The 57509-nt window shown below is 60.5% G+C and carries 52 protein-coding genes (2 of these 52 cut by a window edge); 19 read left to right on the top strand and 33 right to left on the bottom strand.

Going from position 1 to position 57509, the window contains the following annotated elements; all coding sequences use genetic code 11:
• From H8L67_RS00830 to H8L67_RS00805, 6 genes are all read right to left on the bottom strand, one after another.
• Positions 1-39, bottom strand: the 5' portion of a protein-coding gene (locus H8L67_RS00830; protein WP_255556087.1) for a C39 family peptidase. The gene continues 591 nt to the left of window position 1, outside the view; only the first 39 of its 630 coding nucleotides appear in the window; its start codon is at positions 37-39; its stop codon lies off the left edge, out of view.
• Between the two features lie 184 nt (positions 40-223).
• Positions 224-1042: a FapB/FapC family functional amyloid domain-containing protein gene (locus tag H8L67_RS00825; RefSeq protein WP_220379917.1), complete on the bottom strand. Its 819-nt coding sequence runs from the start codon at positions 1040-1042 to the stop codon at positions 224-226.
• Between the two features lie 30 nt (positions 1043-1072).
• Positions 1073-1669, bottom strand: coding sequence for a FapB/FapC family functional amyloid domain-containing protein (locus H8L67_RS00820; RefSeq protein ID WP_220379916.1), 597 nt, complete (start codon positions 1667-1669; stop codon positions 1073-1075).
• Positions 1666-2196, bottom strand: coding sequence for a FapA family amyloid fibril periplasmic chaperone (locus H8L67_RS00815; RefSeq protein ID WP_220379915.1), 531 nt, complete (start codon positions 2194-2196; stop codon positions 1666-1668). The genes H8L67_RS00820 and H8L67_RS00815 overlap by 4 nt, the downstream gene beginning before the upstream one ends.
• A 282-nt stretch (positions 2197-2478) precedes the next feature.
• Positions 2479-2916 carry a response regulator gene (locus tag H8L67_RS00810; RefSeq protein ID WP_220379914.1) on the bottom strand — a complete coding sequence of 146 codons (438 nt, stop codon included), beginning with the start codon at positions 2914-2916 and terminating at the stop codon, positions 2479-2481.
• Entirely contained in the window at positions 2913-3644 is a 732-nt protein-coding gene (locus tag H8L67_RS00805) for a sensor histidine kinase (protein WP_220379913.1), read from the bottom strand. The genes H8L67_RS00810 and H8L67_RS00805 overlap by 4 nt, the downstream gene beginning before the upstream one ends.
• An 84-nt stretch (positions 3645-3728) precedes the next feature.
• Here H8L67_RS00805 and H8L67_RS00800 point away from each other — a divergent pair, with 84 nt between their 5' ends.
• Entirely contained in the window at positions 3729-5543 is a 1815-nt protein-coding gene (locus H8L67_RS00800) for an SLC13 family permease (protein WP_255555981.1), read from the top strand.
• A 22-nt stretch (positions 5544-5565) separates the two neighbouring features.
• Here the strand turns inward: H8L67_RS00800 and H8L67_RS00795 are convergent, their stop codons facing one another.
• Positions 5566-6672: a PA0069 family radical SAM protein gene (locus tag H8L67_RS00795; RefSeq protein ID WP_220379912.1), complete on the bottom strand. Its 1107-nt coding sequence runs from the start codon at positions 6670-6672 to the stop codon at positions 5566-5568.
• 58 nt (positions 6673-6730) lie between these two features.
• On the opposite strand from H8L67_RS00795, the gene cls reads away from it, so the two are divergent.
• Genes cls through H8L67_RS00780 form a run of 3 tightly spaced genes read left to right on the top strand, consistent with a single transcriptional unit; the run spans position 6731 to position 9656 of the window.
• Positions 6731-8185, top strand: coding sequence for a cardiolipin synthase (cls, locus tag H8L67_RS00790; protein ID WP_220379911.1), 1455 nt, complete (start codon positions 6731-6733; stop codon positions 8183-8185).
• Positions 8186-8223: 38 nt separating this feature from the next.
• Complete coding sequence (locus H8L67_RS00785) at positions 8224-8892, top strand: hypothetical protein (RefSeq protein WP_220379910.1); 669 nt, start codon at positions 8224-8226, stop codon at positions 8890-8892.
• Positions 8889-9656 (top strand): pyridoxine 5'-phosphate synthase, encoded by a 768-nt coding sequence (locus H8L67_RS00780; RefSeq protein ID WP_220379909.1) that lies wholly within the window; start codon positions 8889-8891, stop codon positions 9654-9656. Before H8L67_RS00785 ends, H8L67_RS00780 begins: the two co-directional genes overlap by 4 nt.
• 27 nt (positions 9657-9683) lie before the next feature.
• On the opposite strand, the gene H8L67_RS00775 is transcribed toward H8L67_RS00780, so the two are convergent.
• The 10 genes from H8L67_RS00775 to dnaA form a co-directional block, all read right to left on the bottom strand.
• On the bottom strand, positions 9684-10097 hold the full coding sequence (locus tag H8L67_RS00775) for an ExbD/TolR family protein (protein ID WP_220379908.1): 414 nt from the start codon (positions 10095-10097) through the stop codon (positions 9684-9686).
• 12 nt (positions 10098-10109) lie between these two features.
• Entirely contained in the window at positions 10110-10553 is a 444-nt protein-coding gene (locus H8L67_RS00770; protein WP_220379907.1) for an ExbD/TolR family protein, read from the bottom strand.
• A gap of 71 nt (positions 10554-10624) precedes the next feature.
• The gene (locus H8L67_RS00765; RefSeq protein WP_220379906.1) at positions 10625-11359 is read right to left on the bottom strand and encodes a MotA/TolQ/ExbB proton channel family protein; all 735 of its coding nucleotides are present in this window, start codon (positions 11357-11359) and stop codon (positions 10625-10627) included.
• Positions 11360-11434: 75 nt separating this feature from the next.
• Positions 11435-12148 (bottom strand): energy transducer TonB family protein, encoded by a 714-nt coding sequence (locus H8L67_RS00760; RefSeq protein WP_220379905.1) that lies wholly within the window; start codon positions 12146-12148, stop codon positions 11435-11437.
• Positions 12149-12275: 127 nt separating this feature from the next.
• Entirely contained in the window at positions 12276-13433 is a 1158-nt protein-coding gene (locus tag H8L67_RS00755) for a tetratricopeptide repeat protein (protein WP_220379904.1), read from the bottom strand.
• Positions 13434-13554: 121 nt separating this feature from the next.
• Positions 13555-14367, bottom strand: coding sequence for a M48 family metallopeptidase (locus H8L67_RS00750; RefSeq protein WP_434063438.1), 813 nt, complete (start codon positions 14365-14367; stop codon positions 13555-13557).
• A 136-nt stretch (positions 14368-14503) separates the two neighbouring features.
• Complete coding sequence (gyrB, locus tag H8L67_RS00745) at positions 14504-16975, bottom strand: DNA topoisomerase (ATP-hydrolyzing) subunit B (protein ID WP_220379902.1); 2472 nt, start codon at positions 16973-16975, stop codon at positions 14504-14506.
• A 185-nt stretch (positions 16976-17160) separates the two neighbouring features.
• Positions 17161-18246 (bottom strand): DNA replication/repair protein RecF, encoded by a 1086-nt coding sequence (recF, locus tag H8L67_RS00740; protein ID WP_220379901.1) that lies wholly within the window; start codon positions 18244-18246, stop codon positions 17161-17163.
• A gap of 66 nt (positions 18247-18312) precedes the next feature.
• Entirely contained in the window at positions 18313-19413 is a 1101-nt protein-coding gene (gene dnaN / locus H8L67_RS00735; RefSeq protein ID WP_220379900.1) for a DNA polymerase III subunit beta, read from the bottom strand.
• A gap of 224 nt (positions 19414-19637) precedes the next feature.
• Positions 19638-20993: a chromosomal replication initiator protein DnaA gene (gene dnaA, locus H8L67_RS00730; RefSeq protein ID WP_220379899.1), complete on the bottom strand. Its 1356-nt coding sequence runs from the start codon at positions 20991-20993 to the stop codon at positions 19638-19640.
• A gap of 178 nt (positions 20994-21171) precedes the next feature.
• Between dnaA and rpmH the strand changes: the two genes are divergently transcribed.
• The 5 genes from rpmH (at position 21172) to H8L67_RS00705 (ending at position 25994) form a co-directional block, all read left to right on the top strand.
• Positions 21172-21312 carry a 50S ribosomal protein L34 gene (gene rpmH / locus H8L67_RS00725; protein ID WP_031374044.1) on the top strand — a complete coding sequence of 47 codons (141 nt, stop codon included), beginning with the start codon at positions 21172-21174 and terminating at the stop codon, positions 21310-21312.
• Between the two features lie 50 nt (positions 21313-21362).
• Positions 21363-21785, top strand: a complete 423-nt coding sequence (gene rnpA, locus H8L67_RS00720; protein ID WP_220379898.1) for a ribonuclease P protein component — start codon at positions 21363-21365, stop codon at positions 21783-21785.
• Positions 21782-23479 carry a membrane protein insertase YidC gene (gene yidC, locus H8L67_RS00715; protein ID WP_220379897.1) on the top strand — a complete coding sequence of 566 codons (1698 nt, stop codon included), beginning with the start codon at positions 21782-21784 and terminating at the stop codon, positions 23477-23479. Before rnpA ends, yidC begins: the two co-directional genes overlap by 4 nt.
• Positions 23480-23483: 4 nt before the next feature.
• A complete protein-coding gene (mnmE, locus tag H8L67_RS00710; protein WP_220380670.1) occupies positions 23484-24815 on the top strand; it encodes a tRNA uridine-5-carboxymethylaminomethyl(34) synthesis GTPase MnmE in 1332 nt (443 codons plus the stop codon).
• A gap of 144 nt (positions 24816-24959) precedes the next feature.
• On the top strand, positions 24960-25994 hold the full coding sequence (locus H8L67_RS00705) for an energy transducer TonB (protein ID WP_220380669.1): 1035 nt from the start codon (positions 24960-24962) through the stop codon (positions 25992-25994).
• A 56-nt stretch (positions 25995-26050) separates the two neighbouring features.
• Here H8L67_RS00705 and H8L67_RS00700 read toward each other — a convergent pair whose 3' ends face one another.
• From H8L67_RS00700 to H8L67_RS00680, 5 genes are read right to left on the bottom strand one after another with little or no spacing between them, the layout of a single operon-like run.
• On the bottom strand, positions 26051-27217 hold the full coding sequence (locus H8L67_RS00700) for an ABC transporter permease (protein WP_220379896.1): 1167 nt from the start codon (positions 27215-27217) through the stop codon (positions 26051-26053).
• Positions 27214-27969 (bottom strand): ABC transporter ATP-binding protein, encoded by a 756-nt coding sequence (locus H8L67_RS00695; protein WP_220379895.1) that lies wholly within the window; start codon positions 27967-27969, stop codon positions 27214-27216. The genes H8L67_RS00700 and H8L67_RS00695 overlap by 4 nt, the downstream gene beginning before the upstream one ends.
• A complete protein-coding gene (locus tag H8L67_RS00690) occupies positions 27966-29516 on the bottom strand; it encodes an alpha/beta fold hydrolase (RefSeq protein WP_220379894.1) in 1551 nt (516 codons plus the stop codon). Before H8L67_RS00690 ends, H8L67_RS00695 begins: the two co-directional genes overlap by 4 nt.
• A gap of 3 nt (positions 29517-29519) precedes the next feature.
• Positions 29520-29732, bottom strand: coding sequence for a helix-turn-helix transcriptional regulator (locus tag H8L67_RS00685; protein WP_220379893.1), 213 nt, complete (start codon positions 29730-29732; stop codon positions 29520-29522).
• A complete protein-coding gene (locus H8L67_RS00680; protein ID WP_220379892.1) occupies positions 29729-30340 on the bottom strand; it encodes a hypothetical protein in 612 nt (203 codons plus the stop codon). The genes H8L67_RS00685 and H8L67_RS00680 overlap by 4 nt, the downstream gene beginning before the upstream one ends.
• A 142-nt stretch (positions 30341-30482) precedes the next feature.
• Between H8L67_RS00680 and acnD the strand changes: the two genes are divergently transcribed.
• The 3 genes from acnD to H8L67_RS00665 all read left to right on the top strand — a co-directional run bounded on the left by acnD (position 30483) and on the right by H8L67_RS00665 (position 35042).
• On the top strand, positions 30483-33086 hold the full coding sequence (acnD, locus tag H8L67_RS00675; protein ID WP_220379891.1) for a Fe/S-dependent 2-methylisocitrate dehydratase AcnD: 2604 nt from the start codon (positions 30483-30485) through the stop codon (positions 33084-33086).
• Positions 33083-34264: a 2-methylaconitate cis-trans isomerase PrpF gene (prpF, locus tag H8L67_RS00670; protein WP_220379890.1), complete on the top strand. Its 1182-nt coding sequence runs from the start codon at positions 33083-33085 to the stop codon at positions 34262-34264. The genes acnD and prpF overlap by 4 nt, the downstream gene beginning before the upstream one ends.
• An 85-nt stretch (positions 34265-34349) precedes the next feature.
• The gene (locus H8L67_RS00665) at positions 34350-35042 is read left to right on the top strand and encodes a hypothetical protein (protein ID WP_220379889.1); all 693 of its coding nucleotides are present in this window, start codon (positions 34350-34352) and stop codon (positions 35040-35042) included.
• A 4-nt stretch (positions 35043-35046) separates the two neighbouring features.
• Here the strand turns inward: H8L67_RS00665 and H8L67_RS00660 are convergent, their stop codons facing one another.
• The gene (locus tag H8L67_RS00660; RefSeq protein WP_434063437.1) at positions 35047-35859 is read right to left on the bottom strand and encodes an FAD-binding oxidoreductase; all 813 of its coding nucleotides are present in this window, start codon (positions 35857-35859) and stop codon (positions 35047-35049) included.
• A 33-nt stretch (positions 35860-35892) separates the two neighbouring features.
• On the opposite strand from H8L67_RS00660, the gene H8L67_RS00655 reads away from it, so the two are divergent.
• The 5 genes from H8L67_RS00655 (at position 35893) to H8L67_RS00635 (ending at position 46032) form a co-directional block, all read left to right on the top strand.
• Positions 35893-36846: an ABC transporter ATP-binding protein gene (locus H8L67_RS00655; RefSeq protein WP_220379887.1), complete on the top strand. Its 954-nt coding sequence runs from the start codon at positions 35893-35895 to the stop codon at positions 36844-36846.
• Positions 36843-37613 carry an ABC transporter permease gene (locus H8L67_RS00650; protein WP_220379886.1) on the top strand — a complete coding sequence of 257 codons (771 nt, stop codon included), beginning with the start codon at positions 36843-36845 and terminating at the stop codon, positions 37611-37613. The genes H8L67_RS00655 and H8L67_RS00650 overlap by 4 nt, the downstream gene beginning before the upstream one ends.
• 55 nt (positions 37614-37668) lie before the next feature.
• Positions 37669-39450 carry an autotransporter assembly complex protein TamA gene (locus H8L67_RS00645; protein WP_220379885.1) on the top strand — a complete coding sequence of 594 codons (1782 nt, stop codon included), beginning with the start codon at positions 37669-37671 and terminating at the stop codon, positions 39448-39450.
• On the top strand, positions 39450-43355 hold the full coding sequence (locus H8L67_RS00640) for a translocation/assembly module TamB domain-containing protein (RefSeq protein ID WP_220379884.1): 3906 nt from the start codon (positions 39450-39452) through the stop codon (positions 43353-43355). The genes H8L67_RS00645 and H8L67_RS00640 overlap by 1 nt, the downstream gene beginning before the upstream one ends.
• A 130-nt stretch (positions 43356-43485) precedes the next feature.
• Positions 43486-46032: a serine/threonine protein kinase gene (locus H8L67_RS00635; RefSeq protein ID WP_220379883.1), complete on the top strand. Its 2547-nt coding sequence runs from the start codon at positions 43486-43488 to the stop codon at positions 46030-46032.
• Positions 46033-46036: 4 nt separating this feature from the next.
• Here the strand turns inward: H8L67_RS00635 and mnmG are convergent, their stop codons facing one another.
• The 7 genes from mnmG to bioB all read right to left on the bottom strand — a co-directional run bounded on the left by mnmG (position 46037) and on the right by bioB (position 53891).
• Positions 46037-47932, bottom strand: a complete 1896-nt coding sequence (mnmG, locus tag H8L67_RS00630; protein WP_220379882.1) for a tRNA uridine-5-carboxymethylaminomethyl(34) synthesis enzyme MnmG — start codon at positions 47930-47932, stop codon at positions 46037-46039.
• Between the two features lie 359 nt (positions 47933-48291).
• Positions 48292-48888: a hypothetical protein gene (locus H8L67_RS00625; protein ID WP_220379881.1), complete on the bottom strand. Its 597-nt coding sequence runs from the start codon at positions 48886-48888 to the stop codon at positions 48292-48294.
• Positions 48889-48998: 110 nt separating this feature from the next.
• Positions 48999-49910 carry a methyltransferase domain-containing protein gene (locus H8L67_RS00620; RefSeq protein WP_220379880.1) on the bottom strand — a complete coding sequence of 304 codons (912 nt, stop codon included), beginning with the start codon at positions 49908-49910 and terminating at the stop codon, positions 48999-49001.
• Positions 49907-50680, bottom strand: coding sequence for a pimeloyl-ACP methyl ester esterase BioH (gene bioH, locus H8L67_RS00615; protein ID WP_220379879.1), 774 nt, complete (start codon positions 50678-50680; stop codon positions 49907-49909). Before bioH ends, H8L67_RS00620 begins: the two co-directional genes overlap by 4 nt.
• Positions 50681-50683: 3 nt before the next feature.
• Positions 50684-51655, bottom strand: coding sequence for a multidrug resistance efflux transporter family protein (locus H8L67_RS00610; RefSeq protein WP_220379878.1), 972 nt, complete (start codon positions 51653-51655; stop codon positions 50684-50686).
• Positions 51652-52848, bottom strand: coding sequence for an 8-amino-7-oxononanoate synthase (bioF, locus tag H8L67_RS00605; RefSeq protein ID WP_220379877.1), 1197 nt, complete (start codon positions 52846-52848; stop codon positions 51652-51654). The genes H8L67_RS00610 and bioF overlap by 4 nt, the downstream gene beginning before the upstream one ends.
• Positions 52845-53891, bottom strand: coding sequence for a biotin synthase BioB (bioB, locus tag H8L67_RS00600; protein WP_220379876.1), 1047 nt, complete (start codon positions 53889-53891; stop codon positions 52845-52847). Before bioB ends, bioF begins: the two co-directional genes overlap by 4 nt.
• Positions 53892-53940: 49 nt before the next feature.
• Here bioB and H8L67_RS00595 point away from each other — a divergent pair, with 49 nt between their 5' ends.
• The gene (locus H8L67_RS00595; protein WP_220379875.1) at positions 53941-54678 is read left to right on the top strand and encodes a ComF family protein; all 738 of its coding nucleotides are present in this window, start codon (positions 53941-53943) and stop codon (positions 54676-54678) included.
• A 4-nt stretch (positions 54679-54682) separates the two neighbouring features.
• Here H8L67_RS00595 and ubiA read toward each other — a convergent pair whose 3' ends face one another.
• Genes ubiA through H8L67_RS00580 form a run of 3 tightly spaced genes read right to left on the bottom strand, consistent with a single transcriptional unit; the run spans position 54683 to position 57191 of the window.
• Positions 54683-55606: a 4-hydroxybenzoate octaprenyltransferase gene (ubiA, locus tag H8L67_RS00590; RefSeq protein ID WP_220379874.1), complete on the bottom strand. Its 924-nt coding sequence runs from the start codon at positions 55604-55606 to the stop codon at positions 54683-54685.
• Between the two features lie 35 nt (positions 55607-55641).
• The gene (locus H8L67_RS00585) at positions 55642-56391 is read right to left on the bottom strand and encodes an N-acetylmuramoyl-L-alanine amidase (RefSeq protein WP_220379873.1); all 750 of its coding nucleotides are present in this window, start codon (positions 56389-56391) and stop codon (positions 55642-55644) included.
• Positions 56392-56447: 56 nt separating this feature from the next.
• The gene (locus tag H8L67_RS00580) at positions 56448-57191 is read right to left on the bottom strand and encodes an SIMPL domain-containing protein (protein WP_220379872.1); all 744 of its coding nucleotides are present in this window, start codon (positions 57189-57191) and stop codon (positions 56448-56450) included.
• 91 nt (positions 57192-57282) lie between these two features.
• Between H8L67_RS00580 and H8L67_RS00575 the strand changes: the two genes are divergently transcribed.
• Positions 57283-57509, top strand: partial view of a patatin-like phospholipase family protein gene (locus H8L67_RS00575; protein ID WP_220379871.1) — the 5' portion only. It continues 790 nt past the right edge of the window; only the first 227 of its 1017 coding nucleotides appear in the window; it begins with the start codon at positions 57283-57285; its stop codon lies off the right edge, out of view.

Genomic DNA, 57509 nt, shown 5'->3' with positions numbered 1-57509 from the left:
GTTCACCATTGCATCGCCCGGCAATGCATTGAGATGCATCGTCACGCGGGGCACCTCTTGGGCGTGCACACAAGGTGCCGCCATCGCGGTAATCCATAGGCAAGGGAGCAAGCGCAGCAACATGTCGACCTTCGTTCGCAAGAGCGCCGCCCGGCCGGTGCGTACACCGGACCGGGCTGCGCCGGGGGGACAAACCTGCCTGCAAAGGCAGTAACCCGTTGGCTTAGTTCGCGACTGCGATCGAGAGGCCGTTGTGTTGCGCGTTGCCGACACCGGCTGCGATGTTCACGCCGATGTTGCCTTGGGCGCCGCGCAAGGCATTGCCCGACATCGAGGCATTGGTGTCGAGATCACCACAGCCCGGGTCGATGACGTTCATCAACGTCAGCTGTTCGCTGTCGGCCGTGGCCTTGGCGATGGCACCTTCCGGCTTGGCGCGGTCGTGATCGTCGTCGTCATGACCACCACCACGGGCAACGCTCGAGGAACTGCCGCCGCCGGTGTTGACCGAAGCAGCGAGGCTGTTGCTTTGGGCGTTACCCACCCCTGCGGCCACGTTCACGCCGATGTTGCCTTTGGCGTCACGCAAGACGTTGCCGTCCACAGCGGCGGTGAGGTTCACATCACGTGCGCCGTCACCGGCAGCGAGGTTGCCGAAGGTGCCTTGGGTATTGAAGGACATCGCGGTTGCGAAGACACGGCTGCCATCCACGGCCGACAAAGCGACATCGTTGGATTGGGCATTGCCGACGCCGGCGGCGATGTTCAAACCGACATTGCCTTGTGCGTCACGACCGGCGTTGTTGTGCGCGCCGGCGGTGGCATCGCCATCGCCATAGGAAGTGTTGGCGGTGGTGGCTTGGTCTTGATCGATGGTGGCGGCAGACTCTGCGTTGACGTCGATCTTGCCGGTGACGGCAACATGACCGCGAACGGAGATGTCATTGGTGATGTCAGTGCGCGTGTTGGTACGTGCATCGTCGGCAGCGAAAGCCGGTGCGGCAACGAGGGCCAGCGCAAGAACGGTAAGTTGCAGTTTCATGATGATGCTCCTGGTAGGTGTTTAGTCGTTTCACATTCCACCGGCGGATGCCGGCAGCTTTACAACAACGGCGTTGGTGGCGGAATTGCCGACCCCCGCGCTCTGATTGACCTGGAGCACACCGGAGGCGCCACGAAAAGCATTCGCATCAATGCGTGCTTCGCGCGCCACCTCCGGTGCACTCCCAGCCCCCTCAGTCGGTGCTGCGACGATGGCGACGGTTTGCGCCAAGGTCGCGTCATCCGTGGTGGCGACGCCGTCGCTCGCCTGGATGACCAAAAGATTGGATTGCAGGTTGTTGACCCCTGCGGTTTGATTCAACGCCAAGGCGCCGTGGAATCCGCCGAAAGCGCCCGCTTGGATGTCGCTGCTGGCGGCGCGTGCGGTGTCCGGATTCTGGGCGGTTTGATTCGACTGCGCGCTGGCGGATGACGCCTTGCCTTGTGCAACGGCCATCAAGTTCACTTGGCCATTGCCGACGCCCGCGGCTTGATTAACGGACAAACGCCCGCTGGCGCCTTGCGCAGCGGATTCACCGATGCGACTTTGGTCGAGACTTTGCGCGGCCACGGGCTGCGCCAGCGTAATGCCGAACAGCAAGCACACCGGGGTCAGGCAACGCTTCATCGCGTGCCTCCGACCGAACCCAATGCGGTATTCAATGCGCCGGTGACTTTGTCGCCAATGCCGGAGGTTGCCGAGCCCACAGCGCCACCCACTGTGGCATTCAAGCCGCGCGGCACCGCGCCGCCACCGGCGCCTTGAGCACCAACTGATTGCGACAACGACGACGTCGGTGACACCAGCGTGGCATTCAACACCGAGCGCACGCCGTCGCCACCGGCTTGGGTCATGCCGAGCGCGTCATCGCCGACCGTGGTGACCTGACCGATCTGTTCTTGGAATTTTTTTTGTGGAAAGGTCGTCGCCTCGGCCGCAATCGGCATGTCCTCTTTGGGAATGCCGCGATAGGCGATGCGCGGATTGACCGTGCGACCGATGGTGATGGACGGATCTTTTGCCGCAGGTGCACTTTGCGCTTGGGCGCCGCTGGCAAGCGCCAAGCCGGCGCACCACACGACCACCACGGCAATCGCCATCGCACAACGTGCGCTGCGGCTGCGGGTGTTGAATGTGGCATGGGCGCTGTACATGGTCTCTGTCCTTCGAACATCGGCGGATCCGACGTGCAAGGGATAAGAGCGAAGACCGTGCCAACTTTATAAGCAGTTGAATTTACAGACTAATTTTGAAATTCAGGGCGCCAACGTGATGATCGCGTCAAGGTTTTTGTTTCTTCCAGGAAACAGATGCGGTTCGGAAAAATCTGACGCATGGGCTTCGGAAAGGCTGAATAGCTCGTATCCATGGGCTAGGAAGGCGAAGGGCGAACGCCTTGGTGCGCGCACAGAGCGCGTTTCAGAAACGAAACGATATTACGTCTGTGCGACCTGATTCACTTCCAGCCAATAGCGGACGATTTGCACCAATCGCGCTTGAAAGCGCTCGAAGTCCATCGGCTTTTGAACGTAGCTGTTGACGTGCAAACGCACGACCGAGTTCAAGTCAGGCGGCTCCGCGCTGGTTGTCATCACCACCACCGGTACCGCTTGCGTGCGTGGATTTTCGCGAATCATTTTCAGCACTTCGCGGCCATCCAACAGCGGCAAGTTCAAATCGAGCATCACCAGTTTCGGCAAGGCCTCGCCGGCACGATCGGCATAGTCGCCTTGCGCAAACAAAAAGTCCAAAGCCTCCAATCCGTTGCGCACGAAATGAATGTTCACCGGCGCGTCGAGACTGTGCAACGCGAGCTTGGCCAGCTCCAAATCGTCGTCGTTGTCTTCAACAAACAACACGGTCGGAATGCTCATGACCGGCCCCCGTCGTTGGGCAATGAGATCACCACCACGCTACCGCCTTCCGGCGCCGGCGACAGTGAAATGCTGCCCGCATGTTTTTCGACAATCAATTTTGCCATCGCCAAGCCGAGCCCTTGGCCGCCATGGTTCTCAGCGGGGTGGATGCGCACAAACGGTTCGAATGCGCGCTCGGCATGTTGTGCGTCAATGCCGATGCCGGCATCGTGCATGCGGATATGCGCGTGTTGTTCGTCCTGCCGGAATTGCACGTGCACGCGGGCAGGTCGAGCAGCATCGGCGGAGAACTTGCGCGCATTGCTGAGCAACACGTCGAACAGGCGCTTCAACAGATGTTCGTCACCCTGGACTTCGGCACTACCTTCAACCGTCAGATCCAATTCGCCGGCCGCCAATTCAGAAGCGGACCAATCCAATAAGAACGCGAGGTCGACGTCCCTGAATTTGGTGTCGTGTTGCGCGGTTCGCAACCACATGACCAATTGATCGAGCATCTCGGTGCCGCGTCGGCTGGCATCGACAACACGCTGAAGTAAAGCGAGATCGTCCGGGACGAGCGTGTCGGCAGCGCGCGTTGCCACGATTTGGGCGAAGCCATGCGTACTTCTGAAAGCGGCACGCACATCATGCGACAGCGCATGGGCCAAGCCATCCAGTGTTGCTGTTTCCTCGACGCGGCGTTTTGCGTCGGTGTGGTCTAATGCCACCTGTCGATCATCCATGCTGCGTGCGTGTCTCCGCATTCTATCGGCGCGATTGACAGGGGATGTTCAAGTCATGTGAATTCAGGGAGCGGAAACCCGATCATGGTTACTCTGACCGCACAACAAATCGTGTTCATGGCCATCCTTGTGGGTGGCCTGTATTTGTTCGTAAGTGAGAAGTTGCGCATCGATGTTTCCGCGATGCTGGTGCTGTTGGCATTGGTTGTGACCGGCACGCTCGACAGCAAGGATGCGTTGGCCGGTTTTTCCAGTGAGCCGGCGATCATCATCGCCGCGGTCTTCGTGATTTCCGGCGCACTCAGCGCCACAGGCATCACCGAACGGATCGGTCAATGGGTCGGCCGGGCGTCGGGCGGGCGCGAGTGGCGAACGATTGCCGTGGTGATGCCGACGGTTGCCGCGTTGTCGGCCTTCACCCACCACGTGATGGTCACCGCGATGATGTTGCCGATTCTCATCCGCCACGCCAAAGAGAAGAATCTGCCGGCATCACGCTTGCTGATGCCGATGTCCTTGGCGGCGTCGCTGGGCACAACATTGACGTTGATTTCAGCGCCCGCGTTCCTGATTGCCGACAACATGCTGGAACGCGCCACCCATGAAGGCCTCGGCATTTTCAGCATCACGCCCATTGGTTTGGCGCTGGTTGCGGTCGGCATGATCTACATGCAATTGACGCGCTGGCTGCTGCCGCGCCGCAGCGGTGAGCAATCCGACGACGACTACATGCGCGTCGAGCGCTACAGAACGGAATTGTTGGTGGTGCAAGGCGGCGCCTGGGCCACGCGCACCTTATTGGAATTGCGCAAGGCGATCGGGCCCAACGTCAAAGTGTTGGGTTGGCTGCGCGACGGCACCGAGCGCAAAGATCTGACCGACAGTAGTCCGTTGTTGGGCGGCGATTTGCTTTTGATCGAAACCGATGCCGATGAGTTGAAGTCCTTGCATGAACATCCGGGTTTGGATTTGAATGCGATCACCCGATTCGGCGCCAAGACCACCGACGAGCACGAAGGCTCGCCGCAGTTGTTGCAAGCGGTGGTCGCGCCCGGTTCCGAATTCATCGGCCGTTCGATTCGCGAGTTGGATTTCGCCCATCAGTTCGGTGTGGTAGTAGCGGGGCTGTGGCGTCGTGAAGGCACGGTCGCGCCGCGCTTGTCTGATACGCGTTTGCGTGAGGGCGATTTGCTTGTGCTTTGGGGTGTTCCGTCGCGTTTTTCGGAGCTCGCCGCCCATCATGGTTTCTTGATGTTGATGCCCTTCCGCGGTGAAGGCATGCGTCGCTTGCGTGCGCCGTTGGCGATGTTGATTTTGATTGCAACGATTGTGCTGGCGGTGACCGAATGGATACCGGCGCCACTGGCGTTTCTCGCCGGCGCGGTGGCCATGGTCGTGCTGAAGTGTGTCGACATCACCCGCGCTTATCGCGAGATCGACGTGCGGATTTTCGTGATGATCGCCGGGGTGATTCCCTTGGGCATCGCGATGGAGCAAACCGGCACGGCAAAACTGTTGGCCACCGGCTTGCACCATTTTGTGGCGGGATTGCCGTCGCTCACCATTCTTTTGGTGATGTTTAGCTTGGCAGCCCTTCTGACGCAGATCATGTCGGATTCGGCGACCACCGCCCTGCTCGGACCGATCGCCATTTCACTGGCGCAAGAACTCGGCATGCCGGCGACACCTTTCGTGGTCTGTACTGCGCTTGGCGCCGTCGTGGCGTTTCTGACGCCGATCGGTCATCACGGCAATTTGCTGATCTTGGGTCCGGGCCAGTACAAATTCGGCGACTTCCTACGCATCGGATTGCCACTCACTGCTTTGGTTGCTGCGGTGTGCGCATGGATGGCGCGCTGGTTGTGGTTGGGCGGGCCTTTGATTCCGCACTTCGCATAGCAAAGCCTGTGCGGCGCATCGATCAGAACAGCCTGCCCTGATCGCCGGCGGCCGCCGGCGGTTGAAACTGCGATAGATCCAGCGCCGCAATGCCCGGAAATCCGAGCTTGCGTTTCGTCTTGCGCACCCGCTGCGCAATCAAATCGGCAAAGGGCCCACTGCCACGCATGCGTTGCGCATAGTCGCTGTCGTAGTCTTTGCCACCGCGTGATTGTTGCAACAGACTCATGGCATGCGCGGCGCGTTCGGGATAGTGCAACTGCAACCACTCGCGCCAGATCTCGGTCAGCTCATGCGGCAAGCGCAACAAGATATGTGATGCGGACTGCGCACCGGCGGCGTGGCAAGCTTCAAGAATCTGTTCGAGTTCGTGATCGTTGATCAGCGGAATGACCGGGGCAACCAGCACACCCACCGGCACACCGGCATCGCGCAGGCTGCGGATGTTTTTCAGCCGCGTATGCGGCGCGGCGGCGCGCGGCTCAAGTTTGGCGGACAGATGGTTGTCGAGCGTGGTGACGGAAATATTGACGCTGACCAAGTTGCGTCGCGCCAATGCCGCGAGCACATCCACATCGCGTGCAATGGTCGAAGACTTGGTGATGATGTGCACTGGGTGCCCGGTCTCCAAACAGACTTCGAGCACGGCGCGTGACAAGCCGAGTTCGCGTTCGACTGGTTGCCAACCGTCGGTGTTGACGCCGAGCGCGAGCGGCGCCACTTGATAGCCGGGCTTTCTCAAAGTTTCGCGCAGCTTCTCGGCGGCATTGAGCTTGGCATAGATCTCGGTTTCAAAATCCAAGCCGGGTGAGTGATCGAGATAGCTGTGGGTGGGTCGCGCAAAGCAATAGACACAGGCGTGTTCGCAGCCCTGATAGGGATTCACCGAGCGGTCGAAACCGACATCCGGCGAGCTGTTGAAGCTCATGATGCTGCGCGCCTGTTTCGGATGGATGCGCGTGGCCGGCCGATGCGCGAGATCTTCGGCGATTTCCTCGGCCAAAGTGCCCCAGCCATCATCGATCGCCACGGCGTCGCGTTTCGCAAACCGCGAGCGGGTTTGCGAGGCGGCGCCGCGCCCTTTGATGGCGGCTTGTGCGTCAAAGTGGACTTTCCGCCGTAGCGTCATGCAGTTAGCCTAAGCCCTAGATGTCGCGCCGGCTGCGACCACTGTTCGGAGATTCAGGATGTTCGATCGTTTTCAAGGCTTCTGGGCCACGTTCTGGGATATCGAACATATCCGTGTCTACCTGACCGTGGCATGGCTGGCCTATTTGATCGGTCTCGGGATCTGGATCGTGCTGCAAAAGCGCGAACCTGTGGCCACCTTGAGTTGGTTGATGGGCTTGGCTGCCCTGCCCTATATCGGACTGTTGGTCTATGTGCTGATCGGTCCGCAACGGATCAAACGTTTCCGGTTGCGGCGTTCGCGCGCGCGGGTCGCGGCCTTGGCCGAGGCGGAAAAGTTGGAGCGCAGCGAACAGGTGGAATTGAGCCGCTTGGCGACCGCCACCACCGAATTCGTGCCCACCAGCGCCACCGATGTGCACTTGCTGATCGACGGCCATGCCAAGTACACGCATTTGTTGAAAGACATCGCCGAAGCGCAGCATCACATCCATTTGGAGTACTACATTTATGCCGCCGATGAGGTCGGAACGGCCATTCGTGATGCTTTGGTGGAGCGCGCACGTGCCGGCGTGACGGTGCGGCTGCTGCTGGATGCACTCGGTTCGTCGCGCGCCACGGAAAAATATTTCAAGCCACTGCTGGATGCCGGCGGTGAGATCGCCTGGTTCCACCCAACCCACTTCAGCCGCATTTGGAAGTTCTGGCGCCGGCCCTGGGTCAACATGCGCTCGCACCGCAAGATCGTCGTGATCGATTCGCTGATCGGCTACACCGGCGGCATCAATGTGACGATTGAGGAAGACGAGTCGCGGCGCGACGATGCCTACCGCGACTTGCATATGCGCATGACCGGCAAGGTGGTGCTGCAGCTTCAACAGATTTTTGTCGAAGATTGGGCGTACTCGACCGGCCATCGGGAATTCATCTCTCAAGTGGCACGCACTCTGCCGGCGTTGGAAGAAGGCCGTTTTTGCGTTCAAGCCATTCCTTCAGGACCGGATTCCGACTGGGAAGCCATTCATCGCGTCCATGTCGGGGCCATTCACGCAGCGCGGAAACGGGTGTGGTTGCTGACGCCCTATTTTGTGCCCGGCGAAGCAGCACTGATGGCGCTGACCTCTGCGGCGTTGGCGGGTTTGGATGTGCGATTGATGGTGCCGCATAGAAGCGACAGCCTGCTGGTGACGTTGGCGGCGCGTTCGTACTTCGACCGCTTGCTGGCGGCCGGCGTCAAGATTTATCAGTACGGGCCGCGGATGTTGCACACCAAGGCCATGTTGGTGGATGACGACATTGCGCTGATTGGTACCGCCAATTTCGACCCGCGCAGCTTCCGGCTCAATTTCGAAGTGACCATGTTGTTCAACGATGAGGAAGTGGCCTCTGCCTTGGAGAAGCAAATTCTTGCCGAATTCCCGAGCGCGCCGCGTGTGCGTGACCCGGGCAAACGTCCCTGGTTGACCGCCCAGCTGCCGGAGGCCGTCGCCCGTCTGATGTCGCCGTTGCTCTAAGCGCCGCGCGATACACTCGGATCAAATCGGAGGTCGGTATGCATTGGATTTTGTTGATCGTCTGTTGCGCGTCGGTTTACGGCGGCATGGTCGCCAAATCGCCTGTCGCGATGGCCGTTTTTTTCCTGGTCGCGGTGGTCAGCTGCGTGGCTTGGTTGCGGGTGCGATACACCTTGCTGTTTCCAGGTGGCACCGCGGCGACGGCCGGTGCGGCCGGACTGAGTGATGTCGATTTGGATTCCTTGCGCGCCCATGTGCGTGCGCATGCGCAAACGAAAACCGCCGCCGCACCGGAAACTTTGGAGCGACCCGCCGATCCCGAAGCCATCCGCTTGGCCGCGCAGCGTGTGGCCGATCGCGACGCCGAGTTGGCGCGTTTACGCGAAGAAAGCGAGCGCGCGGCATTGGCGCTGCGCGCTGCGGAAGAACGTCGTGTGTTGGAGGCAGCGCGGGAGAAGATGGCTTCGGAGGATGCGCAAAACCGCGTCGCGGTCGCTGCGCCTGATCTGTCCGAGGCTTCACCTGTGTCGGAGCCCGTAGCGGACACGTCGACCCAAAAGGAAGCACCGATAGCGACCCCCGCCAAACCCCAAGGCCCGGAACGCGAAGTCGGTGAAGTGTGGAATCCGTATGCGGGCGCCGTTCAAGCGCCGAAGAAGGAAGCGTGGATCCACCCCACATCGGGCGACGCGCATCACGACGCATGACCACACAGCTCAGCGTCAACGTCAATAAAATCGCCGTCCTCCGCAACTCGCGCGGCGGCGCCTTGCCCGATGTGGTGGCGGCCGCGCGTTGCTGTTTGCAGGCCGGCGCGAACGGCATCACCGTGCATCCGCGACCGGACGCACGGCATATTCGGGCCGACGACGTCTACGCCTTGGCGCCGCTCTGCGCCGAGTTCGGCGTGGAATTCAATATCGAAGGCAATCCGTTTGCCCCACCGCGCAGCGGCTATCCGGGATTGCTGGCGTTGTGCGCCGAAGTCCGGCCCGCGCAAGTCACCTTGGTGCCGGACAGCGACGGGCAGCTGACCTCGGATCACGGTTTTTCGTTTGAATCCGATCTAGACGCCTTGGCCGCACACATTGCCGCGTTCAAAGCGCTGGGTGCTCGCGTGAGTGTCTTTGCCAATGTCGGCAATCCTCGAGTGGCACGCGCGAAGGACTTGGGTGCGGACCGTATTGAACTGTATACCGGCCCTTATGCCGAAGCGTTTTCCAAAGGCGGCGCCGAGCGGCAGGTGGCGTTGACTGCGGCGGCTGAAACCGCCATCTTGGCCCAAAGCGCGGGTCTTGGGATCAATGCCGGTCACGATTTGGATCAGGCCAACTTGCCCGCCTTCTTAAAATCGGTGCCCGATGTGCTCGAAGTCTCGATCGGTCACGCCCTGATCTCCGAGGCACTGTACGACGGCCTCGAAACAACGGTGAAAAACTATCTTTCCGCCATAAAAAAAGCCGCCTGTTAAGGCGGCTTTGAAAGGTAAGCGGTTAAATCAGTTGCCGTTTTCCACGAAAGCGATTTTACGCATGTCGGCATTCTTTGCGGCGGCCAAGACCTTGGCAAAGATGTCGTATTGCGCCTGATTCGAGGTTTCGATTTGGATGGACGGTTGGTTTTCCGGATCCTGACGTACCGTGTCTTTCATCGTTGCTTCAAGCGTTTTCACGTCCATCAGCGCGTCGTTCCAGAACACCTGGCCAGCACCGTCGATACGGAGCTTGATCGGTGCCTTGGGGTTCGGCGGCGGCGGGTTCGTGCTTGCTTGCGGCAAGTCGATCTTGATCGGGTAGGTTTGGATCGGCATGGTCACCATGAAGATGATGAGCAAAACCAACATGACGTCGACGAGCGGCGTGACGTTGATGTCCGCCATAGGGCCACTGCTATTGCCTGAGGAAAATGCCATATCAGTCGCTCCTTATTCCTGCTCGCCCGGCTTCGGACGGACGGTCACATAACCGATGTCCAACATGCCTGCGGTTTGCGCCATCTTGGTGATGTCCGCAACGATCTTCATCGGGGTGGTGCGGTCGCCACGGATATTCAGCGGCGGCTGCGGTGTTTTCTGGGCAGCCACAGCGAGGCGGCTTTCCAGGTCACCCTGGGTAATCAGCGAATCGTCCATGAACAACTGGCCATTTGCCTTCACCGAAATCGTGATCGGCGCGGTGGTCACGGCTTCTTTCGGCTTCGAAAGATCGGTCACCAGAAATGCGCGCGGCAGTTCCACCTTGGTTTTGTGGTTCATCAGCGGCGTGGTGATCATGAAGATGATCAGGAGCACCAACATGACGTCGACGAGCGGCGTCACGTTGATGTCTGCCATTGGGCCACTGCTGCTGTTACCCGTTGAAAATGCCATTGCTAAACGTCCTTAATCGATTGACCTGATGAAAGGTGGCAAGGCCGCCCGGCCCCGCCACCGCTCACGAATCAGCCCACGCGTGCGCCGGTTGCAAAGAAGTCATGCAAGTCGTGCGCAAACGTGTCGAACTTGGCGTTGGTCACGCGGTTCAGACGGTTGAAGAAGTTGTAAGCCAACACGGCCGGGATTGCCACGAACAGACCGGCGGCGGTCATGATCAAGGCTTCACCCACCGGGCCTGCCACTGCGGAGATCGAGGCGTCGCCCGATGCACCGATGCGAATCAAGGCGTTGTAGATACCCCACACCGTACCGAGCAGACCGACGAACGGTGCGGTTGCACCGACGGTGGCCAACACAGTCAGACCGGATTCGAGACGCATCGATTCGCGGGTCACGGCTTGACGCAGCGAGCGGTCGACGAATTCCGAGCGGTTCAGCGACTCAGCCAAACGCGAACCTTCGTTGCGCTGGTGGTGGGCCGCGGCTTGCGAGGCGTCCAAAGCGATCTTCGAGAAGGGTTCGCTGGCTTTTTGTTCTTCCATGTAACGGATGGCGTCTTGTGCGTTCGGGGTTTCCCAGAACGTGGTGACGACGCGGTCGGCGCTACCGCGCAGACGTGCGTTCTTCGCCAGGTTGACCACGATCCAGTAGATCGAGAGCACCGAGAAGACGAGGAGTGTGAGGAACACGATCCAGCCGACTGCATCGAAATTTTGCAGCAGGTGGGAGAAGCTCATTTGCTGGAACGCTTGGGCGTTATTGCCTCCAGCAGCAGCTGCGTTCGGAGTTTGTTGGAGCATCGCGCTTACCTTCTTTCTGATTAAGTGGAATTGTTGTTTCTATAGGGTGTTGCGTTTACAGCTGTATTTCTTGGATCAATTGAAGTTGAACGGCAAGGTACCGCGACCACCGCTCGAACTTTGGCAAAGTCGAACTTTGCGCGACCAGGCAGCGGCGGCGCGGTCGACCGATTGGTCGCCCGAGCTTTGCGCCACGTCCGCACCGGTGACGGTGCCGTCGGCGGTGTAGGTCAGGGTGATCGACATCGACGATCCGACGTTGCCTTTGGTCCGCGCTTTACCCAAGGCGACTTGGATCGGCGTGGTCGGCGGTTGCGAGCAGATGTTGCCACGCAAGTCGGCGTTGTTGTTGGTCGGCGCGGACGGTGACGGCGGGGTCGGCGTCGGACGCGGCACCGGCACCGTTTGCGGCGGACCGGGGGTCGCTTGCACGTCGTTCGAGCTGACGCGGTCGGTAACCACCGGCGGCGTTTGCTGCTGCGGCGGCGGCGGCGTTGCCGGCTTCGGCGGCTGCGGCGGCATCGGCTTCGGCGGCTGCGGCGGCGGTGGTTTGAGAATCGGCGGCGGCGGCGGCGGCGGCGGCGGCGGTTTCACAATCTGCACGACGTCGCGTTCGGCTTCGAGGTTGTCTGCTTGCGGCGGAGATACCGGTGCCATCATCAACAGCAGCACAGCAACGTGAACGCCCAAAGCGGCGGACATACCGGCAATGCGTTGCCAGTTCAGTCCGGCGCCTTCGATGTCTCGATCGTTGCGGCGGTATTCGTAAGGGGCCAGTGTTTCCGTCATGCGTTGGCTCATGTAGGGGTCGGCACAAGTGCCTCGGAGTGGTTCCCATACCCGGTCGGGTGCGGGAACCCCGTAGCTTATACCAATCCGATTGGCTTGCGCCAACGGGAAAGGGGCAAAAACGTGATTACTTGAGCAGTCTTTGCGCGTCTGCCGTGTTCTTCACACCCTTTGCGAGGGCGGCTTGCGCGGCAGCCTTGGATTCGGCCTTCTTGCCTTGGGTGCTGAGGATTTTGGCACGATTGAGGTCGGCTTCGCCATTGCTCGACATCGACGCAGCCTTGGTGTAATTCGCCAAGGCGACGTTCCATTGGTCGTCGGCAAATGCGCCCTGCGCCGCCACCATATAGGCGCGTGCGGTGTCATCGTTTTTCGGAATCAAATTCTTTGCAACACCTTCGTCCAGGACTTCGGTGGCCGACTTCCAATTCTTGTCTTTGACCAGGTAGCCGGAGTACAGCACCTTGTAGTCTTCGGCGGCGGCGATGCCGCGTTTGCGCGCGTCATTCAACAGCTCGTAGGCTTTTTTGGTGTTGCCCGCGGCTTCATACGTGCCGGCCAGATTGCGAACGGCTTGAATGTCGTTCGGGTTCTTGGTGTAGGCGTCGGTGTAGAGCTTGATCGCCTCTTCGCTGCGGCCGCCCGAGGCCATCAACGATGCGCGCATCGGGCCGTATTGCGGATCGGTGCTGCCGCTTTCGGCGAGGAATTTCTCCAAGGTGGCGAGCGCTTCGGCATTGTTGCCGGCGGCTTGGTATTGCGCGGCCAAGTCGCTCATGCTGTCGAAGTGCGGATTGTTGTCGAGTGCGTTGGCATCGACCGCCGCTTTCAAATAGCTGATGGCTTTGGCGCTGTTCTTGGTTTGTGCAGATGCCAGGCCGGCCAAGCGTTGTGCAAAGGCTTTTTCATAGGGCGAGGCGCTACCACCGGCCACCACTGCATCGGCTTGCGTCACCACACCGGCGAAATCCTTCTTGTTGAAGGCATCGACCATGAGTTGCAGTTTGGCGGCGCCGTCACGGGTGGTCGACACCTTGGGCTCTTTGCGCTTGGCATTCGGATAGCGCGGCGCTTCCGCGGGGGTTGCAGCGGTTTCTTTCTTGCCCTTGCCTTTTTGTGCGTCTTCATCCTGGGTGGATTCGCCGCGCAGTTCCTTCATGCGTTTCTCGCGTTGCTCACGCATCGAGCTGCCGCCCGAGCCAAGGCTTTGTGCGGCAACCGGCAGCGCGAAGCTGAGTGCCAATGCGGCGGCAATCGCCGCGGTCAAAGTGGTACGCGTTTGCATAAATGGACCTCGTTGAAAGTGGTGCGTTGCCTCAAGCATGGAGCATTCAGCGGCACATACGCCACATTCTGGAACTGCCATTGCACTTGCGGTTTAACTTTTGCGGGGGGTGAATCGTCGATCAAGGACCGCAATTGGGACGTCGGCCGGCCTTGCGTGCCGCGTCATATTCCGGCATCAAGCCATTGGCGCGCTGGGCCAGTTCGTTCAATCGCGACTGTGGATCCGGGTGAGTGGACAGCCATTGCGGCGGGCGGTTGTTGCCACCTTCGGCGATCATGTTTTGCCACAGATTGACGGCCTTGCGCGGGTCGAAACCGGCCTTGGCCATCAGCTGCTGACCGATCACGTCCGCTTCGGATTCTTGGGTGCGTGAACCCGGCAACAGGAACCCGCCTTGGGCCACCATGCCGCCCAATTGGCCCACGGTATTCGGGTCGACCACGCCGGTGACGGCCGCCAAAACCTGCGCGGCGGCAACGCCCATTTGCGCCCGTTGTGCGCGTGCGAATCGCTCGGCGTGATGCTGTGCATAGACGTGGCCGATTTCGTGTGCGACCACAGCGGCGAGCTCGTCTTGATCGCGAGCCACGCGGAAAATTCCGGTATATAGGCCCATTTTGCCGCCAGGCAACGCAAACGCGTTGGCTTGGTTATCGACAAAAATCCCCGTTTCCCAGTTGTAGCGTGTCGCCCACTCACCGGGCAGCTGACGCGTGATGGCGTTGACGATGCAGGTCGCATAGTTGCGTTCGCGCGCGCTCGTGGTTTGCGGTTTTTCCGCCTTCAATTGATTGAAGGCTTGAATGCCCATCTGATCGAGCTGCTGTTGCGAGACCGCGCCGGTGGCCTGCTGGCGTCCTGTCGGCGAGGTGGTCGTGGCACACGACGCCACCGACAAGGTGATGGCGGCTGCGAGTAAAACTTGCTTCAGATGAGCGTGGCGCATGGGGGAGCCCTGTAGTTCGTGAATGCGATCCAGTTCTAAAGCAATGGATTTGAAAGCCGCGTCAATACGCGGCCCTTCATTCAGAAACCGTCCATGCAGCCCGGGCCGGCGTGTCGCCGGCTCAGACGTCGATGTTGGTGGCTTTCAGCGCGTTGTCTTCGATGAACTCGCGGCGCGGCTCGACCACGTCCCCCATCAAGCAAGTGAAGATCTGATCGGCGGCGACCGCGTCTTCGACTTTCACTTGAAGGAGGCGACGGGTATCCGGGTTCACCGTGGTGTCCCACAACTGTTCCGGATTCATTTCACCCAAGCCTTTAAAGCGTTGGATTTGGCGACCGCGCTTGGCCTCGTCCAGCAACCAGGCGTAGGCCTCGGCGAAACGGGACACCGGTTGCGCACGGTTGCCGCGGATGATTTGACCGCCTTCGCGGATCAAGCCGTGCAGCACCGCAGCCGCTTCACGCAGTGCTTTGAGTTCACCGGTTTCGAAAATCGTCACCGGCAAGACTTGTACTTGCGATTCGCCCATGTGGGTGCGCGTGACCAACAACGACGCCGGCTTGTTCTCGTTACCCGATTGCAGTTCGAGGCTGTAACGCGGATTGCCGAGGCCGGTGTTGTTAAGACGTGCCGCCAGCGCATCGAGCTCATGGGTTTCGTCGGTGGCATCCACCAACGACGCGCTGTCCAACGGGGTGAAATCGATCAGCGATTCCAACACGATCGCATCGAAACGATGCGCGTTGCGGGCGATCGCTTCGCGCGCTTGGGAGAACGCCAAGAGCAGTTTTTCCAGCGCCTCGCCTTGAATCGGCGGCTCGCCGTCGGCCGGAATGAGTTGTGCACCTTCCACGGCGTTGTTGGCGAGATACGCGTTCAACGCGGCATCGTCTTTCAAATACAACTCGTTCTTGCCTTGCTTGATCTTGTAGAGCGGCGGCAAGCCGATGTAGACGTGACCACGCTCGATCAACTCCGGCATTTGCCGGTAGAAGAACGTCAGCAACAGTGTGCGGATGTGTGAGCCGTCGACGTCGGCGTCGGTCATCAGGATGATGCGGTGATAACGCAGCTTGTCCGGGTTGTATTCGTCTTTGCCGATGCCGGTGCCGAGTGCGGTGATCAGCGTCCCGACTTCGGCACTGGCGAGCATGCGATCGAATCGCGCCCGTTCGACGTTCAAAATCTTGCCCTTCAGCGGCAGGATCGCTTGGGTTTTACGGTTGCGGCCTTGCTTGGCCGAACCGCCTGCCGAGTCACCTTCGACGATGAACAGTTCGCTGAGTGCCGGATCTTTTTCCTGACAGTCGGCCAACTTGCCCGGCAGGCCGGCGATATCCAGCGCGCCCTTGCGACGGGTGAGGTCGCGGGCCTTGCGGGCAGCCTCACGGGCGCGCGCGGCGTCCACGATTTTGCCGGCGATGGCCTTAGCTTCGTTGGGGTGTTCTTGCAGGAACTCCTCCAAACGTGCACCGAACGTGCTTTCAACTGCCTGTCTCACAGGACCAGAGACGAGTTTTTCCTTGGTTTGGCTGGAGAAGGCCGGGTCAGGCACTTTGACCGACAGCACGGCAATCATGCCTTCGCGCATGTCGTCGCCCGAGAGCGAAACCTTGGCTTGCTTGGCCACCCCGCTCTGCTCGATGTAGTTCTGCAGCGTGCGGGTCAGCGCGGCGCGGAAACCGATCAAGTGGGTACCGCCATCCTTCTGCGGGATGTTGTTGGTGAAGCAGAACATGGTTTCCTGATAGGAATCCGTCCATTGCAGCGCCACTTCCACACCGATACCGTCTTGCTCGCCGCGCACGGAAATGACGTTGGGGTGCAAGGGGTTCTTCAAATGGGCCAAATGCTCAACGAAGCTGCGAATGCCGCCTTCGTATTCGAACACCTGTTGTTCGCCCTCACCGCGTTCGTCACTCAAGGTTATGCGCACGCCGGAATTGAGGAAGGATAATTCGCGCAGGCGCTGCACCAGGATGTCGTAGTGGAAGGTGGTATCGCCGAAGACGTCGGCGGAGGGCCAGAAACGCAGCTCCGTACCACGCTTGTCGCCTTGGTCCCCTACCCGCTCCAACGGCGCCACGGGCGCGCCGATCGCGTATTCCTGGATGAAATGGCCGCCGTCGCGCCACACCTGCAAGACCAACTTGTCAGACAGCGCATTGACCACCGACACACCGACGCCGTGCAGACCGCCCGACACTTTGTAGGCGTTGCCGTTATCGGCATCGTTGTTGAACTTACCACCGGCGTGCAGGACCGTCATGATGACTTCCGCTGCCGAGACGCCCTCTTCTTTGTGGATGTCCACCGGCATACCGCGGCCGTTGTCCAGCACCGAGACCGATCCATCCTCATGAATGGTGACGAAAATATCGTTGGCATGACCCGCCAGCGCTTCGTCGACAGAGTTATCCACGACCTCGAACACCATATGGTGCAGGCCGGAACCATCTTGAACGTTGCCGATGTACATCCCGGGGCGCTTTCGAACCGCTTCGAGGCCACGCAGGACGGTGATGTTGCTGGAGTCGTAGTTAGTGTTATTCCCGGGCTGGCTGCTGCCGGCCTCTGTCGCTTCCGTCATTCGGGTTTGAGCTCCCTGGCAGTTCCGCGCAAAAGTGCGCAAAACGCATTGATTTGAAGGGGAAATTGTACCACTTTCAGGCACTTTTAGCCTTTAATCGATGCGTTGCGATGCCGGCAATTCAGCGAATTTCGGTTCACCACATGCAGGGTTTCACGTGGAACATCCCCCACCCGCCTTGGTGGTTATATTTCCCGAACGGCGCCATTTTCCACGTGGAACTTTTTTACATCGAGGCCGTCGGGAAAACTCAAATCCTGCGCAACGGTGCCAGAAATGAAGACCTGCGCCTCCGCCGTTGCCAGCGCGCGCAACACCGATTCCCGGTGTTGCGGATCCAACTCCGAGGCCAAATCGTCCAGTAGCACAACCGGCCATTCACCACGTTGGATCGCATAGTGTTCTGCTTGCGCCAGAATCACCGCCAATGCCGCCAATTTGGTTTGACCACGCGACAGACGCTCACCTTGGGCACGATGAGCAAATGCAAGCTCCCAGTCCGCGCGATGCGGTCCAGCCGTGGTAAACCCCGTAGCGAGATCACGTGGGCGATTGACCAGCAAGGCATCGGCCAACGACAGCTCCTGACGCTTCCAACCCGGCAAGAACCGCAGGATGGCCTCACCAAGTTCCGGCAACAAGCGTTGCCCCCAGAGGGCCACCAACGGCGCGAGCGCGTCGATATGGTCGGCACGCAGGCGCGTCACCACCTCGCCACTCTGAGCCAGCTCAGCCTCCCATGCCTCGAGCTGTGCCATGGACAGGCCACGTTGCTTCAAGAGCGCATTTCGCTGCTTGTGCGCGCGGGCAAGCCGCCGCCAGGGCGAAATAAACGCAGGTTCCACGTGGAACAAACCCCAGTCCATCATTCGGCGGCGCTGGTCACTTCTGCCATCAATCAATGCGTGACTGCCCGGCTCATAAGTCACAGAGGCGAGGGCGGTGCACAAATCACTCAATAACTGGCAGTTCTGGCCATCCAATCGACCTTCCCAGTCACTCCCTGAATGGCGCAGTCCCAACTGTCGCTGGGCGCCGCTGGCAGTGTCCCATCGCGCAAAGATCTCCAAGGCCGGCGCATTGACGCGTACCAGGCCATCGCCGACGCGACCGCGAAAACTTTTCCCGTTCGATAACAGGTATAGGGACTCCAAGATGGAGGTCTTGCCCGCACCGTTATCGCCACTGATGACGTTGAAGCGTGGACCGGGCGTCAGCGTGGCTTGAACGACCGATCGAACATTGGACAGGGTGAGGTGGGTTAGGCGCATGGCTTCAGACAATCAAACGCCCGGATGGACCGGGCGTGCGATGTGTTTCACGTGAAACATGATGTGTTAGAGGCGAAGCGGCATCACCACATGGCGGCTGCGTTCATTGCTGGCTTCGCGCAACAGCGCCGATGAATTGGCGTCCCGGAGCGCCAACACGACCTTTTCATCCCGCAACGCGGAGAGGGCGTCCAACAGGTAGGTGACATTGAAACCAATGGTGATGTCTTCGATCTTGGTTTCAACTTCCACATCTTCTTGGGCTTCTTCCTGCTCCGGGTTGTGCGAGCTGATTTGCAGCAAGTTCGGCGTGGTTTCGAGGCGCACACCGCGGTATTTCTCGTTGGAAAGAATCGCCACACGCTGCAACGCGGCGCGCAAGGCTTCGCGATCCATGGTCACCAACTTGTCGGCGCCGATCGGAATCACGGCTTCGTAGTCGGGGAATTTGCCGTCGATCAATTTGCTGGTGAAAGTGGCATCGTCGCGCACCACGCGGATGTGCGAGCGGCCGATTTCCAACTCAATGGCGCGATCGCCGCCTTCCAACATGCGTTGCAGCTCGTTCACGCCCTTGCGCGGCACGATGATTTGACGCTTGTTCTGACCACCTTCCAGCGCGGCTTCACACAGCGCCAGACGATGGCCGTCGGTCGCCACGCAGCGCAAGGTGTCGCCGCGCAGGTCAAACAGCAGGCCGTTGAGGTAGTAGCGGACGTCTTGCTGGGCCATCGCGAAAGAGGTGCGGTCGATCAGTTCCTTCAACGCCGATTCCGGCACAACCGCACGCTCGGTGGTGTCTTCGTTTTCGGCAGACGGGAAATCATTGGCGGGCAGGGTGGCCAAGGTGAAGCGGCTGCGACCGCCCTGGATGGTGGCCTTGTCACCGGCAAGCGTCAGCGTGATCTTGGCGCCGTCGGGCAGGGCACGCACGATGTCAAACAGTTTGCGCGCAGGAATGGTGGTTTCACCGTCTTCGCTGCCGGCATCCAGCGCAGTCCGCGCCATCATCTCAACTTCGAGATCGGTACCGGTCAACGCCAGGTAGCCATCCTTCACTTGAACCAGCAAGTTGCCCAGTACCGGCAAGGTTTGACGACGCTCAACCACGTTCACGACTTGCGCGAGAGGTTTCAGAAGGGCTTCGCGTTGGAGAGAAAAGCGCATGTAGTTTCCTTGCCTGTCTTCTTGCTTTTAAAGTGGATAAATATATAAAGCTTGGTGGTAGTAGGGGCGCCGAATTTCTGTGGATTACCGCGTAACGCTTTGATTTTATTCAGAAATTTCGGTTAAAACCCCTGTGGATAAAGCGCATTCAACCGGGCTGAAACTGTGTGGATAACTTGCCCCTGCAAAGTCATCCACCGCTTATCCACAATCTATTCCCCCGATCATTCACTGAGTTTACGCACTAATTTTTCCCAATCCTCATGCAACTTGCCATCGGTGTCCATCAGCTTGTCGATTTGCTTGCAAGCATGCATCACCGTGGTGTGGTCGCGACCGCCGAATTGTTCACCGATTTCCGGCAAGCTGCTGTCGGTCAGCTCCTTCGCCAAACGCATCGCGACCTGCCGCGGGCGGGCCAGCGAGCGGGTGCGCTTGGGGCCGAGTAAATCCTTGATCTGCAGCCCGTAGTAGTCGCCAACCGCTTTTTGAATCTGCTGGATGCTGATGGCCTGATCGCGCAACAGGCCGCGCAGGGTGTCTTGCGCGAACTCCAAGGTGATCGGCTTGCCGAAGAAATGCGATTGCGCGGCCAACGTATTGATGGCGCCTTCGAGATCGCGAATGCTCGAACGTAGTTTCTTTGCCAGCAATTCGGCGACATCGCTCGGCAAGTTCAAGCCTTTTTCGCGGGCCTTGGCATGGGCGATTTGGGCGCGGGTTTCGAAGTCCGGCGAATCAATGGCCACCGGCAAACCCCAGCCCAGACGCGAGGTGAGGCGAGGTTCCAAGCCTTCGACTTCGCGCGGGTAACGATCGCAAGTCAGGATGATTTGCTGGCGACCATCGAACAGGGTGTTGAAGGTGTGGAAGAACTCTTCCTGGGTACGGTCTTTGCCGGCGAAGAATTGGATGTCATCGATAAGCAGGGCATCCAAGCCTTGGAATTGGCGACGAAAGGCTTCGGTACCGCCGGTACTGGCTTGATCGTAAAGGGCTTTGGTGAAGCCTTCCAGGAAGTCGCGCGCGCGCAGGTACAGCACACGGGCCTTCGGATTGCGTTTCACCATTTCATTGCCGGCCGCCACCATCAAATGGGTCTTGCCGAGTCCGGTGCTGCCGTACAACAGCAGCGGATTATGGGCGCGGTCACCGGGTGACATGGCCGCCTGCCAAGCCGCGGCACGCGCCAATTGGTTGCTGCGGCCTTCGACGAAGTTGTCGAAAAAGTACTGGTTATTGAGGTTGCCGTGGAAGACCTCTTCACGGGCAGCCGGTTGCGCGGCGCGCGGCGTGGCCGACTTGTCGTTCGGATCGCGGGGCGGGGTACCGCTGGCGATGCGGACCGAGCTCGCGCCGGCAAATTGGGTCATCAACTCGCGAATTCGCGGCAGAAAACGCCCTTCGACATGGTCGGTGACATACACGTTCGGCGAATACAGCACCAGGCTGCCGCCGTCGGCATGCGGGTGGACCATGTTCAGCCATGTCCGCACTTCTTCGACCGGAAACTCGGATTCGAGTCGGGCTAGACAGCGGGACCAGGCTTCAAGAACCGGGGCGGAAGAATCTGGAATCATGCGGAAAGCGTGCGCGCGTAGGACGGCACACAGGGCGCCGACAAAAGGTCTGGGTGGAACCCCGCAATCTATCATTGCGACGGGCCCGCTGCACTGCGATCCAATTCGCGCTTGACGCGGGCTAGGGTAGGTCGCTAGACTTTCGGGTTCCCTAGTGTTCAACTCGGCGCCCAGCATCATGGCCACCAAGCGTACTTACCAACCCAGCAACCTCAAGCGCAAGCGCGATCACGGCTTCCGGGCCCGTATGGCAACGGCAGACGGCCGCAAGATTCTTGCACGTCGTCGCGCCAAAGGCCGCAAGCGTCTCTGCGCCTGATGACTGTTCCCGTGCACTTCCGTGCACGGGTTTGAAGTCACAGGTGACGAATGACCTCGTCTCCTGATCTGCGATTTCCCAAATCGGCGCGCGTGCGAACGCGTGCCGATTACGCGTGTGCGTTCGATGCGGCGCGACGCGTGCATGGCGCGCATTTCCAGTTGGTGTTCAAAACCGACCCGACCCCGGCCCCCGGTGCCGCACGGCTGGGATTGGCGGTGTCGCGCAAGGTCGACAAGCGCGCCGTGCAACGCAACCGGATCCGACGGGTCCTGAAAGAAGCCTTTCGCGCCGCGCACGCACAGCTCGGCCCCGGTAGCTATGTGTTTGTGGCCAAGCCTTCGGCGCGCGCTGTTGAAAATGCCGCCTTAAGACACGACTTTCTACGATTGATGCAACGCGCCGGCGCGTTGCCGTCCACTTCCACGCAGGGCACAATGCAGCGCCCGCCCACCAACGACGATTCGGCATGAACCAAACTCGACTGTTTTTGATCTTTGCTTGGCTCATGGTGGCCATGTTGTTGTGGATGGAGTGGGGCAAGGACCACGCGCCCAAGCCGGCGGCTGTGCCGACGCACGCTACCGCCGCGGCGGTGCCGCGCATGGTGCCCGACGCAACCACGACCGGTATTCCGCAGGCGGTCGCGCCGCAGGCCGCGCCCATGCCGGCCACCCAGGCTTCGGCAGTGGCACCGGCTGCGCGCGTCCATGTGCGCACCGATGTGATGGACGTTGTGCTGACCGGTGGCGGTTTGCAACAAGTGGACCTGCTGCGCTACCCGCAAACGCGTGACGCCAACGCGCAACCGGTGCGCTTGCTCTCCGCGGATGCCGCGACCTTCTACCAAGCGCAAACCGGCTGGGTGGGCGAGCAGGGCAATGCCGCACCTGCCCACGACGCCGCTTATGCGACGACGGCCGCACCCGAGCAAGTGCTCGCCGCCGACGCACAAAAAATCGAAGTGCCTTTCACCTGGACCAATCCGCAAGGGGTGACCTTTAACCGCGTCTACACCTTCACCCGTGGCAGCTACGCGGTGGACGTCAAAGACACGGCCGTGAACCGCGGCGCCGGCGCATGGGCGGGGTATATCTACCGCCAATTGGTGCGTGTGCCGCCGGTGATCAAAACCGGTTACACCCATCCCGAATCTTTCAGCTTCATCGGCGCCACTTGGTTTGATGCCAAAGAGGGCTACCAGCGCCGTCCGTTCAAGGACTTCATGGATGACGGTGCGGTCAACGCCGATGTCACCGGCGGTTGGTTGGCGATGCCGCAGCACCACTTCCTCACAGCCTGGGTGCCGCAAGCGGATCAATCCGCGCGCTTCAGCCTGATGCAAAACAGCGGCGTCAACGGCATCGCCGCGCGGGGTCCGGGCTTCACCTTGCAACCGGGACAACAAGCGGCGAGCAGCGCGCGTTTGTGGGTCGGTCCGAAAGACGTGAAGCAACTCAATGCGCTGAACGTGCCCGGCATGAATCGCGCGGTGGATTACAGCCGTTTCGAAATTTTCGCGTTGCTCGGCCAAGGTCTGTTCTGGCTGTTGTCGAAGTTGCATGCGCTGATCGGCAACTGGGGCTGGGCCATCATCGGCTTGGTGGTCTTGCTGAAGATGGTGCTGTTCCCGCTCTCGAACGCGCAGTACAAATCCTCGGCAAAAATGCGTCGCGTTCAACCGCGCATGGCGCAGCTGAAAGAGCGCTATGGCGACGACAAGGTCAAGTTCCAGCAAGCGATGATGGAGCTGTACAAGACCGAGAAGATCAATCCGATGGGCGGCTGTCTGCCCATCATTCCGCAGATGATCATCTTCATGACCTTGTATTGGGTGCTGTCTGAAGCGGTCGAACTGCGTCATGCCCCGTGGATGGGCTGGATCCAGGATTTGACCGCGCGTGACCCGTACTTCGTGCTGCCGGTGTTGAACGCCGCCATCATGTTCGCGACCCAACACATGACGCCGGTGCCGCCGGGCATGGATCCGATGCAGCAGAAGATGATGAAGTTCATGCCGGTCATCTTCGGCGGCGTGCTCGCCTTCCTGCCGGCAGGCTTGGTCTTGTACCAAGTGGCCAACGGCGCGTTGGGTTTGCTGCAGCAGTGGTACATGCTGCGCAAGTACGGCGACAAGCCGGAACCGAAGACGGTTGTTGCCGACTGATTCAATGCATACCGGCGGCCACGCGTTAGACACGATCGTCGCCGTGGCCACGGCGCCGGTGCCCGCGGGCGTCGGCATCGTGCGCTTGTCGGGACCTGATGCGCGATCCATTGCCGAAACCATGTGCGGCCGCGCACTCACGCTTCGCAACGCCACCCGCGTGCGCGTCCGCGACGCGCAGTCGCAGGTCTTGGATGACGGCATCGCGCTGGCATTCGCCGCACCGGCCAGTTTCACCGGCGAAGATGTGGTGGAACTGCAACTGCATGGCAGTCCGGTCGTGCTGGACTCGGTGGTCGATGCGGCTTGCACGCTCGGTGCGCGCCGCGCCTTGCCGGGCGAGTTCAGTGAACGCGCGTTTTTGCACGGCAAGTTGGATCTGACCCAGGCCGAGGCAATTGCCGACTTGATTGAAGCGCGTGATGCGCAAACGGCCAGAGCGGCACGACGCTCGCTCGATGGGGTGTTTTCAAAACGCATTGACGACGTCGCCGACGAGATCTTGCGTATCCGTGTACAAATGGAAGCGTCCATCGATTTCGTCGACGAGCCGATCGATACCGACGACATCGCCCGCATCGAACAACGATTGTCCGCATTGGCAACATCACTCGAGTCGACCTTGGTCGAAGCCCGACAAGGACAGAAATTGCGCGACGGCTTGCACGCGACCTTGGTCGGCGCGCCGAACGTCGGCAAGAGCTCTTTGTTAAATGCCTTGGCAGGCGTGGATCGCGCGATCGTGACCGAAGTGGCAGGCACCACGCGCGATGTCTTGAAAGAAACCGTCCGCGTCGGCGGCATCGAGTTGACCTTGGTCGACACGGCCGGTTTGCGTGCGACCGACGACGCGATCGAAGCCGAAGGCATGCGTCGTGCGCGCGCTGCCTTGGGCGTCGCTGATTTGGTGATCGCGGTGGTGGATGCGCAAGACCCGGTCTTGGGCCGCGCGCGGCTGCAAGACGAATTGCCGCCGGCCCGCTCGGTCATTTGGGTGGTGAACAAGGGCGACCTGGCGCGCAGTGATGTGACCGACGCGTTGGTGGTCTCCGCGCGAACCGGCGAAGGGTTGGCGGACTTGCGCGACGCCATCGTCGAGCACGCACAACGCACCATGGGTGAGGGGGCGTTTACCGCCCGCGCCCGTCACGTCGATGCCCTGACACGAGCCACGCAACTTTTGCGCAATGCAATAGCTGAATGCGGTGCGGGGCAAATTGATTTATGCGCCGATGACCTGCGTCGTTGTCATGACACCCTCGGCGAAATTACCGGCCGGGTAACAGCGGATGACTTGCTGGGTGCGGTTTTTTCGACTTTCTGCATCGGTAAATAGGCGTCGATTGCGACGCACTTGGCGAAAAGCCCTCACATCCTGTTGACAAGCGGCTCACGTCATCGTTGTATGGCAATTGGGTCAATACGCTATCCCATGGGGGAAAACATGAATCAGCGCGCAAAACTCGCCCGTCCGGGCGCGATGCGTTATTTGGCAGTGGCCGCTTTGGGCACTGTGTTGGCAGGCGGTTTGGTCGCTTGCAAAAAAGACGATGCCACCACCGCCGCCGGTCAAACCGCTGCGGGCGAACCGGCCGCCGCGCCGCCGCCGGCTGCTGTCTCCAGTGCCGTTGCAGCGATGAGTGCGGATGAACTTCGCACGGCTGCGCAAAAAGCTTTGGCCGACACGCGCATGTATGCGCCGGCAGGCGACAACGCGATGGAGTACTACCTGGCATTGCGTGACAAATCCGCCAACGATCCGGGTGTCGCGTCGGCACTGACCGACTTGCAACCCTATGCCGTGATGGCGACCGAGCAAGCGATTGCGCGCAAGGACTTCCCGGAAGCCAAGCGCCTGTATGCCTTGCTGGAAAAAACCGACAACGCCGCACCAGCATTGCCGCGCTTGATGAATTCGATTTCGGAAGGTGAAAAAGCCGCAGCAACCGCCGCCGCCAACGCGCCGGCACTGACCGAAGCGGAAAAAGCCAAGCAAGCTGAGCTCGACAAGAAGCGCTTGGAAGAACAGAAGAAACTTCAAGAGCAAGCCGCGAAAGAACTCGCCGCCAAACAAGCCGCCGACAAGGCGCGTGCCGAACAGCAATCCGCCGCCTCTGCCGTGGCTGCGCGTGCTGCCGCCGACAAAGCCGCCGCCGACAAGGCAGCAGCAGACAAGGCCGCCGCCGACAAGGCAGCCGCCGATCGTGCGGCCGCGCAACGTGCCGCGCAATCGCAACCGGCCGCGCCGCGTCCGTCGGCAGGTTCGAGCGACTTGGTCGCCGTTTCCACGCCGAGCCCGCGTTATCCGCCTGAAGCCAAACGTGCACGCCAAGGCGGTACGGTCCAGGTCGAGTTCACCGTGGATGGCGATGGTTCGGTCAGCAATGCCCGTGTTGTGAGCGCCGATCCGCCGCGCGTCTTCGATCGCGAAGCTTTGAATGCGGTGAAGCGTTGGAAGTTCAAGCCGGTGTCCTCGCCTCAAACCACGCGTCGCACCATCAACTTCCAACCGTAAGTCAGGTTGGCGAAGTCAAAAAAAAGCCCGGGGAAACCCGGGCTTTTTTTGTTTCATCAGGAAGCTACTGCCAACTTCTCGTTCTGATAACGCTTCACCGCGGCGAACCACAGCAACCACGCAATGCCGAGATTGGCGCCGAAGTAGACCAGCCATTCCAGCGCGGGGATGTTCTCGCTGCGCAGGACTTTCAACAACAACTGGTTCTGCGACAGGAACGGCACTGCAAACATCCACAACTGATTCTTGATCGGATTGATCATCAGGATGATGGTCGGCAACATCGGCAACAACATCAACATCGACATGTAGCTCTGCGCTTCTTTCACCGACTTCGCGTTGGAAGAAATCACGGTCAACAAAGCCGAGCCAACGGCGACAATCGGGACCAAAATCAGCATCATCTTGACCACCGCCATCATGCGCACATCCATCATGCTGCCCAAGCCCGGCGTGATCATCGCCGCCAACTTGAAAGCGAGACAGGTGAACAACACACTCAACATGCTGATGCACACCGAGGCGGTGATTTTTCCGGTGACGATTTCACTGCGCGAAGCAGGTGTGGTCAGCAGCGGTTCCAAGGATTGACGTTCGCGTTCGCCCGCGGTCATGTCGATGACGAATGCCGCGCCGCCGATGAAGCCGCCCAGAATCAACAAGTACGGCATGAACGACAGCGCCAAACCTTTGCGCGCCTCGGGGGTGGAGAGGTCTTTGTCGGTCACCACCATCGGCGAGATCACTGCCGGCGAAATGCCGCGCGCAACCAGACGCAGTGCGCCGACGGTTTGGTTGTAAGCCTGCAATTGCGAATGCACGCGACGGGTCGGAATCGATGCGTCCTGGCGCGTTGAATCGCTCACGACTTCCACCATCGCCGGCTCGCCTTTGCGCCACTTCTCATCGAAGTCTTTGCCGATGCGCAGGTAGACATCTTCATCCTGATTGCGAATCGCCGCGTCGGGGTCGGCGACCTTCTTCAAATGAATGCCCTGGGCTTTCAAGTAGGCGACCAAATTCGGCGCGTACTCGGCACCGACCATGGCGATCTCCAACTCCTTGTCCATCTGCGTGGTGTGCTTCTTCTTCATGAAGGTGCCCATGCCGAAGATCAGCATCACGATCAGGACCGGGCTCATGAACAAGGTCAGGCCGAGGGTCTTTCGATCGCGGGAGAGTTCTTTCAACTCTTTCGCGAGAACGGTGGTCATGCGGCTCATGCGTGCAGTCCTTCTTCAGTGCCGATCAGACGCACAAAGGCGTCTTCGAGATTTTGTTCACCCGCCTTTTCGCGGAGTTCGTCCGGTGTGCCTTCGGCCATGACGCGGCCTTGCGCGATGATCACGATGCGATCGCAGAGTGCCGACACCTCTTGCATGATGTGACTGGAAAAAATCACGCAATGGCCTTCTTGCTTGAGTTGGCGCAAAAATTCGCGCAAGCCACGCGTGGTCATCACGTCGAGTCCGTTGGTGGGTTCGTCCAAAATCACATTCTTGGGCGAATGAACCAACGCGCGGGCAATGGCGGTTTTGGTGCGCTGACCTTGGCTGAAGCCTTCGGTTTGGCGGTCGAGAAAATCTTCCATCTGCAAGGACTTCGCCAACTCGGCAATGCGTGCGTCGATCTGTGCGGCCGACATGCCGTTCAACTCGCCGAAGTAGCGGATGTTCTCGCGAGCGGTCAATCGCTTGTAGATGCCGCGTGCGTCAGGCAGAACACCGATGCTGCGGCGAACCGAGACCGGATCGTCAGCGACATTGACGCCATCCACCAAGACGCGTCCCTGGTCGGGCTGCATCAGGGTGTAGAGCATGCGCATGGTGGTGGTCTTGCCGGCGCCGTTCGGGCCGAGCAAACCGGTGATCTCGCCGTCGCGCGCGGTGAAGCCGACACTGTTTACCGCAACCACCGGCGCGTCTTTCTTGCCTTTGCCGGCAAAGGTCTTGTGCAGGGTTTCCGCCGTGATCATGGGGTCCATCCGTTGTAGGAGGTGAAAGGAGGGGTGTAGGAAAGGTTGTCCAAGCACTTGCCATCGAGTTGTTTGGCGTCCGCGGTATCGATGAACTTGGCGAACAATTTCGGCATGCAACCGACGCCGATGACGTTGTGACCTTGTCCGCGCAAGACGAACAGTCGGCCGTTCTTCAAAGTCTTGAGGGTTTCCTCGCCGTACTTGGGCGGCGTGACCGGGTCGAGCTCACCTTCCAAAATCAGTGCCGGCACATCGGTGGCCAGCGCGTTGTGGAAGTCGGCCGGCATCTTGCCCTTCGGCCAGATCTTGCACATCGCAGACATGGCGTCGGTGAGGGTGGTGCCGAGCACGGTGTCCTTGTCGTCTTCATTCGAGACCACGCTGTCGCCGTCTTCGGTGCAGATCACAGACATTTGCATGCCCATCATCATTTGGTCTTCGAGACCCGACTTCAGCATGTCGGTCATCGCCTTGAGGCTGTCGTAACGGCCTTGCGCGGCTTCATGCAGTTGCTGCGGAATCAAGGCGGCCATCGCCGGCATGTAGGCAAACATGCGCACCAGGTTCGCCACTTCCTCTGCCTTCAGCGTGTCGGTCTTGACGATGCCGGTGGTCGGATCACGATAGGTGACCGGCACCGGGCCCTTTCGCAACGTGGCCATCACGGTGTTCAGCGAATCACGCGGGTTGCCAACGGCTTTCACGCAATCGGCATTGCGGGTGCACAGCGCGAATTGCTGATCGAGCGCGTCTTCCAAGTTACGTGCCCAGATGTTGCCCAGAATGGTGGTGTTCGGCACGACCGAGTCCAACACGATGGTGCGCGTGCTGTTCGGATAGCGCATGGCGTATTGCTGTGCCACGCGGGTCCCGTAGGACACACCCATCAGGTTGATCTTTTCGATGCCCATGGCTTTGCGCACGGCGTCCAGATCCGCCACCGCAGTGGTGGTGTCGTAGCGGGTGAGATCGGCGACTTTGGACAGCTCGGCAACGCAGTCACGCGTGGCCTTTTCCACATCGGCCAATGTCTCGGCTTCGGTCGGGTCGCCGTTTTCATCCTTGCCGCCGCACTTGAGCGGATTCGACTCGCCGGTGCCGCGCTGGTCGACCAGAATCACGTCGCGCTTGTCGAGGATGCGATCAAAGGCGCCGGCCAACTGGGGATAGCTCTTGACCGCGGATTGGCCCGGGCCGCCGGCAATGAAGAACACCGGATCCGGCGCCAATTCCGCGCCTTCGTTGGCCGGCACCCAAGCAATGTTGAGGGCGATCTTGCGACCGTCGGGCTGCTCACGGTTTTCCGGCACGGTGAAGGTGGTGCATTGCGCAGTGACACCCTCACGCGCCATCGGCGTCGACAGCGTGCAGGGTTTGAAGGCGAGCGTGCCGTAATGGCGCTGCTTCACCGGCTCGGCCTCTTTCGCCGGGGTGGCGGTGGTTGCAGTGGCGGGCTTTTTCGCCGAATGGCTTTGCCAGTAGCGGTAGCCGAAGAGCGCGATCAGCGCGACGACTGCCAGCACCAGTCTGTATTTGCGTGGCATGGATCAGGATCCTTTTGAAGGGGGAACGTCGTAAATGAAAATGCGTTCGATCGGCTCATCGAAGGCGCGGGCGATTTTGAAAGCGAGCGGCAAACTCGGGTCGTACTTGCCGGTTTCCAAAGCGTTGATGGTTTGTCGCGAGACTTCGAGCAATTCGGCCAGCGCAGCTTGCGACCAGCCCATTTGCTCACGGAGTTCGCGCAGACGATTGTTCATTGATAGCGGCGCATCGCGAGGAATTTGCCAAGGCCGTAACCCATGCAAAGCACCGGGAATACCCAGATCATCGCGGCACCGGCGTCGAAATGGATGACACGCGCCAACTGCAAGAAGCCGGCCGACATATAGCCGAGCGAGACGAGCAGGGCGGCGACACCGATCGATTCCAGCTCGACCTTGCGTTGGAACTCATCGGCGTTGCGGATATAGCCGATAAAGGCGATCAGTACCGACGCGATCGGCAGAACCGGCAGCAAGGCGATAAATGCGCGAACCCAAACGGCCTCTATGCCCCGGCGAATCAAGAGCATCGAGACTGGCAGCAAGATAACGTAGGCGAACATGGACGGCACCATCCGGCGCATGTACTGGCGACCGGCTTTGGTTTCGCGTTGGACGGCGATGCTGTCGCGCCACCAGCGCGGCAACAGCATGAAGCACACCCAACAAACGATCAGGCCACCAGACATGCCGGCTAGAAAGCCGGCCAGTTCATCATCCATCAGTCCCGGCCGAAGATGCGCCGCGAGTGACACCCCACCGCAGACCAGGCCCAAAGCCAACGCGATGTGCATGCGTTTTTCGTAGTCCCACAAGAATTTCATCCGTCTCTCCCTCGGGGTCCGTTACAAATCCAAGCTGATATGTAAAGGACGCTTTACAAGAGACTAAAGGCAGAAAACGTATTGTGTCAAGTGTCCTTGACAGGCGTGTCGCGCGTAAAATGGGTTGACCAACGGAGTGCACATGAACATCGAACACAAGCAGCCGCTTCCCGGCACCGATCTTTATTACGTCAATGCGCAAGCGGCCGTCGAAGCCCTGCAGCCTGGCGCTTGGGCGGGACTGCCGTATACCAGCCGGGTTTTCGCTGAAAACATCGTGCGCCGTGCCGAACCCGCACGCATCAATGACTATCTCGGTCAGCTGATCGGCCGCAAGCGCGATCTCGATTTCCCCTGGTTCCCGGCGCGCGTGGTGTGCCATGACATTCTCGGTCAAACCGCCTTGGTGGACTTGGCGGGATTGCGCGATGCGATTGCCGAGCAGGGCGGCGATCCGGCGGCGGTGAATCCGGTGGTGCCGGTGCAGTTGATCGTCGACCACTCTTTGGCGGTGGAAGCCGACGGCACCGATCCCGATGCCTTCCGCAAGAATCGCGCGATTGAAGATCGCCGCAATGATGATCGTTTCCACTTCATCGAGTGGACGCGTCATGCCTTTGAAAACATGGATGTCGTGCCGCCCGGCAACGGCATCATGCACCAGATCAATCTCGAACGAATGTCACCGGTCGTCGGCGTGACCGACGGCGTGGCCTATCCCGATACCTGTGTCGGTACCGACAGCCACACCCCGCATGTGGATGCGCTCGGCGTCATCGCCGTGGGTGTCGGCGGACTGGAAGCAGAGAACGTCATGTTGGGACGCGCCTCGTGGATGCGACTGCCCGACATCGTCGGGGTGGAACTCACCGGGCGCCCGCAAGCCGGCATCACCGCGACCGATATCGTTCTCACCTTGACAGCTTTTTTGCGCAAGGAAAAAGTGGTCGGCGCGTTTTTGGAATTCTTCGGCGAAGGTGCCGCGGCACTCACGGTGGGCGATCGCGCGACCATCAGCAATATGGCGCCCGAGTACGGCGCGACTGCGGCAATGTTCTACATCGACGACAACACGCTGGACTATCTGCGTTTGACCGGACGTGGCGACAAACAAGTCACTTTGGTCGAAAGCTACGCCAAGACAGCCGGCCTCTGGGCGGATTCGCTGCGCGAGGCGCAATACGAACGCGTGCTGACCTTCGATCTGTCGAGCGTGACGCGCACCATGGCCGGCCCGTCGAATCCGCACGCGCAGTTGCCGGTGTCGGCACTTGCCGAACGCGGCATCGCGCGCGATTTGGCCGGTGCCGAAGCACAAGAAGCCGAAGGCCTGATGCCGGACGGCGCGGTGATCATCGCCGCGATTACCAGCTGCACCAATACCTCGAATCCGCGCAATGTCATCGCCGCGGGCCTGATCGCGCGTAATGCCAATGCCAAAGGCCTGGTGCGCAAGCCGTGGGTGAAATCCTCGTTGGCACCGGGTTCCAAAGCGGTGGCCTTGTACTTGCAAGAGGCCGGACTCAAGCACGAACTCGAACAACTGGGCTTCGGCATCGTCGCGTTTGCCTGCACCACCTGTAACGGCATGAGCGGTGCCTTGGATCCGGATATCCAAGCGGAAATCATTGCGCGCGATCTGTATACGACCGCCGTTTTGTCGGGCAATCGCAACTTCGACGGCCGCATCCATCCGTATGCGAAGCAGGCGTTCCTGGCCTCGCCGCCGTTGGTGGTGGCGTACGCCATTGCCGGCACCGTGCGCTTTGATATCGAAAAAGATCCGCTGGGTGTCGATGCAGACGGTAACCCGGTGTTCTTGAAAGACATCTGGCCGAGTGATGCCGATATCGATGCCTTGGTGAAGCAAGCCGTGAAACCGGAACACTTCACCGCTGTGTACGACCCGATGTTCGATCGCAGCGGCAGCACCCGGTTGAAAGTGTCGCCGCTGTACGACTGGCGCGCGCAATCAACCTACATCCGACGCCCGCCCTACTGGGAAGGTGCGCTGGCAAAACCGCGCACGATGACCGGACTGCGTCCCTTGGCGGTCTTGGGTGACAACATCACTACCGATCACCTGTCGCCGTCGAACGCGATTCTCGCCTCGAGTGCCGCTGGCGAATATTTGGCCAAGATGGGTTTGCCGGAAGAAGACTTCAATTCCTACGCCACGCACCGCGGTGACCATCTCACCGCACAACGCGCGACCTTCGCCAATCCGAAACTCTTCAATGAAATGGTGAAGAACGAAGATGGCAGCGTGAAGCAAGGCTCCTTGGCGCGCATCGAGCCGGAAGGCCAGGTGGTGCGCATGTGGGAGGCCATCGAAACCTACATGGATCGCGGTCAGCCATTGATCATCATTGCCGGTGCCGATTACGGCCAAGGCTCTTCGCGTGATTGGGCGGCGAAAGGTGTTCGTCTTGCCGGTGTCGAAGTGATTGTTGCCGAAGGTTTCGAACGCATCCACCGCACCAATCTGATCGGCATGGGAGTGTTGCCCTTGGAATTCCTGGCCGGCGAGAGCCGCCACACCTATGCGTTGGATGGCACTGAAACCTTTGATGTGCGCGGTGCGATTGCGCCGCGTTCGGAGATGACCGTGCTGGTACATCGCAAGAACGGCGAAACCGTCTCGATACCGGTGTTGTGCCGGTTGGATTCCGACGAAGAAGTGTCGGTATACACCGCCGGGGGCGTGTTGCAACGTTTCGCCAATGACTTCCTGGGGCGCGCATGAGCGGGCAAATCAAAATCCCGGCCACCTACATGCGTGGTGGCACCAGCAAAGGCGTGTTCTTTCGTCTTCAGGATTTGCCCGAAGCGGCACAAGTGCCGGGCGAGTATCGCGATGCGTTGTTGATGCGGGTGATCGGCTCGCCGGACCCTTATGGCAAGCACACCGATGGCATGGGCGGCGCGACCTCCAGCACCAGCAAAACGGTGATCATTTCAAAAAGCACGCAGCCCGACCATGACGTCGATTACCTGTATGGTCAGGTCGCGATCGACAAGGCCTTTGTCGATTGGACCGGTAACTGCGGCAACTTGAGCACGGCCGTCGGTCCGTTTGCGATCAGCAGCGGCTTGATGGATCCGTCGCGCGTGCCGCGCGATGGCATCTGTACAGTGCGCGTTTGGCAGGCCAACATCGGCAAAACCATCTTGGTGCACGTGCCGATGCAGGCGGGCCAAGTGCAGGAGTTGGGGGATTTCGAATTGGATGGCGTCACGTTTCCTGCGGCCGAGGTCGTGCTCGAGTTCATCGATCCCGCTGACGATGGCGAAGCGGGGGGCGGTTCGATGTTTCCGACCGGACACGTGATCGACGATTTGGACGTGCCAGGTGTCGGCAGCTTCAAGGCCAGCATGATCACCGCCGGCATTCCGACCATCTTCCTCAATGCCGCCGATCTCGGTTACACCGGTGCCGAGCTGCAAGACGCAATCAACAACGATGTGGCAGCGCTGGCAAAATTCGAAGCCATCCGCACAGCCGGTGCCTTGAAGATGGGCATCATCAAGACCGCCGACGAGATCGCGACGCGCCAACATTCGCCGAAGGTCGCCTTCGTGGCACCGCCTGCCGACTATGTGTCGTCCGGCGGCAAACACATTGCGGCCACCGACATCGATTTGCTGGCACGCGCTCTGTCGATGGGCAAGTTGCATCACGCGATGATGGGCACCGCCTCGGTGGCGATTGCCACTGCCGCGTCGGTGCCGGGCACCGTGGTGAATCTGGCAGCGGGCGGCGGCAAACGCGACGCGGTCCGTTTCGGGCATCCGTCGGGCACGCTGCGCGTGGGTGCGGATGTGAGCGAGCACGAGGGCGAATGGGTGGTGACGAAGGCGGTGATGTCGCGTTCGGCACGCGTGTTGATGAAAGGTGAGGTCTACGTTCCTGCGCCGGTTTGAGCGTTCGTTACGCACCATTCGGTGACGAATTTCACATTTCGTGGCTAAAATTCGGGCTTTCCCCCAATCAGGAAGACACCGGATGATGTTGAAGCGTTCTTTGTTGGCCGTTTCCGTGGCGGCACTCGTGATGGTTGGCTGCAAGAAGAAGGACGCCGCCGCAGACGCCGCGCCGCCCGCTTCGGAAGCCGCAACACAAACCGCCCCGGCGGCGAGCGCTGATGCGAACGCGGCTCCGGCTGCGCCGACGCCGACGGCAAGCGCTGCAACGTTTGATATCAACAGCTACCCGGTCTCCGAAAAGCCGCTGGGCGAATGGCCCTACGTGCAATTGCCGGCAGGCTATCGCTTCGATACCGACAAGCTCGGAGAAGACACCAAAGACTTGGCGCGCGTGCCGGTGTGGACCGGTGATGCGCTGGTATGGGTCGAGGGCAAAACCTTCGAAACGAAGTTCTACACCAACGATGGCAAAACCTATTCGAAATTCGAGCTGGGCAAGGGCATCGCGCAATCTGTCGAAGCCTTGGGCGGTAAGCGCGTCAGCAACAAGATCTTCGACGAGTCCTTTGCCAACGCGCATGAGGAAGAACTCAAGTCCTTCCTGAAAGAATTCGACAAGATTGATGACGCCTACCGGTATTACAGCGAAGGTACCGACACCTATCTGATTCGCCGCGCCGACAAGGCCATTTGGGTGGTGACCTTCCTCGATGAAAGCAACAACGCGTCGATGATGGTCGCCGAAGGGCCGTTGCCGGTGGCGGAAGCCAAGTAAGCGATTATTTGAGACTGATGTATTTTTCGCGGCGGATGTCCTTCATCGGAAGGGCATCCGCTTTCAGCAATTCGACCACTGCATCCACCATGACCGGGTTGCCGCAGATATAGGCAATGTCTTCGCCCGGCACCGGCTTGAGTGCCGGCAGCACGCTTTGCACGTAACCCGATTGCGCGATCGCCGGCGTGGCGCGCGAATCGCCGGCTTCGAACGATGCGCGTGAGAACGCGATGCGATATTCAAACAATTCCGGGAAGCGCCGCGCCGTGTCGTTGAACTCGTCGGCGAACAGCAGGTCGTCGGGCGTGCGCACGCCGTGCACTACCACGACTTTGACCTTGCGCTCGCGCATCAAACGCTCAAGATCGGGCAGCATTGAGCGGTAGCTGGCGACACCGGTGCCGGTGGCGATCAACAAATAGCGTGCATTGGCGTCGCCGGGCTTCAGGCTGAACAAACCCAGCGGTCCGCTGGCGTTCAAGGTGTCACCAATGGCCATGCCTTGGAACAAAGCGGTTGCCGCACCACCGGGAATGCAACTGGCAACGAACTCCACCGCTTCGCCACAGGCAATAACGTGGTCGTGGCGCGTGGCGCAGGAGTAGCTACGGCGCGCGGTGCTGCCGTCCGCCAACGGAAAATGGATTTGGATGAATTGGCCGGGCGTGTAGTCCAAGGCCTTGCCGTCGTCGCGGACAAACCGCAGATGCAGGACGGACGGCGCGGCCATCTCACGCGCAACCAAACGAATAGGAAAGAAATCCACCACGGAATAAGCGGGCGCGAAGCCTCGGGAAACGGGAACACCCCATATACTAAATGGTTCGTGTCATCGGCTTGGGTTCAAATGACTTCAGCAACATCGGCGCAGGGCACGCCCGCGCTAGAGATCCACGGTCTGCGCAAGACTTACGACAACGGTGTCGAGGCGCTCAAGGGCATTGATTTGGTGGTACAGCCGGGGGATTTCTACGCCCTGCTGGGCCCGAACGGTGCCGGCAAGTCGACCACGCTCGGCATCATCAGCTCGCTGGTGAACAAGACCTCGGGCAGCGTCAACATCTTCGGCGTCGATCTGGAAACCGACCGTAGCCAAGCCATGCGCTTGCTGGGCCTGGTGCCGCAAGAGCTGAACTTCAACATGTTCGAAAAGCCGCGCGACATCCTGATGAACTACGCCGGCTTCTACGGCATCCCCAGGGCGGAAGCCGCTGTGCGCGCCGAGAAACAATTGGCGGCCGCGCAGTTGTCGAACAAGGCCGACATGATGAGTCGCACGCTATCTGGCGGCATGAAGCGCCGTCTGATGATTGCGCGCGCGATGATGACTGAGCCGAAGTTGCTGATCCTCGATGAACCGTCGGCGGGCGTCGATATCGAAATCCGACGTGGCATGTGGCAAACCCTGCGTGAGATCAACGCGGCCGGCACCACCATCATCCTCACCACCCATTATTTGGAAGAAGCGGAAAGCCTCTGCCGCAATCTGGCCATCATCAATCACGGCCGCATCGTGGCGGAAGGTCCGATGCGCTCGATGTTGGCGCAACTGGACGTGGAGGGCTTCGTGCTCGACATCGAAGGCAGTTTGCCGGCGCAGCTGCCGCACGTGGATGAGGTCGAGATGGTCGCCACCGACCACCACACCTTGGAAGTGGACATGCCGCGCAACAAAGATTTGAACAGTGTGTTCATGGCGCTCGAGTCAGCCGGCATCCGGGTGCGCTCGATGCGCACGAAGTCGAATCGATTGGAGGAGTTGTTCGTGCGACTGACGGCCCCGGTGGAGGACAAGGCATGAGCCATCCGAATCTAGTCGCATTGGGCACCATCGCCCGTCGCGAAGTCAGCCGCATCCTGCGGATCTGGAGCCAGACATTGGTTCCGCCGGCGATCACCATGACCTTGTACTTCCTGATCTTCGGCGGCTTGATCGGCCGTCAGATCGGTCAGATGGACGGCGTGAACTACATGGCCTTCATCGTGCCGGGTCTGGTGATGATGAGCGTCATCCAAAACAGTTACGGCAACATCAGTTCGAGTTTCTTCGGCGCGAAGTTCGGCCGTTACATCGAAGAGTTGCAAGTCAGTCCGATGCCCAATTGGGTGATCCTGGGCGGGTATATCGCCGGCGCTTTGTTGCGCGGTCTGATGGTGGGCGCGATTGTCATGTGCATCGCGCTGTTGTTCACGCGCTTGCACGTGCCGCATCCCTTCATCACCTTGGCCTCGGTCTTCCTCGGCGCGGTCATCTTCTCTTTGGCCGGATTCATCAACGCGGTATTCGCGAAGAAGTTTGATGACGTCGCCATCGTCCCGACCTTCATCCTGACCCCGCTGACTTACCTCGGCGGCGTGTTCTATTCGGTCAAGCTGTTGCCGGAATGGGCGCAAACCCTGACCCATTTGAATCCGATTTTCTACATGGTGAATGCGTTCCGCTACGGCCTGTTGGGCGTCAGCGATGTGCCCTTGTGGACGTCATTCGCATTGATGTTGGCCTTCGTTGTCGTGCTTGCCAGCATTGCGTTGTGGTTGATGAAGCGCGGCACCGGCATGCGAAGCTGAGCGCGTCAAGAAAAAGCGAGGAAGCGTTCAAGCGCGAGTGGTTATTCTGTCGACCATGCGTGTTCGCTTCCCACACCTTGTAGCGCTTTGCCTGATCCTCGGCTCGACCGCGTTGTCGGCCGCGGAGATCAACCGGATTGAGATCCACGGCCTCGACGACGAGATGACCGCCAATGTGCGCGAAGTTCTGTCGCTGGAAGACGCGCGTGACAAAGACATTTCCGATCGTCGCTTGGACTATCTGGTCGAAGTTGCCGAAGCGGAAACGCGCGAGGCATTGGAGCCGTTCGGTTACTACAACCCGGTCATCAAGGTCACCACCTCCGGTGATCGCAACGCCTTGGCCGTGATCATCGAAGTGGACAAAGGCGAGCCGGTCCGCATCCGCGGGGTCAATCTGGCCATCAGCGGCGATGGCAGTGACGATCGTTATTTGCGCGAAGAGTTGGAGAACTTCGAGCCGCGCAAAGGTGAAGTGATGGACCACGAAGTGTATGAGGGCAGCAAGGCCTTCATCACCCGGCGATTGGCCGAGCGCGGCTATTTCGACGCCGCATTTGAAGCCCATCGGGTGGAAGTGACCCGCGCACAAAATGCCGCCGACATCGATCTACGTTGGAACAGTGGCGATCGCTACAACATGGGACCGGTCACCTTCGAGCAGACGCCGGAAGAAATCATCTATCCGCGCATCTTGGAAAAACTGATCTATTGGAACCAGGGCGAGTACTACCACCAAGGGCGTATCGATCGCCTGCGCCGCTCACTCACCATGCTCGATTACTTCAGCACGATCGACATCGAACCCCACCCGGATCAAGCCGTCGGCGACCGCGAAGTGCCGGTGACTGTGAAGTTGAAGCCCGCCAAGCGCAGCATTTACACCCTGGGTGTGAGCTACGGCACCCTCGACGGACCGGGTTTCAACGCCGGGGTCGAACGCCGGTATTTGAACAAGCGCGGACACAAGGCAGCCGCTTACATCGATTACGGCAAGCGCCGCAAGACGGCGACACTGCAATACCGCATTCCGGCCTTCAAGTGGTTGGATGGCTGGTACACCATCGGCGCGCAGTACTCCGACGAGCAAACCGATTACATCGATTCGCGCCGCGTCGAAGCCGTCTTCAGCCGAAGCGGTGAAATCAATCGCAACCTGACCGCCACCGCTTCGCTTCACTTCCTGCGCGAGCGTTGGAGTTACTCCCTTTTGGACGATGCCGCTCCCGGTAAGGTCTACGAATACGCCAGTTTGTACTACCCGCAGATTCGCGTGGATTACGTGAATGTCGATGACCGCTTGTATCCGCGTCGTGGTTGGGGCGTCGGGCTCACGGCACGCGGCGGCGCGGTTCGCGGACAAGGCGCGTTCGGGCAATTGCAAATGCGCGGCCAGTGGTTCAAAGGCATCGGTGACAGCGACCGTTTGATTGTGCGGGGTGAATTGGGTCGGAGTTTCCATGCCGACACCGCAGTGATTCCGCCGTCCTTGCGCTTCTATGCCGGCGGAGATCGCAGCATTCGCGGTTACAACTGGCGTGAGGTCGGGCCGCGTTTGATCGACGCCACCGGCAAGAAGCGCTATGCCTTGGGTGCCGACAACTTGTTCACGACAAGCGTTGAATACGAGCACTATTTCCGTCCGCAGTGGGGTGTGGCGGCTTTTGTGGACTCCGGCAGTGCCTTCAACGGCAAGACGCCGGATTGGCATACCGGTGTGGGCGTCGGTGTGCGCTGGCGTTCGCCGGTGGGGCCGGTGCGCATCGATATCGCGCGCGGGTTGAACACGCCCGATTCCGCTTTCACCCTGCACTTCAATATCGGCGCTGATCTGTGATGGCAAGAAAACCTGCGCTGCCCCCGCTGCCTGAAGACGCGACACCCGAACAGCGCGAAGCGCGGATCGCCGAGCTCCGTGCCCTGCGGCGCGCGCGCAATGTCAAAATCGCCCGTCGCAGCGGGTTCGGCACACTCGCCCTGATCCTTTTGTTAGGCGCGCTGATCTGGTGGCTGTTGACCACCTTGGCCGGCCGTGACTTCTTGTTGAATCGCATCAAATGGGTCTTGCCTTCAGGCACCGAGTTCACTTGGCAATCCGCGGAAGGCCCCGCTTCAGGACCGATGACATTGCATGGCGTGCGCGTGACCTATCTCGGCTGTCCGGATGTGGAAGGCAAGCCGGTCAAATATCCGAAATGCACGCAACCACAGGCGACGACGTTCAGTGCCGGAACGATTGTCATTGATCCCGCCATCCAGCCCTTGCTCGGCCGTCGACTGCGCTTGGACGCGATGCGTGTGGCGGATGCGACCTTGGATATTCCGCGTTCAACCAAACCGTTTGAATTGCCGCGTTGGCCGGAATCCTTGCCGTCGATCAAGCCGCCGCTGTCCATTCGCGCAGATCAGGTCGTCATCGATGGTTTGAAAGTCAGTCAAGCCGGCGCGCCCCTGATTGATATCTCGCGGGTGCGTGGCGGCTTGGACGCCCAGGAAGATTATTTGAAGCTCACCGATGTGACGGTGGACAGTGATCGCGGGCGCTTCACGGCCCACGGCGAATACGCACCGCGCGACAACTACCGCACCGATTTCACCGCCAGCGCGTTGATGCCCGCGCCATTGGGCGCAACGCGGCCGGCGATCGGCATGCGTGCCCTGGGCAATCTCAATCAGTTGAATGTGGCGGTGTCGGGCAATGCGCCGGCGCCCACACGCGCGTTGCTGACCGTGAGCGGCGATAGCGCGAATCCGACGTGGCGACTGTCGGCAAACTCGCAGGGTCTGGATCCGGCCTTGTTGCAGGGGCTCAACCGCACGTCCGAACAAATGACCTTCAATGTGTCCGCACGTGGCACCGGCGGAAAGGCCGACATTGATGCGACCCTGCAACGCGGCGACTTCAGTCTGGTGGTGCAGCCGTCCAAAGTGACGCTGGAAGCGCAGCGCCTGTCGTTCGCACCGTTGGTGGTGGACGTGCTCGGCGGTCGGATCACCGCCACCGGCAGCGGTGACTTCAAGGGCGATAACAAGGGTCGCGTATCGTTTGCCGTCAACGCGCGCGGACTGCGGTATGGCGAAGGCGAGAACCGCATTGGTGCAAGTGCCGACCTTGGCATCGCCGGGACCTTGGATACCTGGTCGGCGATCGGCAGCGGGGTGCTGTTTCGCGGCAAACAACGCGCAGACGTCAAGCTCGACGGCATCGGTGACCGCAAGGGCATGCGCATTCAAGCATTGAATGTGGTGATGCCGCAGGGGCGCATGGACGCGACCGGGCGAGTGGATTTCAACCCCGCCTTGAAGTGGGATGCGACAGCGACGTTGGCCGGCCTGGATCCGGGCTACTTCCTGCCGGATTGGCGCGGTGCGATTCGCGGGGACGTGCACAGCACCGGCTCGCGTAATGCGCGCGGCGGATTGGATGTGGCGGTCGACGCCAAGAATCTCGGCGGTCAATTGCGCGGTCGTGCCCTGTCCGGACGCGGCAACGTCCAATTGTCTATGCCGGCGACGGCCAAAGACAGCCTGACTGCCAAAGGGGATGTGGACCTGCGGCTCGGCGGCAGTGCTGTCGTGGCGCGCGGACACATGGCGCAAGACTTGGATGTGGACGCCACCTTGTCGCCGCTCACACTCGATGATGTGATGCCCGGCGCCAAAGGTGATATTCGCGGGCGCCTCCATTTGGGTGGCGCGCGCAGCGCCCCCGATATCGATGCGGATTTGACCGGACGCGGTGTGGCGTTTGGCAGTTATCGCGCCGATGCGTTCACCGCCGTGGGGCGATTGCCGTGGTCGGGTCGACAACGCGGTGATTTGCGCGTGACCGGCAAAGGCATTCGCGCCGGCCTCGCCTTCGATAGCCTGAACGTCCACGCCACCGGTGCGATGGAAGATTTGGTGTTGGAAGGCGACGCACGCGGACCACAAGGCACGATGCAATTTGCCGGCAGCGCACAAAAGCGCGGCACGAATTGGCAGGGGCTGTTGAGCCGACTCGAGCTCGCACCCAGCAAGGGTGCTGCTTGGCGTTTGCAGTCTGCGGCAAGATTCACGCAGTCCGGCAGTCGTTGGCAGATCACGCCCAGTTGTTTTGCATCGACGCAAGGTGGTCGCTTGTGCGTGAATGCCGACTGGCCCAATCGCGGCGTGCATGCGGAAGGGCAGGGCATCACCAGCGCTTTGCTGATGCCGTATATTCCGCGGCGAAAAGACGGCAGCGCCTGGGACATCCATGGCGAGTTCGCCTTGGTGGCGGACGTGCGACCGGTGGGTAACGGTTTCCGCGGTACCGCGCGCATTACCTCACCGCAGGCCGGCATCAACCTCGATCTGAAAAACCGCAAGACCGCGTTCAATTTCAGCAATCTCGATGTTGACGGCAGCTTCGACGGCAACAGTTGGCAAGCTCGGATGAGTGCGGGTTTCAACGGCGACGGCAAATTGGCCGCCAACCTCGCCGCCGGCTATGACATGAACGCACCGTTGTCGGGCTTTGTGGATATCGATACGCGCGACCTGACGCTGATGGAATTGTTGTCGCCTGATATCGTCGATCCCACCGGCCACTTGAGCGGACGCATTCAGTTCGGCGGTCGCTTGGGCGCGCCGGCCATCGGCGGCAATGCGCGCTTGGCCGATTTCCGCGCCGAACTGCCCGCGCTAGGCATTGTGTTGCGCGAGGGCAACCTTCAACTTGGCGCGCAAGCCGATGGCAATGCGCGCATCACCGGCAGCATCAAGAGCGGCGACGGCGTGCTGAAGATTGACGGCACGCTGGGCTGGCGTGGACAAGACACGCCGCTGCAACTCAACGTGCGCGGCAGGAATATTTTGATCTCGGACACGCGCGATCTATACGCGGTGGTGGATCCGGACGTCTTGGTGAAATTCAGCGCGGGACAACCGCTGCAGGTGACCGGTAGCGTCGGCATTCCCGACGCGCGCATCGAGCTTGAGCGATTGTCGAACGGCAAGACCCGATCGAGTGATGTGGTGGTGTTGGATCCGGTCGATCCGAAGGCCGCGGCGAAGACTGCCTTGGACATGAACTTGCTGCTGGTGTTGGGTGACAACGTGAATTTGAAAGGCTTCGGGTTGACCGGCACCTTGGGCGGGCAACTGCGCGTGCGGATGAATCCGGGCGTAGAGACCCTGGCCGCCGGTACGCTCAATGTGGCCGGACGCTATCGCGCCTATGGGCAAAACTTGAAAATCACCCGCGGTCGCTTGGTCTGGTCGAATGATCCGGTGGCGAACCCGTTGTTGGATGTCAGTGCGGAACGCGATGTCGGTGATGTCACCGCGGGGATCAAGGTCACCGGACGTGCCAACAAACCGCAGGCGGAAGTGTGGAGCAACCCGGCCACCAGTCAATCGGACGCGCTGGCCTATCTGACCCTGGGGCGCCCGCTCTCGGGCTTGGATACCGAGGAGGAACGTCAAGTGAGCGCTGCATCAGCGGCATTGACCGCCGGGGGCAGTTTGTTGGCATCGCAGTTGGGCAGCCGGATTGGCTTGGATGATGCCGGTGTCATGCATTCGCGCGCATTGGGTGGCAGCGTGTTGGGCTTTGGCAAATATTTGTCGCCCAAGGTTTATGTCAGCTACGGCGTGTCATTGCTGGGTACCGGGCAGGTGCTGATGCTGCGCTATTTGATCGCGCGCGGCTTTGATATCGAGATCGAAACCAGCAACCGCGAAAGCCGCGGGTCGGTGAACTGGCGCAAGGAAAAATGAGGCTTGCCGCAACGCGGGCGCGCGGTGCACACTCTTTCTTCGGTTTGAGGGAGAAACTGGTTTGCAATCCGGCCCGGGAGGAAGTCCGCCGTCCAACGACGATCGCGGCACGTTCACACGTCGGCGACGTGTGTCGACCTTGTTTGAAGTCCTGAGCGATTTGCCGGAAAGCCTCCGTGAAAGCGCGTTGGCGCGGGAATGCGCTGACGAACCGGAAATCCGCGCCGAGTTGCGTGAAATGCTGGGCTTGTCACGCAGCAGTCCCAACACGCCGGATCAATTCGGTCCTTGGAAAGTCGTCGACGTGGTCGGGCACGGCGGCATGGGTGCGGTCTATCGCGTTGAGCGCAACGCCGGTGACTATGTTCAGATCGCCGCGCTGAAACGCATTCGAGTCGGCTTGGATACCCAGGCCGCGCGCCAACGCTTCATGCGTGAGCGGCAAATTCTGGCCCGATTGCGCCATGAAAATATTGCCAGCCTTGTGGATGGCGGCTTGGAAGGAGACACGCCGTGGTTCGCCATGGAATTGGTCGACGGCCAGCGCATCGATCATTGGTGCGATGCGCGCAAGGTCGATATCCGCAAGCGCGTGGTGTTGTTCTTGCAAGTGCTTGGAGCGGTCGCGGAAGCCCATCGATCCTTGATCATCCACCGTGACTTGAAGCCCGGCAACGTGTTGGTTGATGACAAGGGGCATGTGAAGTTGCTCGACTTCGGTGTGGCGAAGTTGATCGAGGACGAAGCCGAACACACCAAAACACACGATCGTGTCTTCACGCCGGAATTCGCTTCCCCCGAACAGTTGAACAATGAGCCGGTCGGCACGGCGTCGGACATTTATCAGCTCGGCATGCTGTTGTATGACTTGCTCGCCGGACGCAATGCCTACGGCGTGACCTCGGGCACCAGTTTGCTGACCCAACTCACGGCGTTGGAACAAAATCCGCAGCGCTTGCCGCGCGCGGTCGAGATGGGCGGCGATTCGGTGGCGCGCGCACGTGGCACCGCCATCGGCCAACTCATCGCGCAAGTGAGCGGCGATCTCAATGCCATCGTGACCCATGCCATTGCCCGCAATCCGCGTGATCGCTATCCGTCGGCGGATGCGTTTGCGGATGATTTGCGCGCTTGGTTGGATGGCCGTCCGGTCAAGGTGCGCGAGCCCACCTTGACCTATCGTGCGTCACGCTTCATCAAGCGGAATCGCTGGGGTGTCGGTGCCGCGGCGTTGTTGGTGGTGGCGATCGCCGGCGGTGTGGCGGCGACCCTGTGGCAGGCCAAGCAAGCGCGTCGCGCCCAGGCCATCGCCGAAGTCGCGCGTGACGCCGCGCGCAGCAACGAACAAATCACGGCGGCGGTGGAAGAGGCTTTCCAACAAATGCTTACGCATGCGTTGATGAACGATGGCGGGCACGGCATCACGGTGCGCCAGATGATCGACCAGAGCCTGGCGCGCCTGCGACCCGACAGCAAGGATCCTTTGGATTCCAAACTGATCCTGTTGTTGGACATTGCCGAATCTTTCATTGCCACGAGCCACGCCGAAGAGGCGGAGCGCATTGTCAACCAAGTCGATCCGGTGATCGATCGTTTGAACGCCATGCAACCGCGGCTAGGCGTCAAACGCGACGGCATCCGCGCGCGCATTCTGTCTGACAAGTCGGATCCGCGCGCCTTGAAGTATTTCGCGCGCATCCGGCAACGCATCCAAACCTTGGAACAACCTTTGGAAGAAGGTTTGTTCGAAGACTATCGGCAAATCGCCAACTACGAAATCGTGGTGCTGAACAAGTTCGGTCTATTGCAACAGGGGGAGGCACGTGCGCGCGAGTTGTTCGAGCGCACCCGTGACCGCTACGGCTTGGACAACACACGCACGCTGGAAGTCGCACGCACCTACACCTACAGTCTGATGCGGGTGAACAAGAACGACGAGGCGATGCGGATTCGCGCATTCTCCAACGCCTACATCCAAAAACACAAGATGCAGAACACCGCACTTGAAATGACCGTTCAAAACCAATTGGGCGGGTTGTTGAAGTACGACAAAGCACGACAAGCGGAAGCGGAAGCTGCGTTCAAACGCTCGCTGCAGATCGCCAGTGTGCCGCGCTTCGATCCCTTGGGTACCAATCGCGTGAGCATGCGTTTCGCGTTGGCCGATCTTTATCAAACGCAAGGACGAAACGCCGACTTCGATGCGCAGATGAAGCTGGTGGAGACGGCAATCCCCAAGCTTTATGAAGAACAGGCGCTCACTTGGCGGCACTGGTGCGTGCGGATGGCCAAGCATGCTTGGCTGGGCGGCGACGCGGAAAAAGCCCGCGCGTATGCACAGCGCGGACTCGACTATGACCTGCCAGTCGAAACCTACGACATAGCCTCACTCGAAGCCGGTCTTCGCCTGACACTCGCTCGCAGTTTGGCGGCCACTGACGCCGTCACGGCGCGCGCGGAAGTCGCGAAGGCCCTCGCGCTGGTCAAGCCCTATCCCTTCTTGCACGATGCGGCGGAGCTGTACGGCAATGCGACCGAAGCCTTGGCCTTGGCCGGCGATCGAGCGGGAGCGGCAGCCATGGCCGAGAAAGCACGGGCGGGGATCCGTGCCGATCGCTATCTGGGTGAGTGGATGACCCAACGCGTCAACGCACAAATCGCCTTGGCGCAGCGTTGAGGTGTCAGGCAGCTTGCGCGCGCCGTGCGCGCGTGAGGTGCACCAGCAGCAGTGAGATTGCAGCCGGGGTCATGCCGGGAATCCGCTGTGCTTGCCCGACCGATTCCGGGCGTACTTTCTCGAGTTTCTGCAGGACTTCCGAAGACAATCCCCGCACTTCGCGATAGTCGAAGCCGTTAGGAATCAGCGTGTTGTTGTTGCGCTCTGCGCGTGCGATCTCTTCGCGTTGGCGATCAAGGTAGCCGGCATATTTGGTTTCGATTTCCACCTGTTCCGCGGCGACGGGATCCTGCAGGCCGGGTCCGAACTCGGGCACGCCCATCAATGCCGTGTAGCGCATCTCCGGTCGGCGCAGCAGATCGCAGCCGTTGGTTTCCCGGCTGATTTCGAGATCGAGATCGCGCTTCAACGCCATACCAAGCGAGTTGTTAGGCGCTGCCCAGAGCGACTGCAGTCGGCGCGTTTCTTGATCGACGGCCTCGCGTTTTTCGCAGAAAGCCGCCCAACGCGCGTCATCCACCAAGCCCATGTCGCGACCGACCGGGGTCAGACGCGCATCGGCATTGTCTTCGCGCAGCTGCAGACGGTATTCCGCCCGGCTGGTGAACATGCGGTAGGGCTCGAGCGTGCCTTGGGTGATCAAATCATCCACCATCACACCGAGGTAGGCTTCGTCGCGGCGCGGACTCCAGGCCGGTTGGCCTTGCACGGCGCGGGCGGCGTTCAAGCCGGCCAGCAAGCCTTGTGCGGCAGCTTCTTCGTAACCGGTGGTGCCGTTGATCTGGCCGGCGAAATACAAACCTTCCACTGCCTTGGTTTCCAGCGAAGTCTTCAGACCGCGCGGATCGAAATAGTCGTATTCGATGGCATAACCGGGCCGCGTGATATGCGCGTTCTCGAAACCGATGATGCTGCGCACCAGTTCAAGTTGCACATCGAAGGGCAGTGAGGTGCTGATGCCGTTCGGATAGATTTCCGCGACGTCCAGCCCTTCCGGCTCGACAAAAATCTGGTGCGACGCCTTTTCCGCAAAACGCACAACCTTGTCCTCGATGCTCGGACAGTAACGCGGACCGATGCCCTCGATTTGACCCGAATACATCGGAGAACGATGCAAAGCGTTGCGGATAATCTCGTGGGTACGCTCGGTGGTTTGCGTGATCCAACACGAGACCTGCGGCGGATGGTCGTCGAGACTGCCCATGAACGAAAACACCGGGCGCGGTGAGTCGCCGGGTTGTTCCTGCATCACCGAATAGTCGAGGCTGCGGCCGTCGATGCGCGGAGGGGTGCCCGTCTTCAAACGGTCGACCATGAACGCACCTTCGCGCAAACGCGCGGCCAATGCACTCGACGGCGGATCACCCATGCGTCCCGCGGCATATTGCGTTTCGCCGATGTGGATCTTTCCGGCCAAGAACGTGCCGGCCGTCAACACGATGGACGGTGCTTCGAAACGCAAACCGGTTTGCGTGATCGCGGCGCGGACACGACCGCCGATGATTTCAATATCATCCACCGCCGCTTGAAACACGGTGAGGTTGGGGGCGGCTTCCACCGCGCTGCGAATGAATTGGCGATAGCGTGCGCGATCGGCTTGGCAACGCGTTGCGCGCACCGCAGGACCCTTGGACGCATTCAAAGTGCGCCATTGAATACCCGCTGCGTCGGCGGCGCGCGCCATGATGCCGCCCAGTGCATCGATCTCTTTGACCAGGTGCCCTTTGCCGATGCCGCCGATGGCCGGATTGCAACTCATTGCGCCCACGGTTTCGATGTTGTGCGTCAACAACAAGGTGCGCGCACCCGCACGCGCCGCAGCCAACGCGGCTTCAGTGCCGCTATGACCACCGCCGATGACGATGACTTCGAAGTTGTAAAAAGAAGGACGAGTGCTCATGCCAACCGCGCCTAGAAAAATTCTGAAACACATGCCCCGCAGTTGTTTTACTGTTGGCACGCTTCATGCTGATTATCCCATGCACCCTAAACGACAGCGCTTCACGGCGCATACCGAACTTGGAACAGGGGTCGGTGACGTGCGTGAAGGGGAAGCAGAGGGCCAAGTGTCGGGGGACACTTGGCCCTCATTTTTTATAGGGTGCTGGCTCCGGCCTGGACGGAACAGGGGGGATCCGGATGCCAAAACCGGAAACCAGCATAGAGATTGACCCTACTGGTCAGAAATCGACGCTGGAGGTCACGGAAGAAGGATGGACCCTTTTACGGTCCCGCGCAAGCATTCACCTTCAAGCGGATTCAGGGTTCCGTTCCCCGCAGTTCGCGACCCTTATGGGATTCCCGTCGCGCCTCGGCACGCTCCACACCCGCGCCGGCTGCCTCGGTGCGCGGCGTGAACACCGGCGGTGGCGGCAAGCTGCCGACCACAGGCGGAGAGGGCGGCGTTCCGGCATTCGGAAGCGGTTGTCCGGGGTTGGGTCGGGTCGGATAGCCATGGCCCGGTCGCGGGACCGGATACACACGCGGCGGACCGACGTAAACGCCGCCGGGGTAGCTGCCATAGCTGCCGTAAGCACCGTAGCCGCCGTAGGCCGGCGTGTTGTTATAGCCGCCGTAACCATACGGGTAGCCGGAGGAGTAGCCGCCGTAGCCATACGGATAGTTGTTATAGCCGCCGCGGCTGATCAGCACCGAGGTGCCGTCGGGATACACACGATAAATATTGCCGGCGCGGTCTTCGACAATCCGTGTGCGGGATTGGTCATAGACCCGTTGACCGTTGTAGGTGCCGTATCCGTCACCGACGCGGCCGGTGGTTCGGTAGCCGTCGTCATACGCCACGCAGCCGGACAAGACCAAGACGGCCGCGCCCACCCATGCAAGATTCGATTTCATGTCTATACCCCTGTTGGAACACCTCAAGGATGGGGTCCCCACCACCGCATTGCCAGCACCGGAGGCCGAATGGCGGTCAGCTGTTCATGAATCAGGGCGTTGCCCAGTATTCAGCGCTTGCGGCGAATCGGAATTCGATCGATCGGCATCGCGGCGATTTCGCCGAAACCGTCGCGCATGGGTGTGCCGGGCTCGGGCGCCCAAGCTTGGGCATAAATGGCTTCCCAGCGCACCGGCAGCTGCCCGTCTTCCGTGCGCACGTGCGCCGCGTCGGCACGCCTGAAGCGAGCTTTGCCACTGAGACTGTGCCGGCGCGCATGCAGAGCATTGGTTGCTCCGATCGCTTTCAAAGACAGCATTACGCCGCGCAAATCAGGCTGATATTCGAACAGCAAATCGCGATCAAGCACCGGCTCGGCGAAACCGGCAGCCATCAAGGCATCACCGAATGGTGCGATGGCGGTGAACGGGCTCACATGCGGCGCGTCATCCGCCATGGCAAACGCTTCCCGCAGTTCAGCCAAGGTTTGTTCGCCGAAGGTCGAAATCAATAACAAACCCTTCGGGGCGAGGACGCGTCGGAACTCGGCGAAGGCGGCGGGCAAGTCTTCCACCCATTGCAGGGCGAGATTGCTGAATAACAAATCCACACTGGCGTCGGCGAACGGCAAGGCGCGCAAGTCGGCACAAACCCGCTCGACCCTGCGTCGGCGCAACCATTGCCCGCGGGTGTTGGCTTCGGCGGCTTTCAGCATCGGCAGCGCGGCATCGACTGCGAAGATATCGGCTTTGGGTGCCCAACTGCGCAATGCATGTGCAGCGGTGGCCGGGCCGCTGCCGACATCCAGAATGCGCTGCGGGCGCGCATCTTCGCCGTGCTTGAGCGAATAGTGCGCGAGGGATTCCATCAAACGGAATTCGATTTCGCGTTGCAGTGCCGAATGTCCGGCGTAGCGTTCTGCGGCCGCGCCGAAATTGCGGCGGACGCGGGCGCGGTCGAAGATGTCCCGGTTGTCGTTCATGCAGTGCGGGCGGTCATCGCGGTAACGACGGCGTCGCCGTGGGTGAGGAACGGTGCGTGACCGGCGTGCTCGATCACGGTGACGTCTGCCTGGGCACACAGGGCGGCCGCTTCCTGCATGGCACGCGGGTCCACCAAGCGATCACGACGACCCGCAATCCAAGTGGTCGGCACCTGCAGTGCGGGCAAGGTCGCGCGCAAATCGGTCTGCTTCAACACATCGAGGCCGTCCGCGAGCACGGCGGGGTTGGGCGCGCCACGTGCAAGGACTTGGTCGCGCAAGGTGCGCAACTCTTCGCGCGCATTGTCCGAACCGAAGGCTTCGAGCGCAATGAAGCGATCCAGCGTGGCATGCCAATCGGTACGCAAGCCGTGGGCGAAGTCATGAAAAATTTCCGGCGACACGCCGTAGCGCCAATCCGCTTGTTTCACAAAGCAGGGACTCGCACACAACATCACCAAACGTTGCATGGCAACGCCCGACTGCGCAGCGTGCAATGCGACCAGACCGCCAAGCGACCAGCCGCACCACGTCGCATCGCGCGGTACCACATCCGCGATGGCGTCTACACAAGCCGACAGCTCGAGCGGGAGGGCGCTCTCGCGGTTCAATCCGTGACCGGGTAGATCGACGCAATGCACGCGGTAGTGCGGCTTCAAACGCTCAATCAAGGTGGCGAAAATGCCGCCATGCATCGCCCAGCCGTGCAACAACACCAAATCGCTGCTCGCTGACGGACTGTCAAAAAACTCAACCTGCAATGAAGTCATCTTTCAATTCACTCCGGTGGTGTCGCGTGAAGCCAGCACCGCCATCCACACAATGCCGATCACGACAAACACGCCACCGACCATGGCCAACGGCGCGGGCAACGCATCCCGCAGAAAAAGCGCGCCCATGGCGGCAGCGAACACGAGTTCGGCGGCTTGCATGGCCTCGGCGGCGGCGAGTGCCACCGGTTGCCGGCGGACGCGACCGGTGGCCGAGAAAAACAAAATTGTGGCGATCACGCCGGAAAACAAGGCAACGCCGGCACCGAGCGCGACCTGATGCCAACCTGGCCAACCTGATTGCCAATAGGCATAGCCAGCCACACACAGCCAAATCGGAAAGCCGACCAAGCTCATACCAAAAACGCGTTGCACGGCATTGAGTGATTCGCCGGTGCGTTCAAGGTGCAACAGCAGCAGACGGTTGCCGAGCGGATACAGCACGGCCGAAATCAACACGCAAAGCATCGCGAACCAAGCGGCGGCGGTCATGGTGCCGTTCGCATGACTCCATTGCATCAGGAAGACGCCGACCAATATCAGGCAGGCGACTGCCATCGCGGCGCGCGGTATGCGCGCACGCGCGTCGTTGTAAATAAACGGTGCGCACAACATGCCGGCGACAACCGTGAATTGAAAACTGCCCGCAATCAACCAGGCCGGTCCGCTATCGGAGGCGTAGGCCAAGAACAGGTAGAACGCCACAAAACAAATCGCGCTGCACTTCAGCCATGCCCAAGGTCGGTGGCGCACCGCAGTAAGTACCGGCGCCACCGCATTGCCACCTCGCATCAGCGGCAGCAACATCGGCAGGGTCAACAGGTAGCGTAGGCTCGCGATCCACGCCCAGTGTCCGGCTTCCTGTGCGGCGACACGATTGAAGACATAGGTGAAGGTGAAAAAAAACGCCGACGCCAAGGCCAGCGCGACCGCGACCAGCGCATTGCGCCGGAGCGCGGTGGCAGACAGATTCATTCCGCGCGAAAACCCGTGTTGACGGCGTCGCGCGCCCAAGCCATGGCGGCCACCAGGCCATCGATGTCCGCTTCGGAATGCAACGCACTCAGCGTGACGCGCAAACGTGCGCCGTTCTCCGGCACCGTCGGCGGTCGAATCGCGCTCACCCAGAAACCCTGCGCTTCCAAAGCCGCCGACATGGCGATCGCGATCTCATCCGCACCGCAAGGCACGGATTGAATCGCGGATGCCGACTCCGGCAGTTCGAAGCCCACACGCTGCATGCCTTCCCTGAAACGCGCCAGGTTGGCAAACACGCGTTCGCGACGCCAAGCTTCGCGTTGCGCCAGTCGCAGTGCGGCGCGCGTGGCGGCCGCAGCGGCCGGCGAACTGGCGGTAGTGTAGATATAAGGGCGTGCGTGTTGTTTGAGATGTTCGATGTAGGCCCGATCGGCCAACACCAATGCGCCTTCGCCACCCAAGGCTTTGCCCAGGGTCACCACTTGCAAGGGCACTTCGTTGGGCCCCAAGCCCGCCGCCGCCACCGTGCCGCGGCCGTCGGTCCCCAGCAGGCCGACGCCGTGCGCATCGTCCACCACCAACGTGGCGTGTTGCACACGTGCGATCAACGCCAAGGCACGAACCGGCGCGACATCGCCATCCATGCTGAAAACGCCGTCGGTGACCACCATCGCAGCCCCGGACGCATTGCTGCGCAGCTGGCGCAAGGCACCCTCGGCATCGTTGTGCGGGTAGCGACGCAATGACGCGCCGGACAAGCGTGCCGCATCCATCAGGCTGGCGTGATTCAGGCGATCTTGGACCGAGAGATCCCCTTCACCGAGGAAGGCTTGGGCGACCGCCAAGTTGGCTTGATAGCCGCTGGAAAACAACAGGGCTGACGGATAACCGAGCCATTCGGCCATTTCCCGTTCAAGCGCATCGTGTTCTTCAAAATGTCCGCAGACCAAATGCGATGCACCGGCACCAGTGCCCAATTTGGATGCGGCATCCTGGAAGGCGGTGCTGACCACGAAATGCTGTGCCAAGCCGAGATAGTCATTGCTGCAAAAGCACAGCAAGGACTGACCGTCGACTTCATAACGCATACCGTCGCGTTTGCTGACGGCACGGCGGCGGCGAACACGGTGTTTTTCTTCGCGGGCGCTCTGCGCCGCGGCGATGCGATCGAGCAATCGCGGACGATTCATGCGCGTGCCTCGTCGGCCCCCATGATGTCTGCGTGGACCGTTGTGCTACAGCTACCTTCCGCCGCGGCGTCAAAGGGCATCGGGCGCAGGCCTAAGCGCGCAAACAATCGTTCATCGGCACCGACGTCGGGGTTGCCGGTGGTCAGCAGTTTTTCGCCATGGAAAATCGAATTGGCGCCGGCAAGAAAGCACAAAGCTTGCAGCTCGTCGTTCATGGTTTCGCGGCCTGCCGAAAGACGAACCATCGAGGCCGGCATCATGATGCGCGCGACCGCCACCGTGCGTACGAATTCAAACGGGTCGAGTTCGGTGGTCTTGGCGTCGGCCAAGGGCGTACCGGCCACTTGCACCAAGCGATTGATCGGCACCGAATCCGGATGCGCGGGCAGCGTGGCCAACGCGTGCAGCAAACCCGCGCGTTGCGCGCGCGATTCGCCCATGCCGACGATGCCGCCGCTGCAGGTTTTCATGCCGGCGTCGCGAACGTGGCTCAGCGTGTCCAAGCGATCCTGGTACTCGCGTGTGGTGATGATGTCGCCGTAGAAATCCGGCGCCGAATCCAAGTTGTGGTTGTAGTAGTCAAGGCCCGCCGCGCGCAATGCCACGGCCTGCGTTTCGGACAACATGCCGAGCGTTGCACAGGTTTCGAGACCGAGGGCTTTCACCTCACGAATCATTTCGGCGACCTTCGGGATGTCGCGATCCTTCGGTGAGCGCCAGGCGGCGCCCATGCAAAAGCGGCTGGCCCCGGCGGCTTTCGCTTGTCGTGCCTTCTCCAGCACAGCATCGGTCGGCATCAATTTGGTCGCTTCGACGCCAGTGTGGTAGCGCGCCGCCTGCGGGCAGTAACCGCAGTCTTCGGGGCAACCCCCGGTCTTCACCGACAGCAGCGTGCTGACCTGTACTTCCGTCGGATTGAAATATTGGGCATGCACCGCGGCCGCGCGTGCCATCAGCACTGGGAAAGGCAAATCGAACAAGGCCTCCACTTCCTGACGGGACCAATCGTGGCGAATGGCGGGGCGAAGACTGACAACAGACATGTTCGAAATCCGATGGGGGAAGTGCTGGCAATCTGCCAGTCTGAAAAGCATGTCACGGACTGTCAACCTTGCGCCGCTGAATTCGGCCCGGAACCACCTGCGAAATTGCCTCAGTTTCGTGGCAGATGCGGTTTGGCCGCGGCGCTGCCACCTCTGCGAAGCGCCCGGCGCAATGGGTTTGGATCTGTGTGCGACCTGCGCTGGAGACCTGCCTTGGATGCCGGACGCCTGCCCGAGGTGCGCATTGCCGCATGCGCCGGGGCAGGCGGTCTGCGCCTGCGAACTGCTGCCTTCGTGGTTGGACGGCGTGTTTGCCGCTTTCCTATATATGGCGCCGCTGGACGCTTGGTTGCCCCGACTCAAGTTCCATGGCGATCTGGCCCTTGGCGATTTGATGGCCAGTTTGATGGCGGAGGGCTTGGCGTCGGCGCCGCGCCCGAGTTGCCTGATACCGGTTCCGCTGCATACACCCCGGCTGCGTGCGCGGGGTTACAACCAAGCCGTCGAGCTGGCGCGGCCATTGGCGGTGCAGATGGGCTTACCTCTCCAGTCACGCCTGCTGCGTCGGCGCAAGCAAACCCTCGCCCAATCCGAGCTCGGCTTGGAGGCACGCACGGCCAACATGGCGGATGCATTCGAAGTGCGAGCGGGCGCGTCACTGCCGCGTCATGTCGCCTTGGTGGATGACGTCATGACCACCGGTGCGACCTTGCAAGAAGCGGCCTGGACCCTCAAAGACGCCGGCGTCGCGCGTGTGGATGCGTGGGTCTGCGCTCGGGTGCCCTGAGGACTCAGGCCGATGTCCGCAAAGCGAAATCCGCCGCGATACCCGCGAAGATCGCCAGCCCGACCCAGTTGTTATGCCGGAATGCCTTGAAACAAGCGTCACGCGCGCGTGACTTCGCATGATGGAATTCCCACGCCACCAGTAAGGCCGCGATGCCAAGGCCGACGAAATACCCGTGGCCCAGCGATTCGCGCAGCCCGACCAACACGAGGCTGGCAAACATCACCGCATAAATCACCGATTGGGCGACGAGGTCGGCGTCGCCGAACAAGATGGCCGTGGATTTCGAACCCATGCGCAGATCGTCTTCGCGGTCGACCATGGCGTACCAAGTGTCGTAGGCGGTCGACCAGAGAATATTGGCGATGTAGAGCAGCCAGGCCACCGGGGGGACGCTGCCTTGAACCGCGGCAAAGGCCATCGGGATGCCCCAGCCGAATGCCATGCCGAGATATACCTGCGGAAAGTAGGTGTAGCGCTTCAAATAGGGATAGCTGGCAGCCAGAACCACGCCGACCACGCTCATCCAGATGGTGAGGCGGTTTTGGGTGAGCACCAGGCCGAAAGCAACAAGCATCAAACCGGCGAACAACAGCAAGGCCTCGCGGCCCGATACCTCACCCGTGGCCAGTGGTCGGTCTTTGGTGCGCGCCACATGAGGATCGAGCCAACGGTCGGCGTAGTCGTTGATCACGCAACCCGCCGCACGGGTGAGCCAAACCCCCAAGGTGAACACGATCAGCGGTTTCCACGCCGGAACCCCCTTGGCGGCGAGCCACAAACCCCACCATGTCGGCCACAACAACAGCAACCAGCCGATCGGCTTATCAGCACGCATCAGACGGATATACGCGCCCGCCTTGATCTTGAGGCGCTCCAAGGCGGGTCGATTTTCTTCCAGCCAATTGGGGGGCAAAGGTGAGTTCATCGGCAAAGTTTACGCAGGTCGGCCGAGCGGATCGATCAACGCGCTTGCATGACCAAGGCATGCAAGATGGCCAAGTCTCGCGCATCGAATTCGGGCGTCAAGGTTTCGCCGTCATCACGCCCGCGGAAATGGATGCGGAATGCGCGCAAGGCCGCGGCCGGTCGGCGAATGTCGTAGCCCACCGCTTGCATGGCCAACCAACCATCGAATCCTTCCGGTGCCGGTGGTGTGGCGAGCGGCCACTGACCGAACCCGGCTTCGAACAACTGTTGCCAAGGAAACTGCGGACCCGGATCGGTGCGTCGTGAGGGCGCGAGATCCGCGTGAGCTATGACTTGGGTTTTCGGAATCCGGTGGCGGCTTGTCAGGTCCTGCAGCAGGATCAGCAACGATTGGATTTGTGCTTCGGTGAACGCGGCCGTGCCGTCGTTATCGAGTTCGATGCCCAAAGAGGCGTCGTTCAAGTCTCTGATCTGACCCCACCGCCCGCCGCCGGCGTGCCAAGCGCGGTCCAGATCGGCGACCAGTTGGAAGCGGCGTCCGTCGCGACCAATCAAATAATGTGCGCTGACCGGCGACGCGGCCTGCGCATCGGTCAACGTTTTCAGGCTCTCGTCGACGCCGTGCTGGGCGGTCAGATGCAGCACGATTAGTTGCGGATTGCGATGGTCGAAGTTGGGCGAAGGGCGCCAAGTGGTCAGAGGGTTGGGGGCTTGCAATGTCGAGCAAGCGCTTAGTGCGCCGAGTATCAAGACGGATGCTAGGGCATGTCGGATAGGTCTCATCTGCGACGGCCACCTCTCTTTGGCGAGAGCATTTGGTATTGCTTCAATCTTCCTGATCAGGGTTGGATGGAGTAGACGACATTGATGGATTCTTCAAACACCAGCTCAGGCACCAAGTACACAGAAGGACCCGACAACGGTTTCGATGCATTGACCGTGATGGCGTTCATGTAACCGGCGTTGGGAGAGGGCGCGTACTGTGCGTAGGACGTGCTTTGGACGCTATTGATGCTGTAAACCTTTCCAAGCGCGGCATTGAAACCGGCTGCCAATACCGTAGCACTCGCATGGGCTTTCTGTGACGCCTCGGCGCGCAAAGCGCTACGAATTGCATCAGCGCTGCTCGATGTGAATTTCGGGTCTTCAATTCGCGAAACGCCCGCATCCAGCACCGCGTTCATGACCGCATCTATCTTGGAAACGTCGCGCAATTTGAACTTCACCGAACGACTGGCCACGATGCCGCGCTTGGTCATCTTGCCGTTCTCATAAGTAAAGTCCTCGCGTACTGCCAGCGTTGACGCGGAAATATCAGAATCCGAGACATTCATTCGCTTTAATGATGCGAGAAGCAAAGCGACTGCGGCATCAGTACGTTCTTTGGCGCGAATCCCGGTCTCGTCGGTGAACGCGGCAGTGACGCTCAAATCGGCGATGTCCGCGCGTGCGGAAGATGTCGCGCGCCCACTAGTGACGACATGTGGACCATCGGGCAACGGCGTACCGGCCCATGCGTTTGCCGTAAGGAAGGCCATCGTCAAGGCAAGTGCACACGAAATACGCATTTCGCTCTTTTCCATTGTCAGGTTGACTGCATCCTAGCCTATGCGGGTGCCTCGATTCATCCGGTTCGACTTAAGCTATGCACTTCAATTTAACCAACGACGTCTGATGCGCAAGTTCTTGACTGCCGCCTTCTTTTCCACTGTCCTCGCTGCTTGCGCCGGCGCACCGCCAGCCGATGTGACCGTACGCGCAGCAACGGTGAAGGTGGCACCGGTGAAAGTCGGTATCGCGCTGGGCGGCGGCGCAGCCAAAGGCTTTGCGCACATCGGCGTGATCAAGATTTTGGAAGCCAACGGCATCACTCCGGTGGCTGTTGCCGGCACCAGCGCGGG

Origin of the sequence: Lysobacter soyae (genome assembly GCF_019551435.1) — a bacterium.
In the GTDB taxonomy this organism is placed as follows: Bacteria; Pseudomonadota; Gammaproteobacteria; order Xanthomonadales; family Xanthomonadaceae; genus Solilutibacter; species Solilutibacter soyae.
Note: the sequence above shows the minus strand (reverse complement) of the source record. Positions and strands in the feature narration are given on the sequence as shown.

Excerpts from the sequence above, each read along its gene's own strand:
- H8L67_RS00785 (WP_220379910.1), top strand. The coding sequence starts at position 8,224 with ATGCATTGGATTTTGTTGATCGTCTGTTGCGCGTCGGTTTACGGCGGC.
- bioF (WP_220379877.1), bottom strand. The coding sequence starts at position 52,848 with ATGAATCGTCCGCGATTGCTCGATCGCATCGCCGCGGCGCAGAGCGCC.
- H8L67_RS00795 (WP_220379912.1), bottom strand. The coding sequence starts at position 6,672 with ATGACGCTACGGCGGAAAGTCCACTTTGACGCACAAGCCGCCATCAAA.
- H8L67_RS00705 (WP_220380669.1), top strand. The coding sequence starts at position 24,960 with ATGCGTTATTTGGCAGTGGCCGCTTTGGGCACTGTGTTGGCAGGCGGT.
- acnD (WP_220379891.1), top strand. The coding sequence starts at position 30,483 with ATGAACATCGAACACAAGCAGCCGCTTCCCGGCACCGATCTTTATTAC.
- bioH (WP_220379879.1), bottom strand. The coding sequence starts at position 50,680 with ATGACTTCATTGCAGGTTGAGTTTTTTGACAGTCCGTCAGCGAGCAGC.
- H8L67_RS00755 (WP_220379904.1), bottom strand. The coding sequence starts at position 13,433 with ATGCAAACGCGTACCACTTTGACCGCGGCGATTGCCGCCGCATTGGCA.
- H8L67_RS00810 (WP_220379914.1), bottom strand. The coding sequence starts at position 2,916 with ATGAGCATTCCGACCGTGTTGTTTGTTGAAGACAACGACGACGATTTG.
- dnaA (WP_220379899.1), bottom strand. The coding sequence starts at position 20,993 with ATGATTCCAGATTCTTCCGCCCCGGTTCTTGAAGCCTGGTCCCGCTGT.
- H8L67_RS00620 (WP_220379880.1), bottom strand. The coding sequence starts at position 49,910 with ATGAACGACAACCGGGACATCTTCGACCGCGCCCGCGTCCGCCGCAAT.
- H8L67_RS00585 (WP_220379873.1), bottom strand. The coding sequence starts at position 56,391 with ATGAGACCTATCCGACATGCCCTAGCATCCGTCTTGATACTCGGCGCA.
- bioB (WP_220379876.1), bottom strand. The coding sequence starts at position 53,891 with ATGTCTGTTGTCAGTCTTCGCCCCGCCATTCGCCACGATTGGTCCCGT.
- H8L67_RS00690 (WP_220379894.1), bottom strand. The coding sequence starts at position 29,516 with ATGCCACGCAAATACAGACTGGTGCTGGCAGTCGTCGCGCTGATCGCG.
- H8L67_RS00775 (WP_220379908.1), bottom strand. The coding sequence starts at position 10,097 with ATGGCATTTTCCTCAGGCAATAGCAGTGGCCCTATGGCGGACATCAAC.
- yidC (WP_220379897.1), top strand. The coding sequence starts at position 21,782 with ATGAACCAAACTCGACTGTTTTTGATCTTTGCTTGGCTCATGGTGGCC.
- H8L67_RS00765 (WP_220379906.1), bottom strand. The coding sequence starts at position 11,359 with ATGCTCCAACAAACTCCGAACGCAGCTGCTGCTGGAGGCAATAACGCC.
- prpF (WP_220379890.1), top strand. The coding sequence starts at position 33,083 with ATGAGCGGGCAAATCAAAATCCCGGCCACCTACATGCGTGGTGGCACC.
- rpmH (WP_031374044.1), top strand. The coding sequence starts at position 21,172 with ATGGCCACCAAGCGTACTTACCAACCCAGCAACCTCAAGCGCAAGCGC.
- ubiA (WP_220379874.1), bottom strand. The coding sequence starts at position 55,606 with ATGAACTCACCTTTGCCCCCCAATTGGCTGGAAGAAAATCGACCCGCC.
- H8L67_RS00650 (WP_220379886.1), top strand. The coding sequence starts at position 36,843 with ATGAGCCATCCGAATCTAGTCGCATTGGGCACCATCGCCCGTCGCGAA.
- H8L67_RS00780 (WP_220379909.1), top strand. The coding sequence starts at position 8,889 with ATGACCACACAGCTCAGCGTCAACGTCAATAAAATCGCCGTCCTCCGC.
- H8L67_RS00580 (WP_220379872.1), bottom strand. The coding sequence starts at position 57,191 with ATGGAAAAGAGCGAAATGCGTATTTCGTGTGCACTTGCCTTGACGATG.
- H8L67_RS00640 (WP_220379884.1), top strand. The coding sequence starts at position 39,450 with ATGGCAAGAAAACCTGCGCTGCCCCCGCTGCCTGAAGACGCGACACCC.
- H8L67_RS00655 (WP_220379887.1), top strand. The coding sequence starts at position 35,893 with ATGACTTCAGCAACATCGGCGCAGGGCACGCCCGCGCTAGAGATCCAC.
- cls (WP_220379911.1), top strand. The coding sequence starts at position 6,731 with ATGTTCGATCGTTTTCAAGGCTTCTGGGCCACGTTCTGGGATATCGAA.
- H8L67_RS00645 (WP_220379885.1), top strand. The coding sequence starts at position 37,669 with ATGCGTGTTCGCTTCCCACACCTTGTAGCGCTTTGCCTGATCCTCGGC.
- H8L67_RS00805 (WP_220379913.1), bottom strand. The coding sequence starts at position 3,644 with ATGGATGATCGACAGGTGGCATTAGACCACACCGACGCAAAACGCCGC.
- H8L67_RS00760 (WP_220379905.1), bottom strand. The coding sequence starts at position 12,148 with ATGACGGAAACACTGGCCCCTTACGAATACCGCCGCAACGATCGAGAC.
- mnmE (WP_220380670.1), top strand. The coding sequence starts at position 23,484 with ATGCATACCGGCGGCCACGCGTTAGACACGATCGTCGCCGTGGCCACG.
- H8L67_RS00685 (WP_220379893.1), bottom strand. The coding sequence starts at position 29,732 with ATGAACAATCGTCTGCGCGAACTCCGTGAGCAAATGGGCTGGTCGCAA.
- H8L67_RS00815 (WP_220379915.1), bottom strand. The coding sequence starts at position 2,196 with ATGTACAGCGCCCATGCCACATTCAACACCCGCAGCCGCAGCGCACGT.
- H8L67_RS00625 (WP_220379881.1), bottom strand. The coding sequence starts at position 48,888 with ATGAAATCGAATCTTGCATGGGTGGGCGCGGCCGTCTTGGTCTTGTCC.
- H8L67_RS00770 (WP_220379907.1), bottom strand. The coding sequence starts at position 10,553 with ATGGCATTTTCAACGGGTAACAGCAGCAGTGGCCCAATGGCAGACATC.
- H8L67_RS00800 (WP_255555981.1), top strand. The coding sequence starts at position 3,729 with ATGGTTACTCTGACCGCACAACAAATCGTGTTCATGGCCATCCTTGTG.
- dnaN (WP_220379900.1), bottom strand. The coding sequence starts at position 19,413 with ATGCGCTTTTCTCTCCAACGCGAAGCCCTTCTGAAACCTCTCGCGCAA.
- rnpA (WP_220379898.1), top strand. The coding sequence starts at position 21,363 with ATGACCTCGTCTCCTGATCTGCGATTTCCCAAATCGGCGCGCGTGCGA.
- H8L67_RS00825 (WP_220379917.1), bottom strand. The coding sequence starts at position 1,042 with ATGAAACTGCAACTTACCGTTCTTGCGCTGGCCCTCGTTGCCGCACCG.
- recF (WP_220379901.1), bottom strand. The coding sequence starts at position 18,246 with ATGCGCCTAACCCACCTCACCCTGTCCAATGTTCGATCGGTCGTTCAA.
- H8L67_RS00700 (WP_220379896.1), bottom strand. The coding sequence starts at position 27,217 with ATGAGCCGCATGACCACCGTTCTCGCGAAAGAGTTGAAAGAACTCTCC.
- mnmG (WP_220379882.1), bottom strand. The coding sequence starts at position 47,932 with ATGAGCACTCGTCCTTCTTTTTACAACTTCGAAGTCATCGTCATCGGC.
- H8L67_RS00695 (WP_220379895.1), bottom strand. The coding sequence starts at position 27,969 with ATGATCACGGCGGAAACCCTGCACAAGACCTTTGCCGGCAAAGGCAAG.
- H8L67_RS00610 (WP_220379878.1), bottom strand. The coding sequence starts at position 51,655 with ATGAATCTGTCTGCCACCGCGCTCCGGCGCAATGCGCTGGTCGCGGTC.
- H8L67_RS00680 (WP_220379892.1), bottom strand. The coding sequence starts at position 30,340 with ATGAAATTCTTGTGGGACTACGAAAAACGCATGCACATCGCGTTGGCT.
- H8L67_RS00595 (WP_220379875.1), top strand. The coding sequence starts at position 53,941 with ATGTCACGGACTGTCAACCTTGCGCCGCTGAATTCGGCCCGGAACCAC.
- H8L67_RS00820 (WP_220379916.1), bottom strand. The coding sequence starts at position 1,669 with ATGAAGCGTTGCCTGACCCCGGTGTGCTTGCTGTTCGGCATTACGCTG.
- H8L67_RS00665 (WP_220379889.1), top strand. The coding sequence starts at position 34,350 with ATGTTGAAGCGTTCTTTGTTGGCCGTTTCCGTGGCGGCACTCGTGATG.
- gyrB (WP_220379902.1), bottom strand. The coding sequence starts at position 16,975 with ATGACGGAAGCGACAGAGGCCGGCAGCAGCCAGCCCGGGAATAACACT.